General features: G+C 46.0%; 53 protein-coding genes and 1 pseudogene (2 of these 54 only partly in view). 20 read left to right on the top strand and 34 right to left on the bottom strand.

Translation table 11 applies throughout. The features are described from left to right. The 3 genes in view from gspE to HYN51_RS13210 are tightly spaced (at most 22 nt apart) and all read right to left on the bottom strand, a layout consistent with a single transcriptional unit that may run on beyond the window. Positions 1-628 carry the 5' end (the start) of a type II secretion system ATPase GspE gene (gene gspE, locus HYN51_RS13200; protein WP_108900446.1) on the bottom strand. 857 nt of this gene lie to the left of the window's left edge, so 628 of the gene's 1485 nt are visible here — the first part of the coding sequence; the start codon lies at positions 626-628; the stop codon falls past the left edge of the window. 19 nt (positions 629-647) lie between these two features. After that, positions 648-2675: a type II secretion system secretin GspD gene (gspD, locus tag HYN51_RS13205; RefSeq protein WP_108900447.1), complete on the bottom strand. Its 2028-nt coding sequence runs from the start codon at positions 2673-2675 to the stop codon at positions 648-650. A 22-nt stretch (positions 2676-2697) separates the two neighbouring features. Beyond that, a complete protein-coding gene (locus HYN51_RS13210; protein WP_108900448.1) occupies positions 2698-3474 on the bottom strand; it encodes a PDZ domain-containing protein in 777 nt (258 codons plus the stop codon). 660 nt (positions 3475-4134) lie between these two features. Here HYN51_RS13210 and HYN51_RS13215 point away from each other — a divergent pair. Both HYN51_RS13215 and HYN51_RS13220 read left to right on the top strand, forming a co-directional pair. After that, positions 4135-5667: an ExeA family protein gene (locus HYN51_RS13215; RefSeq protein ID WP_108900449.1), complete on the top strand. Its 1533-nt coding sequence runs from the start codon at positions 4135-4137 to the stop codon at positions 5665-5667. A gap of 2 nt (positions 5668-5669) precedes the next feature. Then, positions 5670-6239: a hypothetical protein gene (locus HYN51_RS13220; protein WP_108900450.1), complete on the top strand. Its 570-nt coding sequence runs from the start codon at positions 5670-5672 to the stop codon at positions 6237-6239. A gap of 170 nt (positions 6240-6409) precedes the next feature. Here the strand turns inward: HYN51_RS13220 and mtgA are convergent, their stop codons facing one another. From mtgA to HYN51_RS13240, 4 genes are all read right to left on the bottom strand, one after another. Further along, positions 6410-7126, bottom strand: a complete 717-nt coding sequence (mtgA, locus tag HYN51_RS13225; protein ID WP_108900451.1) for a monofunctional biosynthetic peptidoglycan transglycosylase — start codon at positions 7124-7126, stop codon at positions 6410-6412. Continuing rightward, positions 7123-7776, bottom strand: coding sequence for an isoprenoid biosynthesis glyoxalase ElbB (gene elbB, locus HYN51_RS13230; protein WP_108900452.1), 654 nt, complete (start codon positions 7774-7776; stop codon positions 7123-7125). The genes mtgA and elbB overlap by 4 nt, the downstream gene beginning before the upstream one ends. A 172-nt stretch (positions 7777-7948) precedes the next feature. Then, complete coding sequence (gene arcB, locus HYN51_RS13235; RefSeq protein WP_108900453.1) at positions 7949-10279, bottom strand: aerobic respiration two-component sensor histidine kinase ArcB; 2331 nt, start codon at positions 10277-10279, stop codon at positions 7949-7951. Positions 10280-10622: 343 nt separating this feature from the next. Then, on the bottom strand, positions 10623-11549 hold the full coding sequence (locus HYN51_RS13240) for a TIGR01212 family radical SAM protein (protein ID WP_108900454.1): 927 nt from the start codon (positions 11547-11549) through the stop codon (positions 10623-10625). Positions 11550-12269: 720 nt separating this feature from the next. Here HYN51_RS13240 and gltB point away from each other — a divergent pair. Both gltB and HYN51_RS13250 read left to right on the top strand, forming a co-directional pair. Continuing rightward, positions 12270-16732: pseudogene (gltB, locus tag HYN51_RS13245) on the top strand (glutamate synthase large subunit). 14 nt (positions 16733-16746) lie between these two features. Further along, positions 16747-18165 (top strand): glutamate synthase small subunit, encoded by a 1419-nt coding sequence (locus HYN51_RS13250; protein WP_108900455.1) that lies wholly within the window; start codon positions 16747-16749, stop codon positions 18163-18165. A 114-nt stretch (positions 18166-18279) separates the two neighbouring features. Here the strand turns inward: HYN51_RS13250 and sspB are convergent, their stop codons facing one another. The 12 genes from sspB to citC form a co-directional block, all read right to left on the bottom strand. Beyond that, positions 18280-18780, bottom strand: coding sequence for a ClpXP protease specificity-enhancing factor (gene sspB / locus HYN51_RS13255; RefSeq protein ID WP_108902071.1), 501 nt, complete (start codon positions 18778-18780; stop codon positions 18280-18282). Between the two features lie 5 nt (positions 18781-18785). Further along, on the bottom strand, positions 18786-19427 hold the full coding sequence (gene sspA, locus HYN51_RS13260; protein ID WP_108900456.1) for a stringent starvation protein SspA: 642 nt from the start codon (positions 19425-19427) through the stop codon (positions 18786-18788). A 318-nt stretch (positions 19428-19745) separates the two neighbouring features. Further along, positions 19746-20138 (bottom strand): 30S ribosomal protein S9, encoded by a 393-nt coding sequence (rpsI, locus tag HYN51_RS13265; RefSeq protein ID WP_029097064.1) that lies wholly within the window; start codon positions 20136-20138, stop codon positions 19746-19748. Between the two features lie 15 nt (positions 20139-20153). Next, positions 20154-20582 carry a 50S ribosomal protein L13 gene (rplM, locus tag HYN51_RS13270; protein WP_108900457.1) on the bottom strand — a complete coding sequence of 143 codons (429 nt, stop codon included), beginning with the start codon at positions 20580-20582 and terminating at the stop codon, positions 20154-20156. A 321-nt stretch (positions 20583-20903) separates the two neighbouring features. Next, positions 20904-22337, bottom strand: a complete 1434-nt coding sequence (locus tag HYN51_RS13280; RefSeq protein ID WP_108900458.1) for an anion permease — start codon at positions 22335-22337, stop codon at positions 20904-20906. Between the two features lie 494 nt (positions 22338-22831). Further along, positions 22832-23977 (bottom strand): 2-methylaconitate cis-trans isomerase PrpF family protein, encoded by a 1146-nt coding sequence (locus HYN51_RS13285; protein WP_108900459.1) that lies wholly within the window; start codon positions 23975-23977, stop codon positions 22832-22834. A 21-nt stretch (positions 23978-23998) separates the two neighbouring features. Beyond that, positions 23999-24916 (bottom strand): triphosphoribosyl-dephospho-CoA synthase CitG, encoded by a 918-nt coding sequence (gene citG, locus HYN51_RS13290; RefSeq protein WP_230513979.1) that lies wholly within the window; start codon positions 24914-24916, stop codon positions 23999-24001. Continuing rightward, complete coding sequence (gene citX / locus HYN51_RS13295; RefSeq protein ID WP_108900460.1) at positions 24909-25439, bottom strand: citrate lyase holo-[acyl-carrier protein] synthase; 531 nt, start codon at positions 25437-25439, stop codon at positions 24909-24911. Before citX ends, citG begins: the two co-directional genes overlap by 8 nt. A 7-nt stretch (positions 25440-25446) precedes the next feature. Continuing rightward, positions 25447-27003, bottom strand: coding sequence for a citrate lyase subunit alpha (citF, locus tag HYN51_RS13300; protein ID WP_108900461.1), 1557 nt, complete (start codon positions 27001-27003; stop codon positions 25447-25449). A 16-nt stretch (positions 27004-27019) separates the two neighbouring features. Next, positions 27020-27916, bottom strand: a complete 897-nt coding sequence (gene citE, locus HYN51_RS13305) for a citrate (pro-3S)-lyase subunit beta (protein ID WP_108900462.1) — start codon at positions 27914-27916, stop codon at positions 27020-27022. Further along, entirely contained in the window at positions 27913-28209 is a 297-nt protein-coding gene (citD, locus tag HYN51_RS13310) for a citrate lyase acyl carrier protein (RefSeq protein ID WP_108900463.1), read from the bottom strand. Before citD ends, citE begins: the two co-directional genes overlap by 4 nt. After that, the gene (gene citC / locus HYN51_RS13315) at positions 28206-29282 is read right to left on the bottom strand and encodes a [citrate (pro-3S)-lyase] ligase (protein WP_108900464.1); all 1077 of its coding nucleotides are present in this window, start codon (positions 29280-29282) and stop codon (positions 28206-28208) included. Before citC ends, citD begins: the two co-directional genes overlap by 4 nt. 383 nt (positions 29283-29665) lie before the next feature. Between citC and dpiB the strand changes: the two genes are divergently transcribed. The 5 genes from dpiB to degS all read left to right on the top strand — a co-directional run bounded on the left by dpiB (position 29666) and on the right by degS (position 35432). Then, positions 29666-31246 carry a sensor histidine kinase DpiB gene (dpiB, locus tag HYN51_RS13320; RefSeq protein ID WP_329958620.1) on the top strand — a complete coding sequence of 527 codons (1581 nt, stop codon included), beginning with the start codon at positions 29666-29668 and terminating at the stop codon, positions 31244-31246. Between the two features lie 4 nt (positions 31247-31250). Further along, positions 31251-31940, top strand: a complete 690-nt coding sequence (dpiA, locus tag HYN51_RS13325) for a two-component response regulator DpiA (protein WP_108900466.1) — start codon at positions 31251-31253, stop codon at positions 31938-31940. A gap of 284 nt (positions 31941-32224) precedes the next feature. Then, entirely contained in the window at positions 32225-32635 is a 411-nt protein-coding gene (gene zapG, locus HYN51_RS13330) for a Z-ring associated protein ZapG (protein WP_108900467.1), read from the top strand. Positions 32636-32895: 260 nt separating this feature from the next. Next, entirely contained in the window at positions 32896-34269 is a 1374-nt protein-coding gene (degQ, locus tag HYN51_RS13340) for a serine endoprotease DegQ (RefSeq protein WP_108900469.1), read from the top strand. A gap of 89 nt (positions 34270-34358) precedes the next feature. Next, on the top strand, positions 34359-35432 hold the full coding sequence (degS, locus tag HYN51_RS13345; RefSeq protein WP_108900470.1) for an outer membrane-stress sensor serine endopeptidase DegS: 1074 nt from the start codon (positions 34359-34361) through the stop codon (positions 35430-35432). A gap of 91 nt (positions 35433-35523) precedes the next feature. Here degS and murA read toward each other — a convergent pair whose 3' ends face one another. From murA to mlaF, 7 genes are all read right to left on the bottom strand, one after another. Beyond that, the gene (gene murA / locus HYN51_RS13350) at positions 35524-36789 is read right to left on the bottom strand and encodes a UDP-N-acetylglucosamine 1-carboxyvinyltransferase (protein ID WP_108900471.1); all 1266 of its coding nucleotides are present in this window, start codon (positions 36787-36789) and stop codon (positions 35524-35526) included. Positions 36790-36912: 123 nt separating this feature from the next. Continuing rightward, positions 36913-37167 (bottom strand): BolA family iron metabolism protein IbaG, encoded by a 255-nt coding sequence (gene ibaG / locus HYN51_RS13355; protein ID WP_108900472.1) that lies wholly within the window; start codon positions 37165-37167, stop codon positions 36913-36915. A gap of 155 nt (positions 37168-37322) precedes the next feature. After that, a complete protein-coding gene (gene mlaB, locus HYN51_RS13360) occupies positions 37323-37643 on the bottom strand; it encodes a lipid asymmetry maintenance protein MlaB (RefSeq protein ID WP_108900473.1) in 321 nt (106 codons plus the stop codon). Continuing rightward, positions 37643-38275 (bottom strand): phospholipid-binding protein MlaC, encoded by a 633-nt coding sequence (gene mlaC / locus HYN51_RS13365; protein WP_108900474.1) that lies wholly within the window; start codon positions 38273-38275, stop codon positions 37643-37645. Before mlaC ends, mlaB begins: the two co-directional genes overlap by 1 nt. An 83-nt stretch (positions 38276-38358) precedes the next feature. Then, complete coding sequence (gene mlaD / locus HYN51_RS13370; RefSeq protein ID WP_108900475.1) at positions 38359-38874, bottom strand: outer membrane lipid asymmetry maintenance protein MlaD; 516 nt, start codon at positions 38872-38874, stop codon at positions 38359-38361. Between the two features lie 4 nt (positions 38875-38878). Continuing rightward, positions 38879-39661, bottom strand: a complete 783-nt coding sequence (mlaE, locus tag HYN51_RS13375; RefSeq protein WP_108900476.1) for a lipid asymmetry maintenance ABC transporter permease subunit MlaE — start codon at positions 39659-39661, stop codon at positions 38879-38881. Continuing rightward, positions 39661-40464 carry a phospholipid ABC transporter ATP-binding protein MlaF gene (gene mlaF / locus HYN51_RS13380; protein ID WP_108900477.1) on the bottom strand — a complete coding sequence of 268 codons (804 nt, stop codon included), beginning with the start codon at positions 40462-40464 and terminating at the stop codon, positions 39661-39663. Before mlaF ends, mlaE begins: the two co-directional genes overlap by 1 nt. Before the next feature lie 299 nt (positions 40465-40763). Between mlaF and HYN51_RS13385 the strand changes: the two genes are divergently transcribed. The 10 genes from HYN51_RS13385 to rnk all read left to right on the top strand — a co-directional run bounded on the left by HYN51_RS13385 (position 40764) and on the right by rnk (position 48981). Further along, positions 40764-41732 carry a calcium/sodium antiporter gene (locus HYN51_RS13385; RefSeq protein WP_108900478.1) on the top strand — a complete coding sequence of 323 codons (969 nt, stop codon included), beginning with the start codon at positions 40764-40766 and terminating at the stop codon, positions 41730-41732. A 64-nt stretch (positions 41733-41796) separates the two neighbouring features. Next, positions 41797-42765 carry an arabinose-5-phosphate isomerase KdsD gene (gene kdsD, locus HYN51_RS13390; RefSeq protein WP_108900479.1) on the top strand — a complete coding sequence of 323 codons (969 nt, stop codon included), beginning with the start codon at positions 41797-41799 and terminating at the stop codon, positions 42763-42765. Positions 42766-42817: 52 nt separating this feature from the next. Continuing rightward, a complete protein-coding gene (gene kdsC, locus HYN51_RS13395) occupies positions 42818-43366 on the top strand; it encodes a 3-deoxy-manno-octulosonate-8-phosphatase KdsC (protein WP_108900480.1) in 549 nt (182 codons plus the stop codon). A 2-nt stretch (positions 43367-43368) separates the two neighbouring features. Next, positions 43369-43944 carry an LPS export ABC transporter periplasmic protein LptC gene (gene lptC / locus HYN51_RS13400; protein WP_108902073.1) on the top strand — a complete coding sequence of 192 codons (576 nt, stop codon included), beginning with the start codon at positions 43369-43371 and terminating at the stop codon, positions 43942-43944. Beyond that, on the top strand, positions 43940-44461 hold the full coding sequence (gene lptA / locus HYN51_RS13405; protein WP_230514068.1) for a lipopolysaccharide ABC transporter substrate-binding protein LptA: 522 nt from the start codon (positions 43940-43942) through the stop codon (positions 44459-44461). The genes lptC and lptA overlap by 5 nt, the downstream gene beginning before the upstream one ends. 42 nt (positions 44462-44503) lie before the next feature. After that, positions 44504-45229: an LPS export ABC transporter ATP-binding protein gene (gene lptB / locus HYN51_RS13410; RefSeq protein WP_108900482.1), complete on the top strand. Its 726-nt coding sequence runs from the start codon at positions 44504-44506 to the stop codon at positions 45227-45229. A gap of 67 nt (positions 45230-45296) precedes the next feature. Further along, the gene (gene rpoN, locus HYN51_RS13415) at positions 45297-46727 is read left to right on the top strand and encodes an RNA polymerase factor sigma-54 (RefSeq protein WP_108900483.1); all 1431 of its coding nucleotides are present in this window, start codon (positions 45297-45299) and stop codon (positions 46725-46727) included. 20 nt (positions 46728-46747) lie between these two features. Next, positions 46748-47257, top strand: coding sequence for a PTS IIA-like nitrogen regulatory protein PtsN (gene ptsN, locus HYN51_RS13420; RefSeq protein ID WP_407936351.1), 510 nt, complete (start codon positions 46748-46750; stop codon positions 47255-47257). Between the two features lie 132 nt (positions 47258-47389). Next, positions 47390-48262, top strand: a complete 873-nt coding sequence (gene rapZ, locus HYN51_RS13425; RefSeq protein WP_108900485.1) for an RNase adapter RapZ — start codon at positions 47390-47392, stop codon at positions 48260-48262. 326 nt (positions 48263-48588) lie between these two features. Further along, positions 48589-48981 (top strand): nucleoside diphosphate kinase regulator, encoded by a 393-nt coding sequence (gene rnk / locus HYN51_RS13430; RefSeq protein ID WP_108900486.1) that lies wholly within the window; start codon positions 48589-48591, stop codon positions 48979-48981. A 246-nt stretch (positions 48982-49227) separates the two neighbouring features. On the opposite strand, the gene pmbA is transcribed toward rnk, so the two are convergent. Beyond that, positions 49228-50568, bottom strand: coding sequence for a metalloprotease PmbA (gene pmbA / locus HYN51_RS13435; RefSeq protein WP_108900487.1), 1341 nt, complete (start codon positions 50566-50568; stop codon positions 49228-49230). A gap of 217 nt (positions 50569-50785) precedes the next feature. On the opposite strand from pmbA, the gene yjgA reads away from it, so the two are divergent. Continuing rightward, on the top strand, positions 50786-51343 hold the full coding sequence (yjgA, locus tag HYN51_RS13440) for a ribosome biogenesis factor YjgA (protein ID WP_108900488.1): 558 nt from the start codon (positions 50786-50788) through the stop codon (positions 51341-51343). A gap of 351 nt (positions 51344-51694) precedes the next feature. Here the strand turns inward: yjgA and HYN51_RS13450 are convergent, their stop codons facing one another. From HYN51_RS13450 to yhdP, 7 genes are all read right to left on the bottom strand, one after another. Then, the gene (locus HYN51_RS13450; protein WP_108900490.1) at positions 51695-51970 is read right to left on the bottom strand and encodes a barstar family protein; all 276 of its coding nucleotides are present in this window, start codon (positions 51968-51970) and stop codon (positions 51695-51697) included. Next, positions 51970-52488: a ribonuclease domain-containing protein gene (locus tag HYN51_RS13455; protein WP_108900491.1), complete on the bottom strand. Its 519-nt coding sequence runs from the start codon at positions 52486-52488 to the stop codon at positions 51970-51972. Before HYN51_RS13455 ends, HYN51_RS13450 begins: the two co-directional genes overlap by 1 nt. Before the next feature lie 153 nt (positions 52489-52641). After that, positions 52642-53517, bottom strand: a complete 876-nt coding sequence (locus tag HYN51_RS13460; RefSeq protein ID WP_230513980.1) for a DUF817 domain-containing protein — start codon at positions 53515-53517, stop codon at positions 52642-52644. Positions 53518-53656: 139 nt separating this feature from the next. Next, entirely contained in the window at positions 53657-54157 is a 501-nt protein-coding gene (locus tag HYN51_RS13465) for a DUF1993 domain-containing protein (RefSeq protein WP_108900493.1), read from the bottom strand. Between the two features lie 130 nt (positions 54158-54287). After that, positions 54288-55733 carry a metalloprotease TldD gene (tldD, locus tag HYN51_RS13470; RefSeq protein WP_108900494.1) on the bottom strand — a complete coding sequence of 482 codons (1446 nt, stop codon included), beginning with the start codon at positions 55731-55733 and terminating at the stop codon, positions 54288-54290. 5 nt (positions 55734-55738) lie between these two features. Next, entirely contained in the window at positions 55739-56587 is an 849-nt protein-coding gene (nit1, locus tag HYN51_RS13475) for a deaminated glutathione amidase (protein WP_108900495.1), read from the bottom strand. After that, positions 56587-57671: the 3' end of an AsmA2 domain-containing protein YhdP gene (yhdP, locus tag HYN51_RS13480; protein WP_108900496.1), read on the bottom strand. It continues 2731 nt past the right edge of the window; the window shows 1085 of its 3816 coding nt (coding positions 2732-3816); its start codon lies beyond the right edge, outside the window; the stop codon is at positions 56587-56589. Before yhdP ends, nit1 begins: the two co-directional genes overlap by 1 nt.

A 57671-nucleotide genomic window follows, 5' to 3' on the forward strand; every position in this document is an offset into this window, starting at 1 on the left:
GCATAACCACGCGCTCGCCATATTGTGAGGGGATCGTTGATACCCGAACATCAATGGCTTTACGACCAATACGCAGAGAAATACGGCCATCCTGAGGCAACCGTTTTTCGGCAATATCCAACTTGGCCATGACCTTAATACGGGAAACCAACAGCGGAGCTAACTTTCTGGCTGGTTGTAAAACCGGATGTAACAGGCCGTCCACCCGAAAACGAATACTAAGGGTGCGCTCGAAGGTTTCGATATGGATATCCGAAGCACCTTCTTTAACCGCTTCACTTAATATGGCGTTGATCAGGCGGATAACCGGTGAGTTTTCGTCGCTATCCAGCAAATCTTCACTATCGGGAATTTCTTCTGTTAGTGCCATCAGGTCGATATCACCATCCATATCATCGACCATTTGTTGAGACACGCCGCTCCCCTGTTGCCAGACTCGCGACAAGCGTTCATCAAACGCTTCAACCGTTAGTGTGATCGGGGTAAATGCCTGTTCCTGTATACGCCGCATTTCCAGTAACGCCTGTAAAGGCGTATCTTCGCGCAGGTAAACTTCGCCTTGGTCCAACAGAATTCCATTCTCTTTGGCGTAGCTATAGGAACTGAAATCTTTGCTCGAAGTTTCCATATCATCCACCTTCTACTCGTTAGTCGCGAAATGGATTACGTCCACGTGGTGCTGGCGTTGTGGTTGCTGGCACAATCGGTTGAGTCGTGTTATCAGTGCCCGTACCGCCCAAGGTTCCAGGAGACAAGTTGTCCGGATATTCAGGCAGAACTTTCGGATCAATCGGCGGAACAATACCTATCTTGTTCTCTTCAATCCGATACTGCTGGTCTTCACGGCTCTTGTTGTATTTCACTTTCGAGCTGTAGTTATAGTCAGCATCATTACGAATAACCGTAGGGCGAATAAAGACCATCAGATTTCGTTTCGCTTTGGTATTTGATGTGCTGCGGAATAGTTGACCGATTAATGGAATATCGCCCAGTAACGGGACTTTAGAAACGGTTTGAGTCGTGAAGTCTTCAACCAATCCGCCCAACACGACGGTCTGACCACTGCGGACTAAAACTTCGTTATTAATCGTCCGGGTGTTAAAGGTAGGCCCCAACGTACTCTGAGCAGACGTTGGATCCACGCTGGAAACTTCTTGTTCAATTTTCATTTGAACCGAGTTGTCATCGTTGATCAGCGGAGTCACTTTCAGTTTAGTACCGACGGTTTTACGCTCTACCGTACTGAAGACGTTATCCCCAGAGGTATTAGACTGAGAACCCGACAGTACAGGAACATCCTGACCGACGTTAAATGAAGCTTCCCGGTTATCGAGGGTCACCACGCTAGGGGTTGATAGAATGTCGCTCTTATTATCAGAAGCCAGAGCAGTTAGCAGAGCACCGAAATCGCCGTTAAAGAACCCGGTAGCTAAACCGTTATAGCCGCCAAGGACCCCGGTCAATGGGTTAGTTGCAGTGAATCGGCCATCAATATCTAACTGATCTTTACCACGTTTGGCGGTAAAGATAGGAATACCGGTATTAGTAAATTGCGAAATACCGTTAGATGTCGCCCATTGCACGCCCAGGTTTAGACCTGCACCGTCCTGAACTTCAACAATAATGGCTTCAACCAGTACCTGCGCCCGACGTATATCCAGCTTATCAATAACCTGTGACAGTGATTGCATGACATCAGGCTGTGCGGTAATAACCAGTGAGTTGGTCTGATCGTCAGCGGTGATATTCAAATCATTCTTACTGGACAGTGAAGCTGATGCCTTAGCGCTACCGCCTTTATCCGTTTGAATTTTGTCACCAATACCGGTTAACACCGCGGCAATTTTGACTGCGTTGGCATATTTAAGATAGAACACCCGAGTATTACCCTGACTGTTTTCATTACGGTCCAGCTTTTTGATCAGGCTGCGGGTTTTCTCACGCGCCTGAGATGAACCACTCAATACCAAAGTATTGGTGCGCGTATCCGCAACCACTTTAGCCGTTAACTGTGGTGCACTCTGCCCTTTTTGTTCCTCATTGCTCAGATTATTGAGCATATCTGAAATTTCTTTGGCAGAACCATATTGTAAAGGAATGGTTTCTCTTTGCTGTACACCGGAAGCATCAACCCGGTGAACTAAGTCCACCAGACGATTAATCGAAGAGGCTTTTCCCGTCAGTAACAGAACGTTAGACGGCTCATAATTCACTACGTTACCCACGCCGGAGGCATCATTAAGCTGGCGTAATAGAGGCGCTAAGTCCCTGACGGGTACGTTTTCCATCTGCACGACCCGGGTAATAATTTCATCACCTTTTCCCGGATTTTCAGTATCTGCAACAGGTACCCCAGCGGTTTTCGCTGTCGATGAACGGACAATTTTAATCATACCGTTATCCATCGGAATAGCAGAAAAACCATACAAATCTAATACGCTAAGAAAAAACTGATAATACTGATCTTCAGTAAGAAGATCATAGGTTCTTACTGACACTTTTCCTTGCACTGCCGGATCGACTAAAATTGTTTTATTTAAATTTCTACTGGCAACATCAATAAATTCTCTGATATCAGTGTCTTTAAAATTAGCACTAAAATCAGCAGCGATTAAATGCCCGGAATATAAAAATAATAATGCGAGCACTGAGCGAGCGCAGATTTTTCTTTTCATATTAAATCTAATTCATATAGGGTCACAGTATTTGTAAATCTAGATGAATGTTTTTATCTTCGCCACCGCGCTTAACCGTAATATTCGCTGAATCCAACTTAGCCCATTGGTCAATAAGGCTTTTTATTTCTTTATTTTCTGTTACATCCTTGGAGTTTATTTTTACAACTATATCACCCGGATTAAGCCCTGCTTTTTTAAAAACATCAGAAGCGGATTTAGGTGTAATTTTCAAACCTAACAATTTATCTGATGATTTATACTCAGGACCCAAAATAAAATAGTCACCCAAATGGTTTTCAACCAGCCGCTTATCCTTTTCCGGTAACAAATGAGTTGCATCAACGCCTTTAATATAATCAGGATTTTTTAGCTGTACGGTTTCCATATCGCCTTTATAGCGAATTTGAATGCTATTTTTTTCAATAGTATCAACCCATACATCCTCATAACCCTGTACTTTTTCACCTTCACGATAGCTAACTTGCTTCCCGGCTTGATTCACCGTTGCCATCGATAGCCCAGGTTTATCACTGTATACGATAGCACTAATATCCAGTACTAAAGGGGACTTTTTATCCGCACCTGGCGCGGCTTTTTGCGGTGCATTAAACAAGGCCAGCGTCACAGGCTTAATCTCTTCCTCTTTTTTCTTTTTATGTGATGAGTGTTTTATATCACTACTTAACGTATAGTCTTTATGACTATCATAAGTGTTGTAAGCATGAAAGGCGCCAATACCAAACACCCCAAAAATCAGTGCCGGAACGGTGTATTTATTAATGATATTAATCTGCATAATTCAAATACCTTATAGATAAAATAGAGACAATAAGCTACCCCCCTGAATATCAGGGAAATAATTAACGTATTCTCACACTTATTGGATTGCGCGTATTTTCTCTATAATCACTGGCTGAATCCACACGTTTCTTATCCTAAAAAAGACGGGTACTTTTGATGACCAATAGCAACCTTTAAAACTTTACGCTTCGATGACTAGCCCAAAAGAAAATAATTTTATTTATTCCATCGAGAAAATTTATTGATAATCGCAATAAAAACCACCCAATTAGACAAAATAAAACAATAGGTTGCCTCTATCAATGCATAGATAAAAATCACAAAAAAGTGAAGAGATAGGCTAATTATTCATTCTTACATCTGTAAAACGGCTTTGTTTTCACCTGTTTTTAGCACGAAAAAAATGTGCTTTCTTGACAGGGTGAAAGTCGAGAACTATAAATTCATTATCACAATGATAATCTTATAATTAAGTCAATGAGTTGTTCGCCTTGAATTAAATAATTTTTTGCCAAAAAGGTCAGCAATATTGGTTTATAGCTAACATATTTTCACCACCAATCACAAAAATAAGCATCAGATTGATTTAAATGAAGAAGTGACTATTCGAATAAAATACACAACGGTGTCAATAGAGTAAAGGGTGATAATAATTATGTACTTAGAACATTTTAAATTTGGCAGTGAGCCCTTTAGAAATACTATTTTTCATAACAATCGATTTTTTCTTGAATACTTTCATAGCATCTACTTACTCATTTCCCACGCCTGTAATAAAAAAGGCGTGATTGGGTTCTATTCACAAGATGAAAATAGCCTAAATGATGTTATTAAAAGAATTGCTGCTGAATATCATGGTCATAGTTTAACAATCAATGCTTCACCCTCTTTGTCAAAAAAAGAGTTAGTGAAAAAGCTGGAAAACATTGAGGCCAATCATCAGTTGGTAAATCATGGGTTCATCACCACTAATTCACAACTACTTATCATCACGTCCGCACAATGTATGGCTGAAGGATGCTGGGATATATTAAAGAAGCGCCTTGCCCAAGCTGAAGAACAAAACGCGTCACTCACTATTCTACTGTGCGGTTCGGATAAGCTAGGTCGTTTGTTACCCAAAACTTTTCAGTCATGGCTACACACCAATCTGAACTTTCGTATGCCAAGCATACGCGAGTACCCTGAATATTTTGAACATCAGTTAGCTTGGAATGACGGCAATCCTGCACTGTTTAGCCCTCAACAGATACGTTGGATTTATCGGGCAGCGAAAGGAAAGCTTTCGCTGATTAACCGAATTGCTCATTATGCGCTGCTGGGAGCCTATGCCGAGCGAAGCGAAGTTATCACTCAACACCATCTAAAGATGGCCACCAAAGAGATCACGGGTTCCTGTCGGACAACGCCAACCGAATTATCCATTGCCTTGGCTTCCGTGGTTGTTTGTCTGGCCTTAGGTTGGGCTATGTTACCGGTTATCTCTCCACATTTACCGCATCCTACGGCCTGGAATCCGCCGGAGCCCGATCCCATCGCGCTCCCGGAACCGAAAGCCGAACCCGCCGTTGATCTGGAAATCGGCAACCAAATCACCGCAATGCGGCAAATGTACAAAATATGGGGCTACGACGTTTCTAATGATGATGCATTCTGTGAGGAAGCTGGCAGAGCCAACTTGCAGTGCAAAAAAGGCCAAGCTACGCTGGAAGAGATGGAGAAGATTGGCTACCCCTGGGTAGCAGAAGTGAAAGTTGACGATAATATTGGCTATGTCAACGTAGTTAGGGTTGGCAAGACTGATATCGACCTGCTGGTTAATAACCGTACTTGGCAAGCCAGCCGCAGTTGGTTTGAACAAAAAAGTACCGGACAATACATTATGTTCTATCGGTTAACGCCGCTAGGCCGGGATAAAATTGATGCGGTTAGCAGCAGCAGCGAAATTGCTTGGCTGGACAAAATGTTAAGCCGCACATTGCTCAAACCTAAGAGCAAAAAGAATACTTGGTCTCCCGATCTGATGGAAAGCGTCAAACAATTCCAGAAGAATGAGGGTTTAAAAGATGACGGGCGGGTTGGCTCAGAAACACTGATGAAATTAGCACTGGCCTCCGGTGATTCACCGAAGTTAATAAAAGATCAAAATATACCGGACGTGTCGGTAATTAAGCAAAGGATACAGTAACTATGTCCGCTATCTCCCTTACTGCTTATCGCAATCAGCGTACTCAAAACAGTCAACGAACCAATGACCGGGTGCGTATCACCGCGGCACCGCTAAGTCACTTTCGGTTAGGTTTGTATACCATTGCGGGTGTAATCGCTGCATCACTGCTTGTAGTTGCTGGCACCTTTGGTCATATGTACTGGCAATATCTCTACCCTAAACCGGTACAAATGCAGGCATCAATCCCTACACCTGAAGTCCCAAAAACACAGCCTGAAATATTCCTTTCCGATATGCACTATATTTACACCACCAAACCATTACCTCAGCCACAGGCACCATCCCCGTTAACGACAATGGACAACCTCAGCCAACCGCTGGTGGATCGCGATGTAATCAGAGGCGAGCCTGAAGGTGATATTCCGCTAGCACCAATGAGCAATAAGCTCCGACCGCCAGCCAGTGATGACAATGGTGAAAGTGAAGCGACCAGAAATCTACGGGAACGACTGGCACAAGCGCTGCAGGAACAAAGCCGAGAATATAATTCGGATCTTCCACAGGTCACCACTGAACCACAGAAAAAATAGATTAGCGGAGTTTTCAGCAGTAATTTGTCAGGCTCAGAGGATATCTCTGAATTGAGACTGCTGATAAACCAAATAAATCAGCACCAATGAATATTCCGACCGTAAAACAATGTGCTTATATTTGCACGGTAAACGGTCGGTACTCAGCTATGGAGCGCGCTGGGCCCACATTACCAGTCCAGCGTTCCCATTCCCAACTGCCTCATTTGGCGTAATATCCAGTTTTGCCGCTGAATCACATAGCCAGAAGGTTTATTTGCTTTAAAACGTATGGGATTAGGCAAAACGGCAGCCAGCCTTGCCGATTCGGAAGGGGTCAGATTTTTGGCCGATTTACCAAAGTAACGTTGTGCCGCTTCTTCAACGCCAAAGACGCCCTCACCAAACTCGGCGACGTTCAGATAAACTGTCAGGATACGGCGTTTAGTCCACGCCAGTTCCATGCCAACGGTCAATCCAGCTTCTAGCCCTTTACGTAACCAACTGCGACCATTCCATAAGAACAGATTTTTAGCCGTTTGCTGAGAAATGGTTGAAGCGCCGCGAATGCGGTTAGGTTTACGTTCATTATGGCTAAATGCTGAAGCGATGGCATTCATATCAAAGCCCCAGTGATTAGGAAACTTTTGATCTTCCGAAGCAATCACCGCCAGCGCCATATGGGGAGAGATATCATCCATCGATACCCACGTTTGATGAGCTACATAGGAGAAATTACCCGTCAGCCAAGCGCCCAGTTGCTTCTCTACCATTACAGCCGAAAATGGCACCGGTAAAAAAGCAAAGATAATGATCCCCGCCCCCCACATCAGTAAAACAGCCTTAACGCATCGTTTTAACCAAAACAGCGGGCGCCCCATCATTTTTGAAGGGGCGGATTTCTTCATGCGCTCAACACCAACACTCGGGCCACCAACTTTTCGATCCCCAGAGCGGCTTCACTGATACGCTGTGCCAGCATATAGGCGGGTGTAGTGACCACTTTTTGTTCTTCATCCACCACGATATCATCAACCGGGCAAGTAATGTGTTCACCGCCCATAGCATCTACCACTTCTGCGGTATCAATGTCGTTACCGATGGTCAACCTAACCGGGACGCCCAGCATTTTTGGTAACAATACCGGAGCAATACAAATAAATCCCATTGGCTTACCCGCTTTATGCATCGCTTTAACTAGGCGGGTCAGGTCTTGATTGATTTCACATTCAGCACCACGAGAGGCAAAGTTACTCAGGTTTTTTGCTGCACCAAAACCACCCGGTACAATCAGTGCATCAAACAGCGCGGCATCAGCCTGAGACAACGGCTGAACTTTACCTCTGGCAATACGTGCAGATTCAGTTAGCACATTGCGGCTCTCGGTGGCTGGTTTCCCCGTAAAATGGTTGATGACATCGGACTGAGGCTGGTCGGGAGCAAAACAGGTCACCTCAGCATCGGCACGATCTAATGCTAATAGGGTTAATACTGACTCATTGATTTCTGCCCCATCTAAAAAACCGCATCCACTTAATACAACGGCAACCCGTTTCATCAATCACTTCTCCCATTAAACTGATCTGGTTATTAATTTACCGATTATCGGAGCTACATTCGGGACTACATTTGGCACGACATTCCGTACTACAAATTTACCTGTAGCCATAAGCAACAACGCGGCAAACCTTTCGGTTTCGCCGCATTAAAATCATTTATATTGAAACCTGTTAGCGTTTTTCCTGGGCCTCAACCCAAGTGCGTAATACCTGAACATCATTACGCCATTCCAGCTTCAGTTCATCAATCCACTCTTCCACGTTATCCCACCATGCTGGCAACGTTGGCGTTTGAATTTGGCGCGCTAATTGTTGAAGATGTTTCAACCCAACGGATCCCGAAGCCCCTTTAATTTTGTGTGCTTCTTCGGCGATACCTTTTTCATCTTTAGCCGTCATATTAGACTCAAGCACTGCCAAATAGCCCGGCATCACTTGTTCATACATAGTCAAACCATCAAGAATAAGCTGTGGGCCAACTAACTCCATATACTGCTCTAACATGGTTAAATCGAGTATAGACTCATTGGGCTTCATCGCACCTTGCTCCTGTAGTTTAGGTAACATTTTTAGTTGAGCACTTCCGATTTTTTTGATGACTACCATTAACTCCGGCACCGAAAGCGGTTTACTGAGTACATCATCCATCCCTGAGTTCAGATATTCTTGTTTATCCTTTAACACGTTTGCGGTTAGCGCCACTAACGGTGGGAACTCTTCGGGCGCATAGTTCTTTCTGATCTGCTGGGCAATATCAAAACCGGTCATATCCGGCAATTGGATATCCAACAACAGCAAATCGAACTCTCCTGGTTTAAACTTCTCCAGCGCTTCCGTACCTGTCATCGCAACACTAACAGTATGCCCAAGTTTTTCCAACACTGAACGGGCAACAATCACATTCAGCTCAATATCTTCTACCAATAATACCCTTAAAGAAGCTGAAGGTAACTCTTCTTTCTGTGGCGTCTCTTTTTCTACTGCCGATGCGTTAATAAATACAGTAAAGACAGTGCCTCTTCCCACTTCACTCCTGACAAAGATATCGCCCCCCATCGCCTGAGCCAGACGCAGAGATACCGCCAATCCAATCCCCGTACCGGTCGCCGGGCGACCACCGTGTTTGCTAGCGACTTGATAATACATGGCAAAAATCTTATCGATCTCTTCTTGTGGAATACCGATACCGGAATCTTCCACTTCAAAATAGAAGTGATTCTCCCCTTCACGACGCGCCCGTACAATAACTCCGCCCTGAGAGGTAAACTTCACCGCATTACCAATCAGGTTCCACAGAATCTGTCTCAGGCGGGTTCCATCCGTTATGATAAAGGCGGGTAGGTTATCGCCATATTCCAGCGTAAAACTCAGGCCTTTCGGCTCAACCAGCAGCCCAGACAGGTTTTCTAAATCAGAAAGGAAATTCAACAAATCCAACGGGGCCATTTCCAACTGGGTTTTACGCCGCTCAATTTTATCCAACTCGATAACGTCGTTAAAGATATACCCCAGCGTGGTAGCGCTAACATAGATGGTACGTAAGTATTTCAGTTGCTCGGCGTTTAACTCGGTATCCAGCAGAATACGGCTAAGTCCGACAATGCCATTTAACGGCGTTCTCAATTCATGGCTGATGGTAGAAATGAAGGTTGTTTTATCCCGACTCGCTTTTTCTAATGCATCCTGATAACGCTTGCGCTCCGTGATATCCCGACCAAACCCCATCAGGCCATGACGTTTACCGTCTAATGCATAGAAAGGAACTTTACGCACTTCAAAGCATGCCTTGCGACCATCCGGATAAACCAACCACTGCTCATAAGTCAGAGAAACATTATGGCGAAACACTTTATCATCTGTTTCGATGACTTTTTCTGCCACTTCACTGTTATAAATATCTCCCGGGCTCAAACCAATTAACTGTTTCTCACTGCGGCCGGTCAGTAATTCCATTGCCCGATTACAGCCGGAAAAACGGCCTTCTTCATCTCGGTAATACACTAGGTCAGGAGACGAATCTAAAAACGAGCGCAAGAATACTGACTGCTGCTCATACTCAATCTGTGCCTGCTGTCGCTGGGCGATCTCGATTTGTAACTCCTCTATCGCCCGCTCTCTGGCCTCTTCCGCCTTTATCCGCTCGCCAATTTCCTGATTCAGACGCTCGATATTATTCTGTAGTTTATGATTGAGTTCTAAATCGCGCGCGCGCATATCTTCCAGCGTTTCAACCAGTTTAGCTAAACGCTGACGAGAGTCTTCCAGTTGTTCAACGACGATTGAGAGAAAATAGACGGCCCAAGGAGTAACTAGCAAACCGAAGAAAATAGAGCGAATAATATCAATGCGTTCTATTTCACCATGCAGCGCTGCGGTTACCGAGATCTGCACGGTAAAAGCCAGAACAATAATGATCGACGCTAAAAGAAGAGAGAAGCGTATCAGGCCTAACTTCACCATGACATCAACGTAATACTGGGCTAATTTCCGCAGTTGCTTCATTGTGACTCCCAAGATTTTTTTATCACCGAAATCATACCGTAAACCGGGGATAAATAGCGAAAAATGCAGTTAAATCAAATAATGCATTAATTTCATATTGATAACAAAGTTAATCGGAAAGAGACACCGCTGACAAACTTAATCAACCAGCAACGGCACATATTCCAGCCGGGCACACGAGTAATATAGGTATTTGGCTTTTACGGTCGGAATGTCCGCTAAAATTAAAATAGACGATGTTATCTGCAACGCATCAGTACCAAGCAAGTATCATGAATAAACATTTAAAGCATATGCCATAACACTCGACATCAACATAAAACTTTACCGGGCGACTCCGTCGCTAGCCGCGAGGAATAAAGCGTTGCCCCAGGGCCGACCCCTGATTCCCCATTTCAATCAGATATTTCTCAATCGCATTCATCGCCATCCAGCGACTTTCGCACCACAGCGGCGCTAACAGGGTCGGACGCCGCGCCGTAGCTGAAATCCGGTGATAAATAATATCGACCGGCGTATGGCGGATCATTTCACCGGCCCGCTGTACGTATTCATCTTGTTCCAGCGCCGTCAGACGATCGGCTTGCCATGCTTTTGCCATAGTGCTACCAGCGACAATATGCAAAGGATGCAGCTTTAAACCATCGGTACCCGTTTCCGCCACTCTGGCAACCGTCTCTAAATTGTCATTCATTCTTTCACCCGGCAATCCAGCAATCAGGTGAGTACACACTTTGATTCCTCGACGCCGGGCAGCGATAGCCGTTGCCTGATAACAGGCAAAATCATGACCACGATTAATTTTTTTCAAGGTTTTATCATGAGCACTTTGTAGCCCTAACTCCAGCCACACCTCATACCCTTGATGATAATAGCCTGACAGCAAATCCAATACTGGCTCAGATACGCAGTCAGGGCGAGTGCCAACGCAGATACCAACAATATCCGCCTGTGACAGCGCTTGTTGATACATATCACGCAACAGACAAATCTCTGCATAGGTACTGGTGTAGGCCTGAAAATAGGCCAGATAACGGTTAGCACGGTTTGCCTTCTTGGCCTGACGTGCCAACTGTTCTGCAATACTCTGATGTTGTTGCGCCTCATCAGAAAACGAAGCGACATTACAGAAAGTACATCCTCCTCTGCCCACCGTCCCGTCACGGTTAGGACAACTGAACCCGCCATGCAGCGTCAGCTTATGAATTTTTTCGCCATAGCGTTGCTGTAAGTCAGCGCCAAACATATTGATATGTCGATTCAGTTGCATGATTAATCACATGTTTTAGAAGGATATTCATTATTCTCCCGAGAGAGAAAAGGCCACCAGCCTACGCTGAATTCTCTCGTAACGAGGTGATAAAGATCAAATCAGTTAAGCCATGCGCAGTGAATTAATACCGATATAAGCCAAAATGAAGAACGTCAGCATTTTATAATTTCTTTTTATACTGATACTCAACCAGCCAGTAACATAAACTCAACAAACAACGCAATTAAATACTAAAGATAATTTAAAAACCGACATATAGCACCAGAATATAGAGTATCAGGAGATGATGAACATAATGACGACCCTATAGCACAGTGACTTAGCTCACATTTTATTGTTACTGAAAAACAAAACCTTTATCTCAAATAGGTTATAAATTTATTTAAATTCAATATGATAAAAGGAAAAACATACAATAGTGCGTTGTACGCTGCATATTTGACCTGAATTCTCGTTGTATATTAAGTTGGTTAAGCGCCATTCTTAAGGGTCTAAGGAATAGATTCTGCTATCCAAATAACAGTGGCGTTATGTATGCAGAGCGTTACCCATAGCGCTGACCATACATCCCTCTCTGGACTGGAAAAATATAATTAACGGATATAGCAGATAGCGTGGTTATTAACACGAGTAGAAGAGTGCCCGCTATCTACCGGACCGGCAGCAAACTATAACAACATCAGAAATACACACATGGGGTAACTGGAGAGCAACATCATGCTATACGACGCGTCGAAAGAACGTGACAACTGTGGTTTTGGCCTTATCGCCCATATAGAAGGCGAGCCGAGTCATAAAGTCGTCAGAACGGCTATTCATGGTCTGTCACGCATGCAGCATCGCGGCGCGATATTATCGGATGGTAAAACCGGCGATGGGTGCGGACTATTACTACAAAAGCCTGACCGCTTCTTTCGTCTGGTGGCGGAAGAACAAGGCTGGCGGCTGGCAAAAAACTATGCCGTCGGCATGCTGTTTTTAAGTCAGGATGCCGAAGAGGCTGAGGCCAGCCGTAAAATTGTCGAAGAAGAGCTTCAACGCGAAACCCTTTCGATTATTGGCTGGCGAGTCGTACCAACCAATCCAGATATGCTGGGGGAAATTGCGCTCTCTTCCCTACCGCGTATTGAGCAAATTTTTGTTAACGCCCCCGCAGGCTGGCGCTCATTAGATATGGAACGCCGTCTATTTATGGCGCGCCGCCGTATCGAAAAACGGGTGGAAGACGAGACCTTCTACGTCTGTAGCCTGTCGAACGTGGTCAGCATCTATAAAGGGCTGTGTATGCCCGTTGACCTACCACGTTTTTATCTCGATCTGGCGGACTTACGGCTAGAATCCTCCATTTGTTTGTTCCACCAGCGCTTCTCCACCAATACGGTTCCCCGCTGGCAGTTGGCACAACCGTTCCGCTATCTGGCGCACAACGGTGAAATCAATACCATCACCGGCAACCGCCAATGGGCCAGAGCGCGCTCCTATAAATTTAGAACGCCGTTGATTCCTGACTTACAGGATGCCGCGCCATTCGTTAATGAAACTGGTTCAGACTCCAGCTCGCTGGACAATATGCTGGAGCTATTTCTAAGCGGTGGGATGGACCTGATTCGGGCCATGCGCTTGCTGGTTCCACCGGCATGGCAAAACAATCCAGATATGGATGAAGAGCTACGCGCCTTCTTCGACTTTAACTCCATGCATATGGAACCTTGGGATGGCCCGGCAGGTATCGTGATGTCCGATGGGCGCTATGCGGCCTGTAACCTAGATCGTAACGGCCTGCGCCCTGCTCGTTATGTCATCACCAAAGATAAGCTGATTACCTGTGCCTCCGAAGTCGGTATCTGGGATTACCAACCGGATGAAGTGGTTGAAAAGGGTCGCGTTGGCCCCGGTGAACTGATGGTGATCGATACCCGTACCGGCAGGATTCTGCGTACCAATGAAACCGACAATGATCTAAAGAGTCGTCACCCTTACCTAAGCTGGATGAGCAAAAACGTTCGACGCTTAACGCCATTTGAAGATCTGCCGGACGATCGGGTCGGTAGCCGCGAAATGGATGACGCTCTGCTGGAAACCTACCAGAAGCAGTTCGCCTACAGCAATGAAGAGCTGGAGCAAGTGATCCGCGTCATTGGCGAAAATGGTCAGGAAGCGACTGGCTCTATGGGAGATGATACCCCGTTTGCCGTGCTCTCCAGCAAGCCTCGAGTTATTTACGACTACTTCCGCCAGCAGTTTGCTCAGGTGACAAACCCACCTATCGACCCACTGCGCGAAGCTCACGTTATGTCACTAGCCACCAATATTGGCCGCGAAATGAACGTGTTTTGCGAAGCGGAAGGTCAGGCCCACCGCTTGAGCTTTACTTCTCCGGTATTGCTGTACTCAGATTTTGTTCAGCTCACAACGCTGAAAGAAGAATATTACCGGGCCGATACCGTTGATATCACCTACTGTCCAGACAAAATGGACCTGCATGCAGCCGTTATTGCCATGTGTGATGAAGCAGAGAAGAAGGTGCGTCAGGGCACGGTACTGGTGGTGTTGTCCGATCGCAATATTGCGCCGGATCGTTTACCGATACCGGCTCCGATGGCGGTGGGTGCACTACAAACCCGCCTAGTGGAATCAAACCTGCGCTGCGACGCCAACATTATTGTTGAAACCGCTAGCGCCCGGGATCCACATCACTTTGCCGTGCTGCTAGGTTTTGGTGCCACTGCCATCTACCCTTATCTGGCTTATGAAACCCTTGCCAGAATGGTAGAGAGCGGCATTATCGAGAAGCCACAGCGCCGGGTGATGCTGAATTATCGCAATGGCATCAATAAGGGGCTGTATAAGATTATGTCCAAAATGGGCATCTCTACCGTTGCCTCTTATCGTTGTTCTCAACTGTTTGAAGCGGTTGGCTTGCATGCTGAGTTGACAGCCCTCTGTTTTAAAGGGGTTACCAGCCGCATCGGCGGTGCCCACTTCAGTGATTTCCAGCAAGACCTGCTCAACCTATCTAAACGGGCATGGCTGATACGTAAGCCGCTGGATCAGGGGGGTTACTGAAGTTTGTTCACGGCGGTGAGTATCATGCTTACAACCCAGACGTGGTTTCTACATTGCAGGCTGCGGTGAAATCCGGCGACTATGACGACTATAAGCTGTACGCCGATCTGGTGAACAAGCGCCCGGTAACCACCCTGCGTGATTTGCTGGCGTTGAAACAACTGGATAAATCTCAGGCCATTGCTATTGATGAGGTAGAACCCGCAGAATCGCTGTTCACCCGCTTTGATACCGCTGCAATGTCTATCGGTGCGCTGAGTCCCGATGCCCATGAGTCACTGGCTATTGCCATGAACACCATCGGCGGTAAGTCTAACTCCGGCGAAGGTGGCGAAGATCCGGTGCGTTACGGCACCAATAAAGTTTCACGCATCAAACAGGTGGCCTCCGGTCGTTTTGGCGTTACCCCAGCCTATCTGGTCAATGCCGATGTGATCCAAATTAAGGTGGCGCAGGGAGCAAAACCGGGAGAAGGTGGTCAGCTACCAGGCGATAAAGTTACCCCTTATATTGCCAAACTGCGCTATTCCGTTCCTGGTGTAACCCTGATATCTCCGCCACCACATCATGATATCTACTCTATCGAAGATTTAGCCCAGCTGATTTTCGACCTCAAGCAGGTCAATCATAACGCCATGATCTCGGTGAAACTGGTTTCTGAACCGGGTGTAGGCACCATCGCCACTGGCGTTGCTAAAGCCTATGCTGACTTAATTACCATTGCCGGTTACGACGGCGGCACCGGAGCCAGTCCATTAAGCTCGGTGAAATATGCCGGAAGTCCGTGGGAATTAGGTCTGGCGGAAACGCAGCAAGCACTAGTGGCTAACGGCCTGCGCCATAAGATCCGCCTACAGGTGGATGGCGGACTGAAAACCGGTTTAGATATTGTCAAAGCGGCAATCCTTGGCGCTGAAAGCTTCGGTTTTGGTACTGGCCCAATGGTGGCATTAGGCTGTAAATATCTGCGTATCTGCCATCTGAACAACTGCGCTACTGGCGTTGCCACGCAGGATGAAAAGCTGCGTGCCGACCACTATCACGGCCTGCCGGAGCGAGTGATTAACTATTTTAATTTTATCGCTCACGAAACCCGTCTGATTATGGCCGAACTGGGCATTGCACAACTGACCGACCTGATTGGACGTACCGATTTATTAACGGAACTGGATGGCTTCTCCGCTAAACAGCAGCGACTGGATCTCTCCGGCTTGCTGCACTGTGCCCAGCCACATCCTGGCAAAGCGCTATTCTGCACCGAGAACAACCCACCGTTTGATAAAGGCATTCTGAATCAGACCATCCTGACTCAGGCAGAACCTTACATGCAGGCTAAACAGAGCAAATCGTTCTACTTTGATATCCGCAATACCGATCGCTCGGTTGGTGCTGCGCTGTCCGGCGCTATCGCCGAGAAACATGGGGATCAGGGGCTGGCTGGCGATCCTATCAAAGTTCACTTTAACGGTACTGCCGGACAAAGTTTTGGCGTGTGGAATGCCGGAGGTGTTGAACTAACCCTGACCGGCGACGCCAACGACTATGTGGGTAAAGGCATGGCCGGAGGCACGATTATTATTCGCCCTCCGGTAGGCTCCGCTTTCCGTGGGCATGAAGCGTCAATTATCGGCAATACCTGCTTGTACGGTGCCACCGGCGGTAAGCTGTTTGCCGCCGGTCGAGCTGGTGAACGTTTTGCCGTGCGTAACTCTGGTGCCATTACCGTGGTGGAAGGCATCGGTGATAATGGCTGTGAATACATGACCGGCGGCATTGTTTGTGTTCTCGGTCGCACCGGTATCAACTTTGGTGCAGGTATGACCGGCGGTTTCGCTTATGTACTGGACGAAGACAACGAGTTCCGTAAACGGGTTAACCCTGAACTGGTTGAAGTGTTGGAAGTTGATGCGTTAGCCATCCACGAAGAGCATCTACGTGGATTGTTAACCGAACATATCCAGAACACCGGTTCCGCCAGAGCAGAAGAGATTCTGGCAAACTGGTCCGTGTGGGCAACGAAATTTGTCTTGATCAAACCAAAATCCAGCGATATCAAAGCACTGCTCGGCCATCGTAGCCGTTCCAGCGCTGAGTTGCGGATTCAGGCGCAGTAAGAGGAAGGTAAACCATGAGCGAAAATGTCTATCAATTTATCGACCTGCAGCGTGTTGATCCGCCGAAAAAACCGCTAAATATCCGGAAGATTCAGTTTGTTGAAATCTACGAACCCTTTCTGGATACGCAGGCCAAAGCACAGGCCGACCGTTGTCTCTCCTGCGGTAACCCTTATTGTGAATGGAAATGTCCGGTACATAACTACATTCCTAACTGGCTGAAGCTGGCCAATGAAGGACGAATAATGGAGGCGGCAGATCTGGCTCATCAAACGAATAGCCTGCCGGAAGTGTGTGGTCGCGTCTGCCCGCAGGATCGCCTGTGCGAGGGTTCCTGTACCCTAAACGATGAGTTTGGTGCCGTCACCATCGGTAATATTGAGCGCTATATCACCGATAAAGCGCTGGAGATGGGCTGGAAACCCGATATGTCACAGGTTAAATCTACCGGCAAGAAAGTGGCGATTATCGGTGCCGGTCCCGCAGGATTAGCCTGTGCCGATGTGCTGACGCGTAATGGTGTACAGGCGGTGGTTTTCGATCGCCACCCGGAAATCGGGGGATTGCTAACGTTTGGTATCCCCTCTTTCAAACTGGATAAAGAGGTGATGGTGAAACGTCGCCAAATCTTTACCGAAATGGGGATCGAGTTTCGCCTGAATACTGAAGTTGGTAAGGATATTTCCGTTGAGCAATTGCTGGCAGAGTATGACAGCGTATTTCTTGGTGTGGGCACCTATCAGTCCATGTCCGGCAACTTACCGAATGAACAGGCCAACGGCGTGTATAACGCCCTGCCTTATCTAATTGCCAATACCAAACATATCATGGGCTACACCGCCAGCCGTGATGAACCCTATATCAATCTGGAAGGTAAGCGCGTGGTAGTACTTGGCGGTGGTGATACCGCGATGGACTGTGTCAGAACCGCTATTCGTCAGGGTGCGACTCAGGTGACCTGTGCCTATCGCCGGGATGAAGAGAACATGCCAGGCTCGCGGCGTGAAGTGAAAAATGCCCGTGAAGAAGGTGTCGAATTCCAATTTAACTTGCAACCAATCAGCATTGAAGTGAATGCCGCCGGTCAGGTTAACGGTGTGAAAGTGGTTCGCACTGAACTGGGGGCTCCGGATGCCAAAGGCCGTCGAAATCCGCAAGTGGTAGAGGGTTCAGAACATACACTGAATGCCGATGCCGTCATCATGGCTTTCGGCTTCAAACCACACAGTATGCCGTGGTTAACGGAACAGCGCGTTAATGTTGATAAGCAGGGCCGAATTACCGCGCCGGATGACAGCGAAATGCCTTACCAAACCAGCAATAGTAAAATATTTGCCGGTGGTGATGCAGTGCGCGGTTCCGACTTGGTTGTGACGGCCATTGCCGAAGGGCGTAAAGCGGCGGATGGGATTATGACGTTTTTGGGGGTTTAACTGAAATAGCGTAATGTGACCATGGGTCGCATTACGCTTTACGATGATATTCTTCAAACACAAGAAAGGCGGAGTCATCTCCGCCTTTCTTATTTTACGATAAAATCTGTACCTTTATTTCACTACTCTCAACGCAGGACGACCGCGTGGAGGTTGAGGTGGCTCATCATCACCCGGACCGTTATCAGAAACTTCAGGTTCTTCATCTGATACCAGATGGATCCCCGTTTCTGACTTGTCGCTGTCGGTCTCATCGTTATCCTGATAAGCGAATGCGGATTCCAGATATTCTGGTTCCGGATCAAACATGGTACCTGCTCCATTCTCTCTGGCATAAATCGCCAGCACCGCAGCCATGGGTACATGAACCTGACGTGGAATGCCGCCAAAGCGAGCATTAAAACGAATATCATCGTTTCCCAGTTCCAAATGACCCACCGCATGAGGAGCAATATTCAAAATTATCTGACCGTCACGGGCAAATTCCATTGGAACAGAAATTCCTGGGACAGAAACATCCACAACCAAATGGGGAGTGAGCTGGTTATCCAGTAACCAGTCATAAAAAGCCCGTAACAGATAGGGGCGACGCGGAGTCATCTGTGTAGGCTCCATCACCCTTACCCCCGCATTTGCAGGCGCATTTCGCGCTCAGATTCGGTTAAGGAAGCGAGGAATGCTTCACGTTCAAATACGCGATTCATGTACAGCTTAATTTCTTTTGCACCAGCACCAGACAGTTCAATACCCAACTGAGGTAAACGCCATAGCAGCGGGGCCAGATAGCAATCAACTAGGCTGAACTCTTCGCTCATAAAATAAGGCGCGTCGTTAAACACAGGCGCAATGGCTAACAACTCTTCACGCAGTTGCTTACGGGCTGATTCAGCCTCTGAAGCACTACCAGTCAGGATAGTATTCAACAGTGAATACCAGTCTTGCTCAATCCGATGCATCATCAGGCGGCTGGTTCCACGCGCGACAGGATACACTGGCATTAATGGAGGATGAGGAAAACGCTCATCTAAGTACTCCATAATGATGTGAGATTTGTACAGCGTCAGCTCACGATCAACCAGAGTAGGAACAGAACCATAAGGATTAAGATCGATTAAATCCTGCGGCAGGTTATCCATGTCGACCTGCTCGATCTCGACGCTCACGCCCTTTTCAGCAAGAACAATACGTACTTGATGACTGAAAATATCTGTAGGGCCGGAAAATAGCGTCATGACCGAACGTTTATTGGCAGCGACAGCCATGAAAACCTCCAAGTTTCTCAAAATAATGACCAGAAATGGGCAGCCGTCGGACACGACAACTCCCCTAATTTTGTGCTTTCAGCTATGGATTATCTTCCTACAAGGTGTATGACCTTAATCGATAAGCATACGAAGCGCCGGCTATTCTAGCAGATTTTAGCCATCTTGATCAGACGTCAGTGATGATTTATTCAACATTCTTTGTAGGGGGTTTAAAACCCTACAAAATAACAGTGAAATTTCTTTTTGTTTGGCCCATAAAAAAACCCGGTATAAACCGGGCTTTTAACATTAAGCATCTGCCCAAAGGGCAAACAATTAACGCTTGGAGAACTGTGGACGACGACGTGCTTTACGCAGACCGACTTTCTTACGTTCAACCTTACGAGCATCACGAGTAACAAAACCTGCTTTACGCAGTTCTGCACGAAGTGATTCGTCGTATTCCATCAGTGCACGAGTAATACCGTGACGGATAGCACCAGCTTGACCAGAAATACCACCACCTTTAACAGTGATGTACAGGTCAAATTTACCAACCATATCGACCAGTTCTAACGGCTGACGAACTACCATGCGGGCAGTTTCACGGCCAAAATACTGATCCAGGCTACGCTGGTTAATTACGATATTACCGCTACCCGGCTTGATAAAGACGCGAGCGGAAGAGCTTTTGCGGCGACCAGTGCCGTAGTATTGATTCTCTGCCATTGCCTATAATCCCGATTAAATGTCCAGAACTTGCGGTTGTTGTGCCGCATGGTTGTGCTCGTTGCCTGCGTAAACTTTCAGTTTACGATACATAGCACGACCCAGCGGGCCCTTAGGCAGCATGCCTTTAACCGCGATTTCAATCACACGCTCAGGGTGGCGGGCAATCATCTCTTCAAAGGTCGCTTGCTTGATACCACCGATGAAACCAGTGTGGTGATAGTAAATCTTGTCAGTACGCTTGTTGCCGGTTACAGCAACTTTCTCTGCGTTCAGAACAATGATGTAATCACCAGTATCAACGTGCGGAGTATATTCCGCTTTATGCTTGCCGCGCAGACGACGAGCCAGTTCAGTAGCAAGACGGCCCAGCGTTTTGCCAGTTGCATCTACAACATACCAGTCACGTTTTACTGTTTCTGGTTTAGCTGAAAAAGTTTTCATTTAAATAACTTACCCAATATAAAGTTACACACGTTGGTGAACACCAAAACGTTAAAAACATTGTTGAGGCTCACGCGACCAATCGAGTCCAGCAAACCTACCCCTTCGAGCAGTTAAATGCCGGCACCATTAAAGTTTTTGGGAAAAAAAACTTTGTTGTAACGTGGGGTCGCAAGATTATAGAGAAGTCGCCCTCAAAGGTCGACCTGTTTTTACAGCTAAACTTACATTATTCACGATTAATGGTACAAAAAATTAGCCCGCAGTCTGTGCCGCGGGCTAAACAATGGAAGGATGTTAACTCTTGATCAACTGACGGACTTAAATAATGCCCATGCTGATTAGCAGTTCCCACCAGCCAAGGCCTATCGTCATATGAACAAACAGGCTCAGGAAGGCAATCACACCACCAATAATCCACCATGAACGAATGTCGTTATAACCCGCACCGAACACGATTGGAGCCGCCGCGCCTCCGTAATGGGTCAAACTACCGCCGTAAGCATTAGAAAACAATAATCCTAATGCTAATAGCATTGGAGGAGCACCAGCCACCATACCAACGGTCGCAAATACCGGCACCATTGCTGCAACATAAGCGCCACCAGAGGCAAACAGATAACGAATAGCGACGCTGATAAACATAATCACAAACAGCGCCAGCATGGCATTATCGCCAAAATTGAGGTTGTCACCCATTACGGTTGCTAACCACTTAAAGAAGCCCGCTTTAGTTAGAACGCCGGACATTCCTATTATGCCACCGTACCAAATCAGCGTATTCCAGCCGCCTTTGCTCTTCAACACATCATCCCAGGTTACGACACCGAGAATCAACGTAATCGCCATAACGCAAATCGCTACAGTTGCCGCATCGATATCAACAAAATCCGCACAAATCCAGCCAACCAACGCTAATACGAAGATCACACCCAACAATTTTTCACGCAAAGTCATCGGGCCAAGTTTTTCTAAGCCTTCCTTTGCAATTTCTTTGTTGTTAACTTTTTTCAGCTCTGGAGGATACATCTTATAAATAAGATAAGGTGTTAATGCCAGCATGATGATACCAGGTACCGACGCGGCCAGTGCCCACCCAGCCCAGCTTAGCTGGATGTGTAGGATATCGGCCATCATCGCTAATGCCAGCGCGTTGGGAGCCATTGCGGTGAGGAACATATAGCTGGTGGTTTTGGTCACCATATACACGTTAACCATCAGATAGTGACCGGCTTTACGCGGACTGTCATTAGGATCGGAACCCAGAGCAACGGCGACGCTGTTAATAATTGGGAACACTATACCGCCAGCACGTGCCGTATTAGACGGTGTTGCAGGTGAAATAAACAGATCTAGAATAGCCGTAACGTAACCCAACCCTAACGTTGTGCCACCTAACTTACCAATTAAAATATAGGAAATACGCTTTCCTAAACCGGTAATAACAAAAGCACCGCTAAGGGTAAATGCAGCAAACACTAGCCATGTGGTACCTGATGAGTAGCCTTTTAGCACATCACCAATACCCAACTTCTCTCCCCCCATAACGCCAACGACTACGGTGGTTGCCGCAATGGTCGCTAACAGGATTACGGGTTCAGAATAAGGTTTTAACACTAGGCCAACAATCGCCGCCAAGTAGAGACCAAATAATATCCATGCTATCAATGGTAACCCTGCCGGCGTCGGAATTAACGCAATGACGATGGGAATGGCTATTAATAGCAATAGCTTCCACATTTTTTCTTTACTCATTACTCTCAATCTCCTTAAGATAAAAACAAAATAAGGGTCGTGCTTACATCAATAGAAATAAGCATCAGATCTGTTTATAAAAATCGACGAACTGCTTTTAGTACTTTCTTATTTATTGTTATCGACCTGTTATTCTCGACATAGTCGTCGGTGGAATTATCTAACCTTCGCAAATAAACACAGTAGCTGGAGGAAAACACACTCTCATCAATTGCGTCAGATAATGCGTTAAACCAAATAATAATTATGTGACGCAGACTAAATTGAAGTTATAAATTTAATGTTTTTAATTACCCTTTTAATTCTTATTAACTTTATATTGTTAACTATTCATATGAATAAAATAACCCACAAAGAAAAAATGGCACTTACCAAGGAATAATAAGTACCAAGATAGAGAAACAAATAGGAAATTTAATTATGACCTATTCGAATCTATATATTTTCTCATTGTTATTGCTTAATTCATCAAGAATATAAAAGATGATTTATTATTAATTAAATTCGATATCGCCCCTCATCAACACCCGGGCAGTTCGATATACCGTTCCATTTAATACCTTCAGTTCACCGTTCTGTTTTTCTACTTCTGCGCTGACCGATAAGACTCCGCTGCAATGACCGATATTCAACTCATCTTTTTCACTACAGTTCCCGGCTATTTCATAGACCAGCGTTCCCGGGATTTTAGCCGCTACGCCAATACAAACACCGCCAGTAATGGCCAGTACCGGGTGCAGTTTTCCCATAGACAGCATTCTGGCCTGAATATCGATGGCGTTGGCTGTCACCACTTGACCGGACAGACTGGTATAGCCCATCGGTGGTGCAATAAAGCAGAACTTTGGTACCGCCTGACTATTGTGCTTAGCATCATTCATATCTTTCGCCAGCCCGATCAGTACCGCCGCCGCCTCACGAATAGCTAGCATTCGGTCTAAGAGCTTAACATTACAGTCTATTTCAGTCGGCAATTCATTGCCGGTAAGACCTAAATCAGCGGCTCTGACAAATACTAGCGGGTTTGCTGCATCGACAATGGTAATTTCCGTTGGCCCATAACCGGGTACCTCGATCACATCCTTAGGCTGCCCTGTTGGCAGTAATTTTCCCGTTACTGCACCGCCGGGAGAAAGAAAGTCCAACTGGATGCGAGCACCGGTACCGGGCACACCGGAAATAGAGAAATCACCGTTATATACCACTTTCCCTGCTTTGACTGGCACATGGGAAACGATAGTTTTTTGGGTATTAGTATTGAAGATTTTAACTTTGGTTAGCGGTTCAGTGATCTCATCCACCAGTCCATTTTCAATGGCAAATGGACCTACCGCAGAAGAGATATTGCCGCAGTTTCCTTTACGATCGACTGCATTAGTCGCCGTTTCAACCTGACAAAAGGTGTAATTGACACTGTTCTTCTCACCAGCGCGCTTTCCTACGATCATGGCTTTACTGGTAGTTGATGTTCCACCACCCATGCCGTTAATCTGACGCCCTGAAGGATCGCTGCTGCCATAAATGCGGCACAACAGCTTGTCCTGTTCTGAAACGTCTGGAGGAAGAGAGTCCTCCACAAAACAGCCAGCTTTACTGGTTCCCCCGCGCATCCAGAAGCAGGGAATGGTACGACTTTCCACAATAAACTCCTCCAGCGATGATTAATTAATATTCTTGCTATGGGATTCAGGAAATTGAGCTAGAAACCAGGTCACAATCAGCAAATCTGCGCTGCCACCGGGGCTTAAATTTCGCTCAATGCACTGCCGATCGAACGCTTTTAGTTTGGTGATGTAATCCGTTTGCATAACCCCCCCCTCGGCTAGAAACTGTTGTGCCGTTTGCTGCAGCCAGCGTAAACCTTCTGGCCCGCCGCGGGAGGCGACGTTGGTATCACCATTTACCGCCATCAGGCTCAGTAATGCTTGTAATAAGGCTCGCTGCGGGTCAATTCCCTGAGCTATCAAACATTGATAAACCGGTAATGAAATGGTCAACACTGACTGGAAACCCGATTCAGCTTCACCGCGAGCACCAGACAGCCCATACTGGCGATAGAGCCGCTGGCCCGCTGTCAGCGCCTGATTATTCTGCTCCAGTTCACGCATCACCATGCCGTGACTCATGGCAGCCACTTCATGACATAAACTTTTTTGAGTAACCGCTTTCTGATTTGAAACCAGCCTTCCCATCGCTGTTGCCAGTAATCCCAGTGAGAAAATCGTGCCTTTATGGGTATTTACGCCGGATGTAGCTTTATACATCGATGCTTCACACGCCATCCCCAACGGCCGTAAACCGTACAGAATGTCGCTGCTGGGTTGCATATGGGTACTCATGCCGTATTCGATGAAATAAGGAATCCAAACCCGAATAGCTTCTGCGCTGCGGTAAAAATCCGTCAGGTCCATATCTTTATGTGCGCCGTTATTACGCATATCGACTAGACCGGGTTTAGGCGTCAAATTGACTTCGTTAAGCATGGCACTGTTGGCCAATTGGCTGCAGCGTACTACCCAAGGTAGCTTATTGAGTTCCAGACGATGAGCGGCATTCGCCGAATCCATTGAGTTAAACATGACTGATTAAATCCTCCATCGCCTGATGCAACGCCAGTACAGAATGGGTACGTTCACGGGCGCAAATTCGCGCATCGCGGGAGCAGAGAAAACACGGTCTTGGCTCCATCCCCATCGATTGCCGGGAGATAATGCCTTCGCTGCCGATCACATCGATATCCCATAGGCGGCCAACCGCATTTCGCTCTTCACTTTCTACACAAGCACGTTTAACCACTCTGGCGTCATTGCTGATTGCCAGCAGCCCTTCCGGGCCGGTAGGCAACCCAAAAACGGCCTTATCAACAACATGCCACTTCTGCTGCTGACATAGCTTATCCAACGTTTGCCAAGCCAGGTTGAAGGCTTGACGTACTACCGTGCTGTCTTTAATTTCACCCGGAACCACAACGGTTAATGAAATCAGCGTGGTTTGATATTGGGCTAACCAGAGCTGTTGCCGTTCCTGACGGGCCTCTCTGCTCAACAAAATCTCTTCCAGCGTGACTTTATGATAACTCGCCTGTTCCGGGAGAATATTCATCGCACGGTTACTCTTTTATCTGATTAATAACATCAATCACTGAACCATCACGATAGCGAACCACCGCCACCACCCGATCGGTAAACTCAATTGGCTTTGGTTTACCGGTTAGCACTAATGCACGCTGGTAAAGATCATGAATGCTAATGATCTCCATGCCAGCTTTCTGTAACCGTTCTGCCAGTTCGGGGCGTGCAGGGTTAACCGCAATACCGTGGTCGGTAACCAGAATGTCAATACTGCTTCCTGGTGTGATCAGGGTTGTCACCTGCTCAACGATGGTTGGAATACGACCTCGCACTAGCGGTGCCACAATGATGGATAGCTTGGAAGCGGCTGCCGTATCACAGTGTCCACCGGATGCCCCGCGCAATACGCCATCGGAACCGGTGAGTACGTTAATATTGAACTGGGTATCGATTTCCAAAGCACTAAGAACCACCACATCCAGATGGTCGACAGAAGCGCCTTTGGAGGTGAAGTTGGCATATTGGTTCGCGCTGATTTCAACGTGATTTGGATTACGGGCCAGTGACGCGGCCGCACCGCTATCAAAGCTCTGTACATCCAGCAGTTTTTCGATAAGCCCCTTCTCGTGCAGGTCAACCATGGCCGCCGTAATTCCGCCTAAAGCAAAACCGGCGGTAATTTTCTGGCTACGCATTTTGTTTTCCAGAAAACGCACTACCGCCAGTGAAGCGCCACCGGTACCGGTTTGCATCGAAAAACCCTGTTTGAAATAGCCAGAATTAATAATCACTTCAGCCGCTCGGCGGGCAATCAATAGTTCGCGCGGGTTAGTGGTCATACGGGTCGCATCCGCACCAATTTTACCCGCATCACCGACGCGATCGACCTGTACAATCAGATCCACTTGGTCCTGACAAATACTCAGCGGATGGTGAGGATAGGGCAAGATATCCTCCGTCAGCAGCACCACGGTTTTGGCGTGTTCGGCATCAACGCGGGCATAGCCCAATGAACCACAGCAGGCTTTGCCAGTAAAGCCATTGGCATTACCAAACTCATCACATGCTGGAACGCCTAGGAAAGCCACATCGATGCTTAACTCGCCGGACTCCACCAAATTGACACGACCACCATGAGAGTGAACCTGAACCGGCTCTCTCAATAAACCACGGGAGATCTCTTCCGCCAGTGGCCCGCGAAGGCCAGAAGTGTAGATTCGGGTCACCACACCATTACGGATATGTTCAATCAACGGAGAGTGACAATCAGCCAATGAACTGGAAGCCAGCGTCAGGTTTTTGAACCCCATGGCGGCAATCTGTGCCATCACCAAATTGACGGTTAAATCCCCGCCGCGAAAAGCATGGTGGAAGGAGATAGTCATACCATCCTGCAAACCGGAACGGCGAACCGCATCTTCCAGCGAATTGCAGATTTTCTTATCTCTTGGCTTTTTTGATTGCAAATTAGCCTTAGAGATATCGCGGAAAGGCGACAGTTGCAGCGGTGGTTTAGCGCCAGATTCTTCATCAAAGTCATTCAATTGCTGAAGCAGGCTATTACATAAATTCGTTACACGTTGTTGGCGAGCCATTATTATTCACCTCATCTTATTCTTCACGAACGCCGGAAAGCGCTGCGCGTTGTACCACCAGACGAGCACGTTCAATAATCGGGCCGTCAATCATTTTGCCATTAAGCGAAACCACACCCAGACCTTCAGCCACCGCAGCTTCCGCAGCTTCAATTACTCGCTGAGCATGTTCCAGCTCTTTGATGGTTGGCGCATAGAGGTTATGAAGAAGTTCTATTTGACGAGGGTTAATCAATGATTTGCCATCAAAACCTAATTGTTTAATATGCGCCGCTTCATTTAGGAAGCCCTGCTCATTGTTAGCGTCAGAATAGATGGTATCAAATGCCGCAATTCCCGCCGCACGAGCAGCCTGAAGAATTGAACAACGCGCAAAGAGTAACTCAATACCTTCCGGGGAACGCTCGGTACGCAAGTTACGCACATAGTCCTCGGCACCAAGTGCAATACCAATCAGGCGAGGTGAAGCCAGAGCGATTTCAACCGCATTATTGATGCCTTCGGCTGACTCAATCGCCGCCATCATACCGGTACTGCCAACTTCCCGGCCGCATTCCGCTTCAATACGAGCGATATGTTTTTCCATATCAACCACATCTTGAGCACTATCGGTCTTCGGCAAACGGACAATATCAACACCGCCGCGCACTACCGCTTCAAGATCTTTAATACCAAACTCAGAATCCAGCGCATTTACCCGCACAACAGTTTCAATGCTTTGATACATAGGATGCTGTAGAGCGTGGAATACCAGTAAACGCGCGGCATCTTTCTCTCTCAAAGCCACCGAGTCTTCTAGGTCGAACATGATGGCATCGGCAGAATAAATGAAGGAATTACTCACCATGGCAGCGTTAGCGCCGGGAACAAACAGCATACTGCGACGGACCCGCTGTTTTAGAGCTGGATTCATTTTAACGCCCCCCACGGAAGTTCCTTACTGTCACTGGCTCTTAGCAACACCGTTTGCAGACGAGCGCGTAAAATGCAATCCAGAGCGCCTTTATCATCAATGATCAGTTGAACGCCTGTCACACCCAGTTTGGCCAGCGTATCCATCACAGTTTCCCGAATAGCATCGCCAAACTGTTTCTCTACACTGCTGTTTAACTGCAGATCGATCTCCGACCCTCCTAGGGGTGCTATCCGTACCATGACATCACTTGACTCAAGTGTGCCGGCAACGGCCTCTTTTACAATTTTCATAATTCACCTACGGTAATAACAGATTCTTCTGAGGAGGTTCCTGCACTTTTCTGTCGAATATTTGGATTATTAATTAAATAGTTATAAGTGCAGTCGGGTACCAAATTAGCAATAACATCCATCTGTTTTTTAGCCAACAAACGACGTACCCAAGAAGCTGAAATAGCCGTGCCTTCGTGCTGCAAGCGCTCTATTTCAACTAACTCAATAGGAGGGAAAGTTAATTCAGGGGTATTTAGCCAGTAACGCATATCGGCGTTATATTTGCTGGTCACCTCGCAAAAAGGCTCGGTACCCACAAAGCGATGAGTAACACCCAACGCCGAGGCCAAATACTGGCGGAAAATTTTCAGGTCAATTTCGGTATAGCAGTTATCAACAATACCCTGCTCTTTAATAAAGTAACAAGGGAAGGTCGCCCGGGAAATCATATACTCCGATCCGGGATGTACCGTCAGATTAGGAATATTCGCCGTTCCTTCGGTGACCAGTCTTAAGCGATCGACATAGGGAAAAGTGGAAGTATTCTCTTTAACTAAAAACAGATGAAGCCAGTCACACTGTGCTGCCGCCTGCTGCACCAAATATTGATGCCCCAGCGTAAACGGATTGGCATTCATTATAATACAACCAATCTTTTCCCCAGGCTGACGACTGGTGGCTAACTGCTGACTATAACGATGTAACCGGCAGTTGCTATTTTCCATTAAAACCACAATACCGGGAACCGAAGCGATAGGGAAAAAACCACACTGGCGAAACAAAACTTCATTTTGGGTTTTAGTATAAATAAACAGATGGCTATGATGGCGTTCATAAGCCAGATTAACCAGTTCAGTAGCCAGAGAGAGCGCTATCCCTTCTCCCCGCAGTTCTTCATTAATAGCAATGCATTTAATGATATTATCCGCAATACCACCGCAGGCGATAATTTGGCTATCACGCATGACGGTAATAAACTCTTCAACCGATGTATCAATATTCAAATCGTTCTTACGCAGAAACTTGGTGATCTCAGCTATCTTTTTATACTCTGAACGTTTTACACGACTGAATATTGTTGAGTTATACATGTTCTATTCTCTATATAAGTATTTAGCTATAGCAATAAAGAAAAACACTGTGCTTACCTACAGTTTCATCAGAAATTAATAATTAAAATAAAATGATGCGTGTAACATTATCGGGAATGTTATTTTAATAATAAAAAAATAAGCAAATTGGCTAATAAAATCATCGATAACATCATAGTAACTAGGCTGAGGGAGTTAATTGATCTGCTTCACACTTAGCCGAATAAACATTAACATCTTAATGGTTTTTATTTTTTTTATTAATTAAATGCATTTTATAAATAAATTAATTATATTCACTCCTCACACTTCAAATAATAAAAAGTGAATGTTAAATGCGTATTAAAACGAAAAAGGAATATATTAAGGATATGTTAAAAAACATGTCATTCCAATGGCGTGTATTCTTATTATTACTTGTCGCTTTTACGCTCCTGTTAGGCGCATTAAACAAATTCATGGAATATCAGTTGGATAATTATCTGACCGATAAAGTTAGTGAAATCGCCATGAACCAGGCCAAAATCATTGCATCAATGGATGATGTCATCGAAGGCGTAGAACAGAGAGATACTCAAAAACTTAAAAAAATCGCCGACCGTCTTAGTATGGAATCCAACTTTAGCTATTTGGTTATTGGCGATGAAAACTCCATCCGCCTGTATCACCCCAATCCGGAAAAGATCGGCTATACCATGCAGTGGAATAAACCCGGTGCGCTGGAACGAGGCGAAAGTTATATTATCAGCAGCGAAGGTTCGATGGGTCTGGCACTGAGGGCGAAGACCCCTATATGGAATAAAAATAATCAGGTCATCGGTGTCATATCGCTAGGGTATCTCAACAGTAAAATTGATATGTGGCGCTCCAATCAAATCCTTCCCCTCACCAGTGCCCTTCTGTTCATTCTGTTTATTCTTATTCTTCTCTCTTGGCAATTCTCCACCCATATTAAAAAGCAGATGATGGGTATGGAACCCATGGAAATTGCCAGAGTACAGCGCCAGCAAGATGCGCTGTTTGGTGCCGTTTTCGAAGGGCTTATCGCCGTAGATACAGAAGGCAAGATCACCGCTATCAATCAGAATGCCCAAAAAATGTTAAAACTGGCCGGTGCGGTAAAATATCTGGTGGGGCATCAGGTTCAGGACTTAATTACCCCCTCTGACTACTTTCTTGAAACCAGCGGCACCAATCGTATTGATGATCTGCTTATCATTAATAGTTTAAAAATTATTGCTAACCGAGTGGGAATTTGGATTGACGGTGAGTTTCAAGGCTGGGTTATCAGCTTTCGGCGGCATGATGAGATTAATACTCTCAGCGCCCAACTTAGCCAAATCCAACAATACGTTGAAAACCTGCGTACGCTACGCCACGAACATCTTAACTGGATCTCCACCATTGGCGGATTGCTGCAGCTAAAAGAGTATGACCGTGCGCTGGAGATGGTTAAATTCGAATCATCTAACCAACAGTCCCTCATTGATAGTATTAGCCAAATGTTTCAAAACCGCCTGATCGCTGGCCTGTTGTTTGGTAAGTATCATCGGGCGAAAGAGCTCGGGTTGGAAATGCAGTTTGTTCCCGGCAGTACACTGAATGTCAACGCTAATCCACTCACGGACAATGAGTTAGCCAGCATTCTTGGAAACTTGTTGAATAATGCCTTCGAAGCCACATTAAAAAATCCTAATAGTAATAAACTGATTGAGTTTTTTATCTCCGATGAAGGCTCTGAACTGATTATTGAAGTTTCAGATAATGGCTGCGGCATTGATCCTGATATTCGTGACACTATTTTTACGCGAGGCGTGACGTCTAAAAACAGCGGAGACCACGGCATAGGTCTCTATCTGGTCAAAACCTATGTTGACCAGTATAACGGCACCATCACTATTGATGATAATGAACCTAGCGGCACTGTATTCTCTATTTTTATCCCCAAAGGGAAAGGAAGTTAATTATATGAAATACTTAAATATTCTAATTGTTGAGGATGAAACCCCGCTTGCTGAAATGCACGCCGAATTTATTAAGCGCCACAATAGCTGCCGCCAGGTTTGGCTTGCAGGCAACCTTGAGCAAGGGCGCATGATGATTAATAACTTCAAGCCCGACCTGATCATTCTGGATAACTACCTGCCGGATGGTCGTGGTATTGAATTATTGCAAGAACTCTCCGCTGAAAAATATCATGGTGAAGTCATCTTTATTACTGCCGCCAGCGATATTGATACCGTCTCGGAAGCCATTCGTTGTGGCGTTTTTGATTATCTACTTAAGCCAGTTTCTTACGATCGTCTGGAACAAACACTGGTTCGTCTTAGCCATCTGCATCGCGTTCAGAAACAAACGGAAGATGTCAGTCAGTGGCAGGTTGATGAAATGTTTAATACCTTCGCTCGCATTCAGGCGAAACCAACCATGCCCATCGGCATTGACGAAATCACACTAAAGATCGTTCAAGAAGCATTCAGCGATGTGCAAATCGGCTATACCGCTGAAGATATTGCTAAAAAATTGGGATTGAGTCGAACAACAGCACGACGCTATCTCGAATTTTGCTCTAAAGAGCACTTCTTGCAGGCTGAAATTATTTACGGAAAAGTAGGTCGGCCTCAGCGGATATATCGCTTAAACGCTCAGATAGAATAGTAATAACTAATTCATAAATAAAACATTACTGCTGATACGACCGTAAAACCTCCATTACCGGTTTAAGATTAAAAAGTACGTTTTATCATGGTAAGATATAAGGAAATGTCGAACGAGGTTCCCCCGGAGCACTATTTACAGGTATAGTTGCTTGGTAAAAATTGAGGAAGTGGAATTCACTGGTAAGGTGAGTACAGAACTATCCGTAAAAGATGACTTGTCCACTATTACTCTGTTCTCTGGGATTGCCCCTCTGTAATTTGTGACCATAAAAAGGAGTCAATATGACTTGGGAGTATGCACTGATTGCTGGCTTAGTTGTTGGTCTTATCATTGGCGCTTTAGTAATGCGTTTTGGTAACAGAAAACTACGTCAACAAACTGCATTACAGCAGGAGCTTAATAAGAATAAAGCAGAGCTGGAAGCTTACCGTCAGGAGTTGGTTAGCCACTTTTCCCACAGCGCAGAGCTGTTAGAAAAAATGGCCCAAGATTATCGCCAGTTCCAGAAGCATATGATTAAAAGTTCAACCGCGCTGCTACCTGATATGGCGACCAGCGATAACCCATTTAGCTATATCAACTATAAGCCTGTTTCTTCTGCTTCAGAACAAGAGCAACTGTCTGCTAATATCCCACCGAGGGATTACTCTGAAGGCGCTTCCGGATTATTCCGCCCGGAACGCAAAGACTAAATCTCAGATGACGCTATCAACCCCCGATAGCGTCATTTTCTTCTGCTACAATTAATTACCTTTCTTTACTTTATCCGTTTTATCTGCGCCCCGGCTGTATTTGAAGCGTATCACATTTGCTGATATGGCAAATCTCAACCCTTGCTGGCGCTTGAATCATGAACTTTTTGACACTATTTACAGTCATAGCATTAGCTACATTATTTAGTTTTTTGTAATAGTTTAAACATGTAACCTGTTGGTATTGAGAGTATTCATCCATGAAAAAAACCACTTTATTATTAAGCGCCCTGACAGTCAGTTTAGGATTAACTTTTTCCTCAGTACCGGCTGCCAATGCGGCTCTGCCAACCACCGTAGCCGGAGAGCAAGTCCCTAGTCTAGCGCCAATGCTGGATAAAGTTCTCCCTGCTGTTGTCAGCGTATATGTTGAAGGTACACAAGTTCAGCGCCAGCAGATCCCTGAAGAGTTCAAATTCTTCTTTGGTCCAAACATGCCGTCTGAACAACAAAACTCTCGTCCATTCGAAGGATTGGGTTCTGGTGTCATCATCAATACAGAGAAAGGTTATGTGGTTACCAATAACCACGTTATCAACAATGCAGACAAAATTCGCGTTCAGTTGAACAATGGTAAAGAGTATCAGGCAAAACTGATTGGACGTGATGAACAATCTGATATCGCACTGTTACAGTTAACCGATTCTAATCCAAAAGATCTGACCGCTATCAAGATGTCTGATTCTGATAGCCTACGTGTCGGTGATTTTGCCGTTGCGGTCGGTAACCCATTTGGTCTGGGTCAGACCGCTACATCCGGTATTATTTCTGCTTTGGGCCGTAGTGGTCTGAACTTGGAAGGTCTGGAAAACTTTATCCAGACGGATGCATCAATTAACCGCGGTAACTCCGGCGGTGCGCTGGTTAACCTTAACGGTGAACTGATCGGTATTAATACCGCGATCCTCGCCCCTAGCGGCGGTAACGTGGGGATCGGTTTTGCTATTCCGAGTAGTATGGTGCAAAACCTGACCGACCAGTTAATTAAGTACGGTGAAGTGAAACGCGGCATGTTGGGTATTAAAGGCAGTGAAATGACCGCCGAAATGGCTAAAGCATTTAAGGTGGATGCTCAACGCGGTGCATTTGTGAGCGAAGTTCTACCTAAATCGGCTGCGGCACAGGCTGGTATAAAATCCGGTGACGTGATTGTTTCGCTGGATGGTAAAGCCATCAGCAGCTTTGCTGAACTGAGGGCTAAAGTTGCCACCGCTGGCGCCGGTAAGAAAGTGAAAATGGGTCTGCTACGTGAAGGTAAGCCAATGGAAGTCAGCGTTGAGCTGCAAAACAGCGATCAGTCAACCATCAGCGCAGAATCACTCTCCCCAGCCCTACAGGGAGCTAGCTTCAACAATGGTGAAATTAAAGGCACCAAAGGCGTCATGATTAAAGACGTAGAAAAAGGCTCTCCGGCAGCACAAAGTGGCTTAAAAGCGGGCGACATGATCATCGGGATCAACAGCGACCGTACCACCAATATTGGCGAGTTGCGCAAAATACTGGACAGCAAGCCAAATGTGCTAGCACTCAATATTTTACGCGGTGATGACAATATCTATCTAATCTTACGTTAATCCCGATCGTAAAAACGGATACGGCACTATGCCGTATCCGTCCAAGTCATGGTATTCTTCCTTAACCTTTACTATTTTTGACGATATGCATGCTTGCCAAACTGTTACGTTCAATAATTATTGGCTTAATTATTGCTGCTGCTTTACTGCTGATATTCCCCTCACTGCGAGATGCATCGGGGTTGTTCAACAATTCCCTAAATTTACCGCTTAGTGAGTCACCAGTAAGCTATAACAATGCAGTCAGACGAGCGGCTCCGGCGGTGGTTAACGTCTATAATCGTAGTGCCCTTAGTTCTTCTAGCCAGAATACATTGGGGATTAACACCCTAGGTTCCGGCGTTATTATGAATCAGAAAGGTTATATTCTTACCAATAAACACGTTATCGTGAACGCTGACCAAATCATTATTACATTACAAAATGGTCAGGTTTATGAAGCAATTCTGGTTGGTGCCGATACCTTAACCGATTTGGCAGTTCTCAAAATCAAAGAGGACAACCTGCCAGTCATTCCAATTAATTCAAAACGCTCTCCTCACGTTGGCGACGTGGTTCTAGCAATTGGTAACCCTTATAACCTTGGGCAGACTGTGACTCAGGGCATTATCAGTGCTACTGGACGAACCAGCCTGAGTCCTTACGGTCGACAAAATCTACTGCAAACTGATGCCTCGATTAACCACGGCAACTCTGGTGGCGCATTAATTAATTCGCTGGGTGAGTTAGTGGGTATCAATACCCTGTCATTAGACAAGCGTACCGATGGTGATACTCCTGAAGGTATTGGCTTCGCTATTCCTACCGAACTTGCCACTAAAATCATGAATAAGCTGATTCGGGACGGGCGAGTGATTCGTGGCTTTATCGGTATCGAAGGCCGTGAGTTCAGCCAGATGCAAAATCAGGGAAGCCCATTTGATCGGCTGCAAGGAATACTGGTACGTTCCGTAACCCCTGGTGGCCCGGCTGAGGAAGCGGGACTGTTAGTCGGTGATATTCTGGTCAACGTCAACAATAAACCAGCAACGTCTGCCATTGAAGTAATGGATGAAGTATCAGAGATCCGCCCGGGCACTAACATCCCAGTAATTGTATTACGCCAAGGCCAGCGCCTGACCTTCACGCTAAAAATCTCCGAATACCCGGCGCAAAACAACTAACTCATTCCGCACGTTTAAGTAAAAACAGAAAGGGCGCAGAAAATAAAATCTGCGCCCTTTCTACTTTTCAATTAAATAACCAATTTAACCGTTATTCATCTTTTTCTTTAAAACGCTGAATATTAGCACCCAGTGCATTCAGCTTTTCTTCAATACGTTCATACCCACGATCGATATGATAAATGCGGTCAACAACCGTAACACCTTCCGCAATACAGCCCGCCAACACTAAGCTTGCCGATGCGCGTAAATCGGTCGCCATCACCTGAGCAGCAGACAGTTTATCAACGCTGTGACAGATAACCGTATTGCCTTCGATTTCAGCATGAGCCCCCATACGGATCAGCTCAGGAATATGCATAAAACGGTTTTCAAAAATGGTTTCGGTAATAACACCCGTTCCTTCCGCGACCAAATTCAACAAAGAAAACTGTGCCTGCATGTCGGTCGGGAAACCCGGGTGTGGTGCGGTACGAATATTCACGCTGTGTGGACGCTTACCTTTCATATCCAAGCTGATCCAATCGCTACCGGTTTCTATTTCAGCACCGGCTTCGCGTAATTTGGCTAATACCGCATCCAGCATATCTGGACGTGTATTACGGCAAATCACTTTACCACCAGAAATCGCAGCAGCAACTAGGAAAGTTCCGGTTTCAATACGATCAGGCAGTACGCGATAAACACCGCCACCTAAACGCTCAACACCTTCAATGGTGATATGATCGGTTCCCGCTCCGGTGATTTTCGCACCTAATGTATTCAAGAACTCTGCCGTATCAACAATTTCGGGCTCACGCGCCGCATTCTCGATAACAGTAGTCCCTTCCGCCAGCGTTGCTGCACTCATGATGGTTACCGTTGCACCTACGCTCACTTTATCCATCACAATATGAGCCGCTTTCAGACGACCATTAACCGATGCTTTAACATATCCTTCTTCCAGCTTAATCTCTGCGCCCAGTTGTTCTAGGCCAGAAATATGCAAGTCAACCGGACGAGCACCGATAGCACATCCACCCGGCAGGGATACCTGACCATAACCAAAACGAGCAACCAATGGCCCCAGAGCCCAAATAGAAGCACGCATGGTTTTTACCAAATCGTAAGGCGCACACAACTCAGTTACATTGCTGGCATCAACAAAAATCGAACCATTACGCTCAATTTTTACCCCCAGTTGGCCCAGCAACTTAAGCGTGGTATCAATATCTTTCAACTTTGGTACATTCTGTAGCTCTACCGGCTCTTCCGCCAACAGTGCTGCAAAAAGAATGGGTAGCGCTGCATTTTTAGCGCCAGAAATCGTCACTTCACCACTTAGTCGGGTGGGACCCTGTACTCGAAACTTGTCCATAATCGCTCTCTCTAATACAACAACATTTAAAAGGTCAGATGCTGATTTAATATTTCTTGTTATGCGTTGTTATTTAATCAGCACAGATAAAATCACTAGCAGCCTGTAGGGTTATTGACCCCATTACAAACCACTCAGTTTACGGTCACGATCCCATTCTGTCGGGGTATAAACCTTAATCGACAGTGCATGGATACGGTTATCAGAAATATATTCCATCAGAGGCGCATAAACGGCCTGCTGCTGTTTAACTCGACTCATACCGTCAAACATATCACCAATCGCAATCACCTGAAAATGGCTACCGTCACCGGTGACGCGAACATCTTGCAGATTTAATGCATCGAGCAAAATTTGTCTTATTTCGTTAGTATCCATCATCTTCACTATATTAATCAGAAAGGTTCTGTTTTTTAGAATAAAAAAAACAGCTCAAATTAGCACATCCGCTCAGATTCGTTATAAAAACATCGCGGAGATATAGATAACTATATCTCCGCGACTCATTTCAAATCAGCCTGATGAACATACTATCACACCATAGTTGATGTACTCACGAGGTAAGGCTGAATAATTTGTTGCAGATTATACAGAGACGCTAACATTTGCAGCTTCTCCGTCATTCCCACCAGTTTTAACGGCTGCTTGCGTACTTCACCCTCATCAAGCAGATGAACCAGCACAGCTAATCCTGCGGAATCCACCCGGGATAGGCCAGATACGTCAATCGTTGTGATATCAGCACTGATAACCTGCTGCCTCACTTTCCAGAACGGCAGTAATGTTTCGCGATCTAAATCACCGCTTAACATTATTACGCCATTTTCAGCCTGCCAGTTCAGAGCGTTCTGCATTATTTTTTATCATCCAACGTAATTGGCTGACTAGCCGCAGTATTCAACTGCTTAGTTAAGCCATCTACACCATCACGACGCAAGGTTTCAGCCCACTCATTCTGCTTGGTGGTGATCATGCTGATACCTTCAACAATCATGTCATAGGCCTGCCATTCACCGGTTTTGGTATTTTTGCGCCATTGGAAATCCAGACGAACTGGAGGACGACCGTTGGTGTCATTAATAGTGATACGGATAGAAATGTTATCTTTATCACCTAATGGTTGTTCAGGGGCTATTTGATACTTTTGACCATGATACATGGCTAATGCCTGTCCATAGGCCTGCTCCATATAAGCTTCAAACGCTGGCATATAAGCATCACGCTGTGCCGGAGTCGCATCACGATAATAACGACCTAATACCAATGCGCCTGCATATTTAACCTGAATATAAGGAAGCAGCTCTTCCTTCACCACGGTTCGTAGATAGTTAGGGTCTTGTTTAATCTTAGGTTGTTCATTTGTCAGGCGGGTAAACACCTTTTCCGCCGCCACTTGCATCTGTTGGTAAGGATTACTGGCATCAGCCGCATTTGCCGCCAAAGGGGCAATCATGAAAAGTGCTGCCATCATCAAACGTTTTAACATAGCTGTTCCTCTTATCCTACTGTTGTCCATAATGTGAATAAACATGGTTAACTCCGTAACCAACCTCTTGCCAGCCGGACATATTATTTAACCGGAGCAGGCGCAGTACTATCAGCAGCAGGTTTTTCATCACCGCCACTTTTATATAAAAACTGCCCGATAAGATCCTCTAATACCATCGCTGGCTTGGTATCTTTAATCTCATCGCCATCTTTCAGAATTTTGGTACCCATATCTTCATCTTCAAAGCCAATGTTCAAAGCCAGAAACTGCTCTCCTAACAGGCCGGAAGTACGAATAGATAAAGAACTGGTATCCGGAATATGACTAAAACGCTGCTGCATATCCATTGCCACACGCGGGAGATAACTCTTCTCATCAAGCGTAATATCGGCCACACGACCAACCAAAACGCCACCCACTCTTACCGGAGAACGCGCTTTTAAACCGCCGATATTATCAAATGTCGCGTAAAGCCGATACGTTGGCTCATTACCCAAAGATTTTACATCTGCGACTTTTAAACTCAGGAATAAAAGTGAGCACAAGCCAATCAGCATGAACACGCCTACCCAGATTTCCGTTTTTTTACTTTGCATCGATTTAATTCCCAAACATCATTGCGGTCAGTACAAAATCTACGCCTAACACGGCGAGAGAAGCATGTACGACGGTACGAGTAGTCGCCTGGCTAATTCCTTCCGATGTCGGAATACAGTCATAGCCATTATAAAGCGCAATCCAAGTGACTGTGATTGCAAATACTACACTTTTAATTAAACAGTTCAGCAGGTCGGTGTGCCAGCTAACGGAATCCTGCATTGCAGCCCAGAAGAAACCATCATCGATTCCTTTCCAATCCACGCCAACCATCGCGCCACCCAGAATACCTACCGCGACAAAAATAGCGGTTAGCACAGGCATACTGATAAAACCGGCCCAAAACCGTGGGGTAATAACCCGACGCAGTGGATCTACGGCCATCATTTCTAGGCTAGAAAGCTGCTCGGTCGCCTTCATCAGGCCAATCTCCGCGGTTAACGCTGAACCTGCCCGACCAGCAAACAGCAGCGCGGTAACAACCGGACCCAGCTCGCGTAGCAAAGAGAGCGCTACCATCATACCCAGACTGGCTTCTGCGCTGTAAGTGGTCAGAATAAGATAACCCTGTAACCCCAGAACCATTCCGATAAACAGGCCGGAAACCATAATAATCAACAGTGACTGAACGCCAACAACATACAGTTGCTTAAGTAAAAGCGGCCACTGCTTGCGAAACGCCGGCTTTCCAACCAGAGCCCCATACAACATCAGCCCAGAACGTCCAAAGGAGATGCAAAATTGGATACCACGACGCCCTAAAGACGCCAATGCCTGTAGCAACATTAACTTAGTAACTCCGTTTTATAATCACTGGCCGGAAAACGGAAAGGAACCGGGCCATCTGCCACACCGTCCAGAAATTGTCTGGCTCGAGGGTCAGGATTTGCACGTAATTCGTCCGGCGTTCCTTCTGCAATAACACGATGTTCTGCCACGATATAAGCGTAATCAGCAATACTCAACACTTCCGGCACATCGTGTGAAACAACAATACAGGTGATACCTAATGAATGGTTAAGCTCATCAATAAGTTTAACCAGTACCCCCATAGTGATGGGATCCTGACCGACAAAAGGTTCATCGAACATAATCAGTTCAGGTTCAAGGGCAATTGCCCGAGCCAAAGCGGCTCGCCGTGCCATACCGCCCGACAGTTCTGCCGGCATCAGGTTAGCTGCGCCACGCAAACCAACGGCTTCCAGCTTCATCAATACGGTGCTGCGGAGTAATACTTCGGGTAATTGAGTATGTTCCCGCAAAGGATAAGCCACATTGTCGAACACCGTTAAATCAGTGAACAGTGCACCCGACTGGAACAGCATGCTCATCTTTTTACGGACTTCATACAAATGGCGACGGGAAAGCGTTGGGATGTTATCCCCGTCAAAAATGATATCACCGCTATCCGGTGCCAACTGCCCACCGATTAACCGCAATAATGTGGTTTTACCTATACCTGAAGGGCCCATAATCGCAGTCACTTTACCGCGGGGTACCGTCAGGTTGATATCCTGAAATATTGGACGACCATTACGGGAAAACGACATTTCCCGTACTTCGACCAAATTGGCTGCCGATTTAATCATAACGTCCTTAAACTATCAGGATGAATACCCATATCGTCCATCATAAGTATTAATATACTTTGGCTCAACATTTCATTCCCTTTGATAAACAGAAGTAGAAACGCAAGCTGTGTTTTACTTTTCATCCAACGCCAGTCAAAATTAACCCAAGGATTTTACCCATGTTCTCAATCTGAGCCAAAGCCCCTTGTGATAATTCAGCAATAATCGTGTTAAACGACATCTGAATATTACTGTCCATCTGACCTGACTAAGACGAATAAATGAATGAAAAAGTTCAATTTTAAACAGGATAACGCATGCTAATTGCCATAGTAATGCTGTTTATTGGCCTCATTCTGCTGGTTTATGGTGCCGATCGCTTAGTTTTTGGTGCTATGGCTATCGCCAATACCTTAAATGTTCCTCGTCTTGCCGTTGGCATTATGGTTACCGGTGTAGGGACTTCTCTGCCAGAGTTGGCGTTTTCGGTTACCGCCGGGCTTAACGGCAAAACGAATATGGTGGTCGGTAATGCTATTGGTTCTAACATTACCAACACATTACTCATTTTAGGATGCGTTGCGATTATTCGCCCACTGAGTCTGCATTCTAAACGACTAAAGCGTGAAGCGCCCTTACTGTTTCTGATCATGTTACTGGTGGGTTTTGTCCTTTATGATAACCAGCTCAGTCGCAGTGATGGTATTATTCTGCTGGTCGCCTTTATCAGCTTTATGGCGCTGGTATTCAAAATGAGTAAACGTAATTTTCTTCGAGAGATGGATTCACTTTCTGTTAGTCAGGAAGCTGAAACGCCCAAAGAGATAAGCCAAACCGTCGCGTTTTTATGGATACTAATAGGTGTATTGGTTTTACCTATTGCCGCCAAAATAACGGTAGACAACGCCACCGTTGTTGCACGCTATTTAGGCTTGAGTGAACTGATGATAAGCCTCACAATTATTGCTATTGGCACCAGCCTACCAGAATTGGCAACCGCCATCACCGGCATGTATAAACATGAAGATGACATGGTGCTGGGTAATGTCATTGGCTCGAACATTTTTAATATTTTAGTCGTCATGGGGATACCGGCGTTAATTTCACCGGGCAGCTTCTTCAGCGAAGCTTTTCGCCGTGATTACTGGATTATGCTGGCAGCTAGTCTGCTCCTGACTCTACTCTGCGTAGGTCACAGCCGTCGATTGACGCGTCCAATGGGAATCGTGCTGCTGGCTGGTTTTACCCTTTATATTGGTGTGCTGATGTATTCCACGTACGCCTGAATTTAAGTTTCCTCTAGCCAAAATAAGACAAAGGAAACGTTATTGATGACAGTGAGAATGAGTAATGTCTAACTTTGATTTTCAACAAGCAGGAAAAAAAGTTCTTGATATTGAACGGTCCGGGCTTGAACAACTCTATCAATACATCAATCAGGATTTTTCACGGGCCTGTGAGCTCATGTTTCACTGCAAAGGTAAAGTCGTGGTCATGGGAATGGGTAAGTCCGGACATATTGGCTGTAAAATGGCAGCCTCTTTTGCCAGCACCGGAACACCATCCTTCTTTGTACATCCGGCCGAGGCCAGCCACGGGGATTTAGGCATGATCACCGCGGATGACATTGTGATTGCGATCTCTTACTCCGGCGAATCCAGTGAGATTATGGCGCTTATTCCGGTGATTAAACGTTTACAAATTCCATTGATCTGCATGACCGGTAATCCAAACAGTTCGATGGGAAAGGCAGCCAATGCTCACTTATGTATTAACGTTCCTCAGGAAGCTTGCCCTCTGGGATTAGCTCCAACAACTAGCACCACAGCCACACTGGTGATGGGCGATGCGTTAGCTGTTGCTTTATTAGAAGCTAAAGGGTTCACCGCAGACGATTTCGCCCTGTCACATCCTGGGGGGGCGCTTGGACGCAAACTGTTATTACGCGTTAGTGATATTATGCACACCGGTGATGAAATTCCACGGGTGAATAATCAGGCATCACTGCGCGAAGCGTTGGTGGAAATTACCAGAAAGAATCTGGGTCTGACGGTTATATGTAATGATGATATGTTAATTCAGGGCATCTTTACCGACGGTGACCTGCGCCGAGTCTTCGACCAAGGTGTAGATATTAGCGATGCTAAAATTGCCGATCTCATGACCAAAGGTGGCATTCGTGTTCACCCTGATATGCTAGCAGTAGAAGCCCTGAATCTGATGCAGTCACGCCATATTACTGCCGTTTTGGTGGCCGAAGGAAATCGATTAGTGGGCGTAATCCATATGCATGATATGCTGCGCGCCGGCGTGGTTTAAGGCAGAATAGCTGGTTTGCACTATTTAAGTGAAAAACGAAAAGAGCATAAACATGATTAACACCTGCTACGGCGCGGTAAGCAAAGATATTTTTCAACGGGCGGCCCAAATTCGACTGTTGATCTGTGATGTGGATGGCGTCATGTCCGATGGCCTGATTTATATGGGGAATCAGGGAGAAGAGCTAAAAGCCTTTAACGTACGAGATGGTTATGGTATCCGTTGCCTGATTACCTCCGGCATTGATGTCGCCATTATCACCGGACGTAGCGCTAAACTGGTTGAGAATCGTGCCAAGACGCTGGGAATTACCCATCTATATCAAGGACAATCTGATAAACTGGTGGCCTTTGAGAAAATACTTAAAGAGGTCTCTCTGATGCCAGAACACGTGGCTTATATCGGTGACGATCTGATCGATTGGCCAGTGATGCAAAGAGTCGGTTTGGCGGTAGCAGTGGCTGACGCACACCCACTGCTTCTACCAAAAGCACACTATGTAACGCAAATTGCGGGTGGTCGTGGTGCTGTACGCGAGTTATGTGATTTAATTCTACAAGCGCAAGATAAACTCGAAGGGGCACAAGGGTTATCCATATGAATATAAGCAAGACAAAGCTAAGCCTGACGATTGTACTAACGCTAATCGCTTTAGGTCTTATTGGCTGGAATCTGGCTGATTTTGATGATAATAAAACCATCGTGCCACCGGATGATAACGACCCCACCTATCAGAGCCAACAAATGGCTACGATAGTGTACAATCCGGAAGGTCAGTTAAATTACAAATTAACGGCGGAAGACGTAAAATATTATGCCTCTCCGGAAGATACCTGGTTCACTAAGCCTGTTATGATCATGTATGACAAGGAACAAGTGGCGACCTGGTCGGTGCGCTCCGAACGCGCCAAATTAACCAAAGATCGTATGCTTTATCTTTATGATAATGTTGAGGTCAACAGCCTGACAACCGCGTCACAGCTGGAAAGAATCAAGACTAACAGTGCTGATGTCAATCTGGTGACTCAGGATATCAGCTCTGACGATCATGTTACTCTGTACGGGGCTAATTTTACCTCCGAAGGAATGAAGATGCGTGGTAATCTGCGCAGTAGAACAGCTCAGCTGATTGAAAAGGTAAAAACCTATTATGAAGTTCAACCAAAAGCCGGTAATTAAATTCAGCCATCATCATAAAAACGTGGTTAACAGCGTGGTAGCCGGCATACTTCTGGTTACCAGCGCCTCTGCATTTGCATTAAAGGATGATACAAATCAGCCGATTAACATTAGCTCCGCTCAACAGTCATTAGACATGAATGGTAATGTCGTTACCTTTACCGGTGATGTTGTTGTTAAGCAGGGAACCATTGATATTCGTGCGGATAAAGTCGTCGTGACTCGCCCTGAGGGTAACGAAGGGAAAGAAGTGGTAGAAGCATTCGGTAATCCGGTGACGTTCTACCAAATGCAAGACAGCGGTAAACCGGTCAAAGGCCGGGGTTCAAAACTCCGCTATGAATTGGCTAATGACTTTGTTGATCTGACGGGCAATGCCTATCTGGAACAGTTGGACAGTAATGTTCAGGGCGACCGTATCACCTACAAAGTGAAAGAGCAGAAGATGGAGGCGTTCAGCAACAAAGGCAAACGCGTAAACACCGTTCTGGTACCATCTCAGATACAGAAAAAATAAACACTTTTAACCGCAGTTAAAGAAAAGAGTAAACAATAGCGAATGGCAACGTTAACAGCAGAGAATCTGGCCAAGGCCTACAAAGGTCGCCGAGTGGTAGAAGATGTCAGCCTGACCGTCAACTCCGGTGAAATCGTCGGTTTGCTTGGGCCTAACGGCGCAGGTAAAACTACCACATTTTACATGGTGGTCGGTATTGTTCAGCGTGATGCTGGTTCAATTCTTATCGACGGTGAAGATATCAGCCTGTTGCCTTTACACGCCCGTGCGCGTCGCGGTATAGGCTATCTACCACAGGAAGCCTCTATTTTCCGGCGCCTGAGTGTTTACGATAACCTGATGGCAGTACTACAAATTCGCAACGACTTAACCAACGAACAGCGGGTAGATCGTGCCAATGAACTGCTGGAAGAGTTCCATATTGAGCATCTTCGTAAAAACCTCGGACAATCCCTCTCCGGAGGAGAACGCCGTCGGGTTGAGATTGCCAGAGCGCTAGCCGCTAATCCTAAATTTATTTTGCTGGATGAACCCTTTGCCGGCGTTGACCCGATATCGGTTATTGATATTAAAAAAATCATTGAGCACCTGCGTGACAGCGGACTTGGCGTACTCATTACCGACCATAATGTACGTGAAACGTTGGACGTTTGTGAACGCGCTTATATCGTTAGTCAGGGTCGTTTAATTGCTCATGGAACACCATCATCTATTCTAGAAGATGAACATGTGAAGCGGGTCTATTTAGGCAATGAATTCCGATTGTAGCGGTTGCTACCCTATGGAACATTCACGTAGCCATTCTGGAACGCGATAATAAGTGTAATATGCCATTATGAAGCAAGGTTTACAGCTCAAGTTAAGTCAACAATTAACCATGACACCTCAGTTGCAACAGGCCATTCGCCTGTTGCAACTGTCGACACTTGAACTGCAACAAGAGATTCAGATCGCACTGGAAAGCAACCCGTTGCTCGAACAGGCGGATAATCATGACGAGATAGATTCTCGCGAAGAGATCGAGCATGAACAGCTCGATACTAGCGAAGCACTACAGCAGTCTGATATTCCTGAAGACCTCCCTCTCGATACCTCATGGGATGAAATTTATACCGCTGGCACACCGTCTGGCACCCATAACGATTATGGCGATGACGAACTTCCGGTATTTCAGGGTGAAACCACCCTGACGCTACAAGACCATCTCATGTGGCAGATGGATCTCACCCCGTTTTCCGATCTGGATAAAGCTATCGCTACCGCCATTATTGATGCGGTGGATAATACCGGTTACCTGACCGTCTCTCTGGAAGAGATCGCCGACAGCCTAGGGCAAGATGAGGTCGAACTCGACGAAATTGAAGCGGTACTGAAGCGCATTCAGCGTTTCGACCCGGTGGGTGTTGCAGCCCGCGACCTGCGAGAATGCTTGCTGGTGCAGCTTTCTCAGCTATCTTCTGATACACCTTATCTGAATGATGCTCGCCAGATTGCCGATCGTCATCTGGCACTGTTAGGCAGCCATGATTTCCGTTCATTGCTAAAACTAAGCCGTATCAGCGAAGAGGCGCTAAAAGGCGCCATGCAACTGATTCAAAACCTCGATCCTCGCCCCGGTCAGTCCATTCATGCCAATGAGTCTGAATACGTTATTCCTGATGTGTTGGTTCGTAAAGTTCAGAATAAATGGGTGGTTGAACTCAACACGGAAAATATCCCACGCTTGCAGATTAACCAACACTACGCCTCAATGGCAAATACTCACAATGCCAGCGATAATCAATATATCCGTACCAATTTGCAGGATGCTCGTTGGCTGATCAAAAGCCTTGAAAGTCGTAACGATACGCTACTTAAGGTAACGGAATGTATTGTAGAACGGCAGGAAGAATTCTTTGAACTGGGCGCAGAATATATGAAGCCCATGGTTTTGGCGGATATCGCCCAAACGGTTGATATGCATGAGTCAACCATCTCACGCGTAACAACGCAGAAGTACTTACATAGCCCCAGGGGGATATTTGAGTTAAAATACTTCTTTTCCAGTCACGTTAATACCGATAGTGGTGGCGAAGCTTCCTCTACTGCAATTCGTGCACTGGTTAAAAAATTGATTTCGGCTGAAAACCCCGGTAAGCCGTTGAGCGACAGTAAAATCGCCAGCATGCTCACCGACCAAGGGATTATTGTTGCCAGAAGGACGGTAGCAAAATACAGGGAGTCGTTATCTATTCCCCCGTCAAATCAGCGTAAACAACTGATCTGACTCAATGGTTCCTACACATGATGAACACGTTATCTACCATGCAACTACGCTCTATTCTGAAATTAGACAGCACACGCAGTGCCGTTCACTGCTCCAGTAAAAAACGGGCGTTAGAGATTGTCAGCGAGATGGCTGCCAGCCAATTGAATATACCAACCAGTGTGGTGTTTGAGGCTATCCTCAATCGTGAACGCATGGGCAGCACCGGTATTGGCGCAGGCATTGCACTTCCACACGGGAAACTGGAAGAAGACACGACTCGTGCCGTAGGCGTATTTATCACTCTGGATAGCCCTATCAGTTTTGATGCTGTCGATAACCAACCGGTTGATATCTTATTTGCCCTTTTAGTTCCGGCAGATGAATGCCAAGCTTATCTGGCAACACTATCAGCCATCGCCCAACGTCTGGCGGATAAAACTCTGTGCCGCCAGTTACGAATGGCACAAACCGATGAAGAGCTTTATCAGCTATTTACTCAGGAATCGTCTGATAAAGAGAATGAACCAACTGAAAATCAATCTGTTTAAAAACGATTGTTCGTGTTAACGTTTATTCGGTTAGGGTTGATGTTTAACCCAAAGCAACACATGAAGTGTTGTGTAAGGTCCAGATACCGGCGATATTGATATCGTATCGTGATGATTAAGAGGAATAGCAACATGGTGCTGATGATTGTCAGCGGCCGCTCAGGCTCAGGTAAGTCCGTAGCGCTGCGCGCTCTGGAAGATATGGGTTTCTACTGCGTCGATAATTTACCAGTAGTCTTATTGCCCCAATTAGCCGAAACGCTGGCAGAAAGGAAGACATCGGCGGCGGTCAGTATTGATGTGCGAAATTTACCTGAAACGCCAGAAATTCTGGAAGAAGTGCTGAATAATCTGCCGGGTGATTTCTCTCCTCAGCTACTGTTCCTTGATGCCGACCGTAACACTCTGATCAGACGTTACAGCGATACTCGTCGCCTGCACCCGCTGTCGAATAAAAATTTATCATTGGAAAGTGCCATTGATGAAGAGGACATTCTGCTTGAACCATTGCGTTCACGGGCAGACCTAATTATCGATACCGCAGAAATGTCAGTTCACGAACTGGCTGAAATGTTGAGAACTCGACTGCTTGGCAAGCGCGAACGCGAGCTAACCATGGTATTTGAGTCATTTGGCTTTAAACACGGTATTCCAATCGATGCCGACTATGTTTTTGACGTACGTTTTCTGCCAAACCCGCATTGGGATCCGAAACTTCGGCCAATGACCGGTTTAGATAAACCCGTCGCTTCCTTTTTGGATCGCCACACAGAAGTACATAACTTTATTTATCAGACTCGTAGCTATCTTGAACAATGGTTACCGATGCTGGAAACCAATAACCGTAGTTATCTGACAGTGGCTATTGGTTGTACCGGTGGTAAACACCGTTCCGTTTATGTGGCGGAACAACTGGCAGATTATTTCCGTTCCCGTGGGAAAAACGTGCAATCACGTCATCGCACGTTGGAAAAACGTAAAAATGACGCGAAAAACAGTAATTAAGCGTAAAAAGTCGTTAATTAGCCTTTGCTCTGCTTTACTGATATGATTCATTTAGCGTCTTATCGTATTGCACCGGTCGTCAAAATACCCGGTAAACCAAAGGCGATCTAAAGCTAGGATCTGTAGAGCGTGATCCCGATCTCTTTAATTTAACGTGGTTTTATTAATATTCAGGAAACAGCGCTTTTAGCCCCCGCATTCAACCTGCGGGGGTTTTGTTTTGCTTAGTATATGATTTTACTGTTGGCCTGAAACTCAGGCCAACAAACAATGAACCCTAAAATTAGATAGGACTAGTCTAATCAAAGATATTATCGGAGTGATGTATGCTTAAACCCGCCATAATCATAAATGAACTGGATGCAGAGCGTATCGACATGCTGCTTGAACACCCTGAATTCGCTTCATCACCGGTGGCTCAGGCACTCAATGCAGAAATCGATCGGGCAGAAATTGTCGCGCCAGGTGAAGTTCCCGCCGATGTTGTGACCATGAACAGCCGGGTGCGGTTTATCGATCTCAGCACGCAGGAAGAACGGATTCGCACTCTGGTATTTCCTCACGACCTGAAAGACAGTGCTGAACAAATTTCCGTTATGGCTCCTATCGGTGCTGCTCTGTTAGGAATGCGGGCAGGCAATGATATCAGTTGGCATTTACCAAACGGTACCGTCACGCAGATTAAAGTGCTAGAGATATTGTCTCAGCCGAAGCCGTAAAGCACGACGACTTGCTCCACCCTCGAATTTTTTTATTTGAATATGAAATGGGCAGACTTCTGATGAGGTCTGCTTTTTTGTTTATAGCGAATAATAAAAGCAAACAAGCCAATTGGCATTTCAGGGGATTCCGGCCGTAATAACAAAGTGACTATTTGCCACTGTGCTCGGCCGGAGGCTCGTCGGTACTTGAGTTCGGAGTACATCGGGCCACGTTAATGACAACAAGGCCACGACCTTCAAATATTACTCACCTGCAATCTTCATTTGCTCCAACAGAACCGAGCCACATTGGATGTTGCTGCGGGTTTCAATATCATCGCCAATAGTGACCATATTACGGAACATCTCTTTCAGATTACCGGCAATAGTGATTTCACTGACCGGATACTGAATTTCGCCGTTTTCAACCCAGAAACCCGCGGCTCCACGAGAGTAATCGCCAGTGACAGTACTGACACCTTGGCCCATCAATTCCGTCACTAACAGGCCGCGATCCAGTTGTTTTAACATGGCGTTAAAATCATTTCCCTGGCCTTTTATGCGCCAGTTGTGGATGCCTCCGGCATGACCGGTATTGACCATATTTAATTTACGAGCGGAATAGCTGGTCAGAAGATAGGTTTCTAAAACCCCAGCCTTGACGATATCCCGAGTTTGAGTACGAATACCTTCACTGTCAAAGGGTGTAGAAGCCATACCTTTAAGCAGGTGTGGATATTCACCAATTGTCAGCCACTCTGGCAAAATCTGTTGGCCTAAGTGATCCAGTAAGAAAGACGATTTCCGATAAATATTCCCACCGCTGATGGCTGAAACCAAGTGACCAAATAGTCCGGTTGCCACTTCTGCCGAAAACATGACAGGAGCCTGCATGGTTGCCAGCTTACGCGGATTCAGGCGAGCTAAGGTACGACGTGCCGTTTCCTGCCCTACCCATTCCGCACTTTTCAGATCGGCAATATCGCGGCCAATGGTATAGGCGTAATCGCGTTCCATATCACCATTATGTTCTGCAATCACACAACACGACATGGAATGGCGGCTAGAACAGTAGCTTTGCAGCATACCGTAACTATTACCGTAAACTTTGATGCCATAGTGACTGTTAAAGCTGCCACCTTCACTGTTAGTAATGCGGCTGTCCGCTGACATGGCGCTGCGTTCTGCCAGTGCGGCCTGCTGAATAAAGCGTTCAGCATCCAGTTCAGTTGGGTGGAACAAGTCTAACTCTGGCGATTCAAAAGCCATCAGTTCACGTTCACCCAGTCCTGAATAAGGATCAGGTGAAGTATAGCGAGCAATATCCAGCGCGGCCTGAACGGTACGGGCAATGGCGTCTGGGCTTAAATCCGTGGAAGAGGCATTGCCCTTACGCTGCTGATGATAAACCGTAATGCCTAACGCACCATCGCTGTTAAACTCTACGTTTTCCACTTCACCAAACCGAGTAGATACACCAATACCGGTAGATTTAGTAATGACAACTTCCGCGGCGTCTGAAGTGACTTTAGCAAGCTCCAAAGCTTGGGCTACCGCCTGCTCTAATATTTTACGTTGTTCTGCAACTTGAGTGACTATTTTCATTGTTCAGGGCTCTGCCATCATCAGAAAAGAATTGAATGAAGTTTAACAGGATCTGCGCCCGATTTCGCAGAAAGCCAACAACCTGTTAAGATTAATCTCCAGATTTCGTCCCCGGCACTAGCCTATTCGGACGCTGTTTATCCTATAATAATGGAAAAGCAGAAAGAGATTAATGGATTACCCATTTTAAGCATCCTGATTTAGGTTAAGTAACAATATGAATAAATTCGATAATGACAACGAATGGCTTGATGACGAACTTCCCGGCGAAGAGCAGGAAGACGATGAGATCATTTGGGTCAGCAAAAGTGAAATTAAACGGGATGCCGAAGCACTCAAAGATCTCGGCACCGAGTTAGTTCAACTGGGTAAAAATGCTCTAGAACGTATCCCATTGGATGAAGATCTGCGTGCGGCCATTAACCTAGCACAGCGAATCAAAAAAGAAGGCTATCGCCGTCAAATCCAACTGATTGGTAAAATGTTGCGTTCACGCGATGTGGAACCCATCCAAACTGCGTTGGATAAACTAAAAAATCGTCATAACCAGCAGGTGTCCCTATTTCATAAGCTGGAAAACCTGCGTGACCGCCTGATTGACAACGGTGATGAAGCCATCTCCGAGGTATTAACGCTCTATCCCCACGGTGACCGCCAACAGTTGCGTTCACTGGTGCGTGCTGCACAGAAAGAGCGTGCAGGAAATAAACCACCGAAAAGCTCACGTCTGATATTCCAATATTTGAAAGAGTTGGCTGAAACCCCTCAGGAATAACCATCCGTAATCTGATTTGTCAGCTCTCCTGCTTTATCAGGATTGCTGACAACATCATTATTTATTAAATTTGGGGAAAAGTACTTATCACTGCCGGTATGAATATTTTGGATATGACACCCGGAGAATATGACAAAAATTATTCGGATATCAGACAGGTTATTATCCCTCTTAACCAAGAGGTCACAAGGCATATTACTGACACGCTGAAGCAAACCAACGAAAAAATATCCGGTGAAGGCGGTGCAGCAGAATAACTTAAAATCAATAGTAATATGTTGTATAGAAGAAATAAAAAATTGGGTATTACTAAAGATATATTTAACCCAGAAGCCCAAAACAGAAACTAAATCAGGCTTTATCTTCCAGACTATTAAAGCTTAATAGACCATCTAGCTCTTGCTCCGCTTCTTCAAACAAATTATACAGCGAAACGAAATCTCTCGACTGGCGGTCAAAATGGGTAAACTCGATTTGAACTGGCAAACGAATACCTGCGGTTAACGCATCCCATAATGCGTCTAAGTTATTACCAAACCAGTCTGGTAACAGGAATATATCTGCGAACTGTAAATAAAAATCCGGCATTGAACGAATATTAGCAAAATCGAAAACGACGCTTCTCATTAGCTTTTGACCTCCATGAATCGTTTATAATGGTCACGTGAAACATATATCAGACCATCATTTGAATACAGTAATCTGTCTGCTCCACGATGTCCGCAGCGGTAATTAATATCCGCTTCATACCAGACTCGTCCGGATGCTTCAGGCAACCCGCCTTCTCGATTAGAGAAGCGGTCACCACCGATAGCCTTACCCGGTAGAACAGAACACAGATTACCATCGCTAGCATCCCAGCCTTGCGAACGGGCCTTACTCTTAGTGATGTAATAACTCGGCAAACGCTTATTTTGGCGAACATACGACGCCACAACGTCTTGCCGGGTAAGCTTATCAATTCCCTGATTCGATATATCAACAGTGGATGGCTTACCGATATTACGATCAACGGGTTGTGATGAATTTCCCGCTGAACGAGGCTCGATTGAAGAGTGCTTTGTACTCTTTATTTTATTGAAAGCAACGCCAACAATAATCAGTAATGCACAAAATATCAGTATCCCTATGGTATTTCTCTTCATGCTCTCTCAGTTACGAATTACGATAACTCACCCTATATTAATATTTAGCTTATATCAGCCTTTTTACCAATATGTATTATTTCACACTCTCACCGAATAAGATGTCACAGTGTGTATCCAAAGAATACATTCAACAAAAATATTCGATATCGATTAATTAGTCAGCTTATTTTCGCTTTCTTTACATTTATTGAGTGATTTTAACTCAGCCACGATGACAAAAGTAATCACCACCAATAATCCCCATGAACTGATTTTCCCTAAATGCACTATCTGCCAAGAGGTTGCCTGATTAGGATATTGCCAGCCGCCAAACAGAGTGACGATATTTTCCGCAATCCAAATAAAGAACCCTATCAGCAAGAAAGCTAACGGTAATGGTATCCAGAACTCACGCACTATCGGTTTAAAATGTACTTTGGTATTCCAAAATACGGCTATCAGAATCAGGGTTAATGGCCAGCGATAATCACCAATAAAGTGGTGAGTAAAGAAGTTGAGATAAATTGCAGCAGCCAGAATTATCACCACCAGATGAGACGGATACCCCGTCAGGCGCACCGATAAATGGCGCCATGCCTGTAGCATATAACTACCCACCGCTGCATACATAAAACCACTGTATAGCGGTACGCCAAGTACTTTACTGTAAGCAAATTCAGGATAACTCCATGAACCAATCCCCGGAGCCGTTTTAAATATATCAAGTACTAACCCCAACAGGTGAAACAGTGAGATGGCAATCAGCTCTTTTTTAGTCTCCAGTCCGCTGTATACCAGCGCAAACTGAACCGCTAGCGCAACAATCAGAACAAAATCATAGCGCGGTAGCCCGCCCAACGGCAGAAACTTAGACAATGCCAGCGTGATAAAAAATGAAACGGCGAAAATACAGCTTATCGCCTCTTTTACGCCAAAGCTCCAAAACTCCTGCAGCAGCAGAGGTAAAGTGCGTATCCATCCCTGTATATACCAAGGATGTGCATATCCCATTGTCTGTGACGAAGAGTAAGTATCTATTACTGACATGGACATAATCTCACTGAGGTTAGAATAGTCAGTAATATAATCGGGCTATGTGTGAAGTGAGTGAAGGGAATGTGAAGTGGAAAAATAACTGTTTTACCTCAGACCTTCTTACACGGTATCAGAAGGTCTGAGGGGCTGATTATATTTTGCCGATATAATCGCGTTTACCTACCGGAACACCATTATGGCGTAAAATGTTATACGCTGTAGCAATATGAAAGTAGATATTCGGCAAAGCATGCTGCAATAAGAAAACGTCAGCCGGAAGTGCATCTTCATACCAAGGCAGTTTGATATTACGCTTCTCGCAATCGGCGAAATTGCTCTCTTTTAGCGTGGCAATAAAATCGATAGTTTTCTTGATGCGTTCTTTCAACTGTTCAAATGATGTTTCTGTATCGGCATAGCTCGGAGGTTCACTACCGGCTAAACGCGCCGCACAACCTTTAGTCATATCACTGACCAACTGAACCTGACGCGACAGAGGAAACATGTCTGGCGCTAAACGGTCATTGAACAATACCGACTCATCAATTTTGCGCTCTGCACAAAATATCATCGCCATATCGATCAGATGATCAAGATTATTCAGAACACGAGTGGTACTTTGCGTAGCTAACTGATAGTAGGAAATACTCATTTTAATACCCCGTAGAAAGATGATATGAAAGCTGTCGAACTCAGGAGGAAGACATCCCTGATTAGCGGCATAGATAAAACAGGCAGGGTAACGGACAAACGGTTACCCGACCTGTTTTTTATTGAGTACTTTAGGCGGTTCCGCCTACGGTTAAATTATCTAACTTCAGCGTGGGTTGTCCGACACCGACGGGCACGCTTTGCCCCTCTTTTCCGCACACACCAACCCCTTGGTCTAAAGCTAAGTCATTACCGACCATCGAGATCTGCTGCATTGCCTCAATACCTGAGCCAATCAGCGTTGCCCCTTTAACCGCTTTGCCAATTCGACCATTCTCGATCAAATAGGCTTCAGAAGTAGAAAACACAAACTTGCCTGAGGTAATATCCACCTGACCGCCGCCAAAATTAGGGGCATATAAGCCATATTCTACACTGGCAATAATCTCTTCCCGGCTGGATTTACCCGCAAGCATGTAGGTATTAGTCATACGTGGCATTGGCAGACTGGCATAAGATTCACGGCGTCCATTACCCGTTGGGGCTAACCCCATCAGTCGAGCATTTAGCTTGTCTTGCATATAGCCTTTCAGAATACCGTTTTCAATCAGTATGTTGTACTGACCCGGAACCCCTTCGTCGTCAATGGACAGAGAACCGCGACGCCCCATCATGGTACCGTCATCCACAACGGTACAGAGCTCTGATGCCACCAACTCTCCCATACGACCGCTGAATACTGACGAGCCTTTACGGTTAAAATCTCCTTCGAGGCCATGACCAACCGCTTCATGCAGTAATACGCCCGGCCAGCCAGCCCCCAGAACCACAGGCATAGCACCCGCAGGTGCGGCCACGGCAGAAAGGTTAACCAGCGCCATTCTTACTGCTTCTTGAGCAAACACTTCCGCACGAACGCCCATTTCGGTCTGTTCCAGAAAATATTCATAACCCACACGACCGCCGCCACCGCTGGAACCACGTTCACGTTTACCATTCTCTTCAACCAATACGCTGACCGACAGGCGAACTAAAGGCCGGATATCCGCAGCCAGTGTGCCATCGGTTGCAGCAACCAGCACCATCTCATACACGCCACTCACGCTGGCATTGACTTCCTGTACCCGCTTGTCTGCTGCTCTGGCAACTTTATCTACCCGATGCAGCAATTCAATCTTGGCTTCACGCGTCAAACTTTGCAGTGGGTCAATGGCCGGATAAAGTGAGGAGTAAGGCACGGCACCTAATACATGGCTTTTACCGTTTCCTTTATCACTAACAATGGTACGTGCCGCATGAGCACTCTGCGTTAGCGCATTTAATGTAATCTGATCCGCGTAGGCAAAGCCGGTCTTTTCACCGCTGATGGCCCGAACCCCAACACCCTGATCGATATTGTAGGAGCCATCTTTAATGATGCCATCCTCAATCACCCACGATTCATGGTAACTGGACTGAAAATAGAGGTCGGCATAATCCAGACGACGTTCAGACAATTGCCCCAGAACGTTAAACAGATCCTGATGGCTTAATTTATTCGCAGCCAATAGCTGCTCACTGACCAGCGTCAGATTCATAATGGTTATTCACTCTTATTTAATGGATTTTTCAGCACCGGCTGAAATCTGTTATGTTTCACTACTGGCATTTGCTCGCGCAGTTTCTGCATGCCGGAAGTATCTACATGAACTTTGATGCCTTCAACTGCATCCGCATTAATGCCGACAACACTTCCCCATGGGTCAATAGCCATAGTATGGCCCCAAGTGCGGCGCGTTGAGCCGTGGCGACCAACCTGAGCAGGCGCAAGAATCCAGCACTGGTTTTCAATGGCGCGCGCGCGCAGCAGAATTTCCCAGTGCGCCTCACCCGTTACACGGGTAAATGCGGCCGGAATTGAGATCAGCTCCGCACCTTGCTCTCTCAATGCTTGATACAGACCAGGGAAACGCAAATCATAGCAAATTGTCATCCCCAGCCGACCAACCGGCGTATCAACCACCATTAAATGCTGGCCATAGGCATAAGCATCTGACTCGCGATAATGGTTGTATCCGTCAGCCACCTCAGCATCAAACATATGCATTTTGTCATAACGGGCTTTTATTTCGCCCTTGTCATCAAACAGCAAGCTACTGGCGGTTAGACGATCCGGATCTTCACGGCTGATAAGTGGCATTGAACCGACTAAAATCCAGACGCCGTAACGTATCGCCATCTCCCTGATGGCATCCTGAAGTGGCCCCGTACCTTCCGTTTCAGAATATTTATAATAGGTTTGAGTATCAGCAAACAGTAACGCATTCTCCGGCGTCATAACCAACTTCACATGGGGTTTCAACTGCTTAATTTGCTGCTCAATTTGCGCTAGATTGTCACGCACATTATCTCCACTACACAGTTGTAACAGAGCTACGTTAGCACTTCTCATTAATGGTCTTCTCCCTTCGGTTGACGCAATACTTCGTTCACATTTGGGTTTTCTAAACTACCGTCAATTTTATAACGAATCAGTGAAATTTTATTCCATAGGGGTGCAAGTACCTGACTGACGGTAAAGACCGCCGCTCCGGCAATAGGGTTCACCACAAACGCGGTTGCTACCCCTACCGTAGCCGACATTTCAGGTGCGACAACAGCGTCAAGATTGAGGTGTTGTTTAGCTAAATCAATCGAACCATCGATGGCAATATCTGCAGATAAACCATCTACCAGGGTATCATTGGTAGTTGCAACACCTTTTGTTAGCTTGATGCTTCCATTGATAGTATCAAAGTAGAAACCATTGCCAAATGTATCGCTAAAATCAAACTGTAGTTTACGCATGAGTGCGTTAAAACTTAACAATCTCAGTATCTGTCCGGCGTGGCCTCCGCCTGCATTGTCCACCAGCCCTTTACCCAAATGGGTAGCCAACTGACCATCAAGCGTATCTACCTGAGGGGCCCAAGGCTCACCTTGCCACGCTAGGCTAAAATTCACATCAAATGGCGCGTCTTTAAGCGGGGTATAAACACCAAAATAATCCATACTGCGATCGATTTTCTGCCCGGATAATTGACCATCTACCCGCGTAGCGGATCCCGCAGGCGACTGCAACCAATCACCGTTGAACGTTAAACGCGTACTCCCGGTGTCAATCACCCCATTACTCAGACTTAAACTTTCAGAACGGAATCGAACATCGGCTTCAACAATTCCCAACCGTTGTCCCATTCCCCAGCACTCTTTGCAGCGAATCCCGATGGAAGGCAGACGACCGAAATCAATGGAAGGGAGCGATGACTTACCCGCTTTACCTCTGTTATCTGTAATGCTGCCCAGCAGGATCTCTTTTTTAGGATTGAAATACAGGTAATCAATATCTGCTCGCCACGGCTGGTTATTACGAATGCTGAGCCGGGCATCAATCTCTTTACCTTTGATGCCCACTTCGGTATTGGCAGAACGGTTATCCACATCAACGGCAACATCACGCCAGTACTGCCCGGCCAGCTCAACCTGTGGAGAACGGA

This window comes from Limnobaculum parvum (genome assembly GCF_003096015.2).
Classification (GTDB): Bacteria; Pseudomonadota; Gammaproteobacteria; order Enterobacterales; family Enterobacteriaceae; genus Limnobaculum; species Limnobaculum parvum.

Coding starts and splice junctions, on each gene's coding strand:
- gspD (WP_108900447.1), bottom strand. CDS start 2,675: ATGAAAAGAAAAATCTGCGCTCGCTCAGTGCTCGCATTATTATTTTTA.
- HYN51_RS13210 (WP_108900448.1), bottom strand. CDS start 3,474: ATGCAGATTAATATCATTAATAAATACACCGTTCCGGCACTGATTTTT.
- HYN51_RS13215 (WP_108900449.1), top strand. CDS start 4,135: ATGTACTTAGAACATTTTAAATTTGGCAGTGAGCCCTTTAGAAATACT.
- HYN51_RS13220 (WP_108900450.1), top strand. CDS start 5,670: ATGTCCGCTATCTCCCTTACTGCTTATCGCAATCAGCGTACTCAAAAC.
- mtgA (WP_108900451.1), bottom strand. CDS start 7,126: ATGAAGAAATCCGCCCCTTCAAAAATGATGGGGCGCCCGCTGTTTTGG.
- elbB (WP_108900452.1), bottom strand. CDS start 7,776: ATGAAACGGGTTGCCGTTGTATTAAGTGGATGCGGTTTTTTAGATGGG.
- arcB (WP_108900453.1), bottom strand. CDS start 10,279: ATGAAGCAACTGCGGAAATTAGCCCAGTATTACGTTGATGTCATGGTG.
- HYN51_RS13240 (WP_108900454.1), bottom strand. CDS start 11,549: ATGCAACTGAATCGACATATCAATATGTTTGGCGCTGACTTACAGCAA.
- HYN51_RS13250 (WP_108900455.1), top strand. CDS start 16,747: ATGAGCGAAAATGTCTATCAATTTATCGACCTGCAGCGTGTTGATCCG.
- sspB (WP_108902071.1), bottom strand. CDS start 18,780: ATGGAGCCTACACAGATGACTCCGCGTCGCCCCTATCTGTTACGGGCT.
- sspA (WP_108900456.1), bottom strand. CDS start 19,427: ATGGCTGTCGCTGCCAATAAACGTTCGGTCATGACGCTATTTTCCGGC.
- rpsI (WP_029097064.1), bottom strand. CDS start 20,138: ATGGCAGAGAATCAATACTACGGCACTGGTCGCCGCAAAAGCTCTTCC.
- rplM (WP_108900457.1), bottom strand. CDS start 20,582: ATGAAAACTTTTTCAGCTAAACCAGAAACAGTAAAACGTGACTGGTAT.
- HYN51_RS13280 (WP_108900458.1), bottom strand. CDS start 22,337: ATGAGTAAAGAAAAAATGTGGAAGCTATTGCTATTAATAGCCATTCCC.
- citG (WP_230513979.1), bottom strand. CDS start 24,916: ATGTTTAACTCAATGGATTCGGCGAATGCCGCTCATCGTCTGGAACTC.
- citX (WP_108900460.1), bottom strand. CDS start 25,439: ATGAATATTCTCCCGGAACAGGCGAGTTATCATAAAGTCACGCTGGAA.
- citF (WP_108900461.1), bottom strand. CDS start 27,003: ATGGCTCGCCAACAACGTGTAACGAATTTATGTAATAGCCTGCTTCAG.
- citE (WP_108900462.1), bottom strand. CDS start 27,916: ATGAATCCAGCTCTAAAACAGCGGGTCCGTCGCAGTATGCTGTTTGTT.
- citD (WP_108900463.1), bottom strand. CDS start 28,209: ATGAAAATTGTAAAAGAGGCCGTTGCCGGCACACTTGAGTCAAGTGAT.
- citC (WP_108900464.1), bottom strand. CDS start 29,282: ATGTATAACTCAACAATATTCAGTCGTGTAAAACGTTCAGAGTATAAA.
- dpiB (WP_329958620.1), top strand. CDS start 29,666: ATGTCATTCCAATGGCGTGTATTCTTATTATTACTTGTCGCTTTTACG.
- dpiA (WP_108900466.1), top strand. CDS start 31,251: ATGAAATACTTAAATATTCTAATTGTTGAGGATGAAACCCCGCTTGCT.
- zapG (WP_108900467.1), top strand. CDS start 32,225: ATGACTTGGGAGTATGCACTGATTGCTGGCTTAGTTGTTGGTCTTATC.
- degQ (WP_108900469.1), top strand. CDS start 32,896: ATGAAAAAAACCACTTTATTATTAAGCGCCCTGACAGTCAGTTTAGGA.
- degS (WP_108900470.1), top strand. CDS start 34,359: ATGCTTGCCAAACTGTTACGTTCAATAATTATTGGCTTAATTATTGCT.
- murA (WP_108900471.1), bottom strand. CDS start 36,789: ATGGACAAGTTTCGAGTACAGGGTCCCACCCGACTAAGTGGTGAAGTG.
- ibaG (WP_108900472.1), bottom strand. CDS start 37,167: ATGGATACTAACGAAATAAGACAAATTTTGCTCGATGCATTAAATCTG.
- mlaB (WP_108900473.1), bottom strand. CDS start 37,643: ATGCAGAACGCTCTGAACTGGCAGGCTGAAAATGGCGTAATAATGTTA.
- mlaC (WP_108900474.1), bottom strand. CDS start 38,275: ATGTTAAAACGTTTGATGATGGCAGCACTTTTCATGATTGCCCCTTTG.
- mlaD (WP_108900475.1), bottom strand. CDS start 38,874: ATGCAAAGTAAAAAAACGGAAATCTGGGTAGGCGTGTTCATGCTGATT.
- mlaE (WP_108900476.1), bottom strand. CDS start 39,661: ATGTTGCTACAGGCATTGGCGTCTTTAGGGCGTCGTGGTATCCAATTT.
- mlaF (WP_108900477.1), bottom strand. CDS start 40,464: ATGATTAAATCGGCAGCCAATTTGGTCGAAGTACGGGAAATGTCGTTT.
- HYN51_RS13385 (WP_108900478.1), top strand. CDS start 40,764: ATGCTAATTGCCATAGTAATGCTGTTTATTGGCCTCATTCTGCTGGTT.
- kdsD (WP_108900479.1), top strand. CDS start 41,797: ATGTCTAACTTTGATTTTCAACAAGCAGGAAAAAAAGTTCTTGATATT.
- kdsC (WP_108900480.1), top strand. CDS start 42,818: ATGATTAACACCTGCTACGGCGCGGTAAGCAAAGATATTTTTCAACGG.
- lptB (WP_108900482.1), top strand. CDS start 44,504: ATGGCAACGTTAACAGCAGAGAATCTGGCCAAGGCCTACAAAGGTCGC.
- rpoN (WP_108900483.1), top strand. CDS start 45,297: ATGAAGCAAGGTTTACAGCTCAAGTTAAGTCAACAATTAACCATGACA.
- ptsN (WP_407936351.1), top strand. CDS start 46,748: ATGAACACGTTATCTACCATGCAACTACGCTCTATTCTGAAATTAGAC.
- rapZ (WP_108900485.1), top strand. CDS start 47,390: ATGGTGCTGATGATTGTCAGCGGCCGCTCAGGCTCAGGTAAGTCCGTA.
- rnk (WP_108900486.1), top strand. CDS start 48,589: ATGCTTAAACCCGCCATAATCATAAATGAACTGGATGCAGAGCGTATC.
- pmbA (WP_108900487.1), bottom strand. CDS start 50,568: ATGAAAATAGTCACTCAAGTTGCAGAACAACGTAAAATATTAGAGCAG.
- yjgA (WP_108900488.1), top strand. CDS start 50,786: ATGAATAAATTCGATAATGACAACGAATGGCTTGATGACGAACTTCCC.
- HYN51_RS13450 (WP_108900490.1), bottom strand. CDS start 51,970: ATGAGAAGCGTCGTTTTCGATTTTGCTAATATTCGTTCAATGCCGGAT.
- HYN51_RS13455 (WP_108900491.1), bottom strand. CDS start 52,488: ATGAAGAGAAATACCATAGGGATACTGATATTTTGTGCATTACTGATT.
- HYN51_RS13460 (WP_230513980.1), bottom strand. CDS start 53,517: ATGTCAGTAATAGATACTTACTCTTCGTCACAGACAATGGGATATGCA.
- HYN51_RS13465 (WP_108900493.1), bottom strand. CDS start 54,157: ATGAGTATTTCCTACTATCAGTTAGCTACGCAAAGTACCACTCGTGTT.
- tldD (WP_108900494.1), bottom strand. CDS start 55,733: ATGAATCTGACGCTGGTCAGTGAGCAGCTATTGGCTGCGAATAAATTA.
- nit1 (WP_108900495.1), bottom strand. CDS start 56,587: ATGAGAAGTGCTAACGTAGCTCTGTTACAACTGTGTAGTGGAGATAAT.